The organism is Ureibacillus acetophenoni (genome assembly GCF_900220965.1).
Classification (GTDB): Bacteria; Bacillota; Bacilli; order Bacillales_A; family Planococcaceae; genus Ureibacillus; species Ureibacillus acetophenoni.
Genome location: NZ_OBQC01000011.1, coordinates 57,672 through 115,342 on the forward strand (window position 1 = coordinate 57,672; position 57,671 = coordinate 115,342).

General features: G+C 34.0%; 60 protein-coding genes (2 of these 60 cut by a window edge). 42 read left to right on the forward strand and 18 right to left on the reverse strand.

Going from position 1 to position 57,671, the window contains the following annotated elements; all coding sequences use genetic code 11:
- Positions 1 to 749, forward strand: the 3' portion of a protein-coding gene (locus CRO45_RS14080; RefSeq protein WP_097150266.1) for an MFS transporter. Its footprint begins 505 nt before the window's first position; only the last 749 of its 1,254 coding nucleotides appear in the window; its start codon lies beyond the left edge, outside the window; it ends in the stop codon at positions 747 to 749.
- 53 nt (positions 750 to 802) lie between these two features.
- On the opposite strand, the gene CRO45_RS14085 is transcribed toward CRO45_RS14080, so the two are convergent.
- Entirely contained in the window at positions 803 to 1,570 is a 768-nt protein-coding gene (locus CRO45_RS14085; RefSeq protein ID WP_097150267.1) for a TSUP family transporter, read from the reverse strand.
- Positions 1,571 to 1,772: 202 nt separating this feature from the next.
- Between CRO45_RS14085 and CRO45_RS14090 the strand changes: the two genes are divergently transcribed.
- The 8 genes from CRO45_RS14090 (at position 1,773) to CRO45_RS14125 (ending at position 9,986) form a co-directional block, all read left to right on the forward strand.
- Entirely contained in the window at positions 1,773 to 2,120 is a 348-nt protein-coding gene (locus tag CRO45_RS14090; RefSeq protein WP_097150268.1) for a PadR family transcriptional regulator, read from the forward strand.
- The gene (locus tag CRO45_RS14095; protein ID WP_097150269.1) at positions 2,107 to 3,108 is read left to right on the forward strand and encodes an HAAS signaling domain-containing protein; all 1,002 of its coding nucleotides are present in this window, start codon (positions 2,107 to 2,109) and stop codon (positions 3,106 to 3,108) included. Before CRO45_RS14090 ends, CRO45_RS14095 begins: the two co-directional genes overlap by 14 nt.
- A gap of 390 nt (positions 3,109 to 3,498) precedes the next feature.
- On the forward strand, positions 3,499 to 5,130 hold the full coding sequence (locus CRO45_RS14100; protein WP_097150270.1) for a peptide ABC transporter substrate-binding protein: 1,632 nt from the start codon (positions 3,499 to 3,501) through the stop codon (positions 5,128 to 5,130).
- 204 nt (positions 5,131 to 5,334) lie between these two features.
- Positions 5,335 to 6,264, forward strand: coding sequence for an ABC transporter permease (locus tag CRO45_RS14105; protein WP_097150271.1), 930 nt, complete (start codon positions 5,335 to 5,337; stop codon positions 6,262 to 6,264).
- Positions 6,264 to 7,199, forward strand: coding sequence for an ABC transporter permease (locus tag CRO45_RS14110; protein WP_097150272.1), 936 nt, complete (start codon positions 6,264 to 6,266; stop codon positions 7,197 to 7,199). Before CRO45_RS14105 ends, CRO45_RS14110 begins: the two co-directional genes overlap by 1 nt.
- 14 nt (positions 7,200 to 7,213) lie before the next feature.
- Positions 7,214 to 8,269, forward strand: a complete 1,056-nt coding sequence (locus CRO45_RS14115) for an ABC transporter ATP-binding protein (RefSeq protein WP_097150273.1) — start codon at positions 7,214 to 7,216, stop codon at positions 8,267 to 8,269.
- Complete coding sequence (locus CRO45_RS14120) at positions 8,259 to 9,164, forward strand: ABC transporter ATP-binding protein (RefSeq protein WP_097150274.1); 906 nt, start codon at positions 8,259 to 8,261, stop codon at positions 9,162 to 9,164. The genes CRO45_RS14115 and CRO45_RS14120 overlap by 11 nt, the downstream gene beginning before the upstream one ends.
- A gap of 210 nt (positions 9,165 to 9,374) precedes the next feature.
- Positions 9,375 to 9,986 carry a DedA family protein gene (locus tag CRO45_RS14125; protein WP_097150275.1) on the forward strand — a complete coding sequence of 204 codons (612 nt, stop codon included), beginning with the start codon at positions 9,375 to 9,377 and terminating at the stop codon, positions 9,984 to 9,986.
- A gap of 34 nt (positions 9,987 to 10,020) precedes the next feature.
- On the opposite strand, the gene CRO45_RS14130 is transcribed toward CRO45_RS14125, so the two are convergent.
- From CRO45_RS14130 to CRO45_RS14160, 7 genes are all read right to left on the reverse strand, one after another.
- Positions 10,021 to 11,229 carry an MFS transporter gene (locus CRO45_RS14130; protein WP_097150276.1) on the reverse strand — a complete coding sequence of 403 codons (1,209 nt, stop codon included), beginning with the start codon at positions 11,227 to 11,229 and terminating at the stop codon, positions 10,021 to 10,023.
- A 96-nt stretch (positions 11,230 to 11,325) separates the two neighbouring features.
- Positions 11,326 to 12,510 (reverse strand): NAD(P)/FAD-dependent oxidoreductase, encoded by a 1,185-nt coding sequence (locus CRO45_RS14135; RefSeq protein ID WP_097150277.1) that lies wholly within the window; start codon positions 12,508 to 12,510, stop codon positions 11,326 to 11,328.
- Between the two features lie 41 nt (positions 12,511 to 12,551).
- Complete coding sequence (locus CRO45_RS14140) at positions 12,552 to 12,971, reverse strand: DUF1641 domain-containing protein (RefSeq protein WP_097150278.1); 420 nt, start codon at positions 12,969 to 12,971, stop codon at positions 12,552 to 12,554.
- A gap of 351 nt (positions 12,972 to 13,322) precedes the next feature.
- On the reverse strand, positions 13,323 to 13,865 hold the full coding sequence (locus tag CRO45_RS14145; protein ID WP_097150279.1) for an isoprenylcysteine carboxyl methyltransferase family protein: 543 nt from the start codon (positions 13,863 to 13,865) through the stop codon (positions 13,323 to 13,325).
- A complete protein-coding gene (locus CRO45_RS14150; RefSeq protein WP_097150280.1) occupies positions 13,862 to 14,950 on the reverse strand; it encodes a type III polyketide synthase in 1,089 nt (362 codons plus the stop codon). Before CRO45_RS14150 ends, CRO45_RS14145 begins: the two co-directional genes overlap by 4 nt.
- A gap of 20 nt (positions 14,951 to 14,970) precedes the next feature.
- Complete coding sequence (locus CRO45_RS14155; protein WP_097150281.1) at positions 14,971 to 15,654, reverse strand: hypothetical protein; 684 nt, start codon at positions 15,652 to 15,654, stop codon at positions 14,971 to 14,973.
- A gap of 173 nt (positions 15,655 to 15,827) precedes the next feature.
- A complete protein-coding gene (locus CRO45_RS14160; RefSeq protein ID WP_097150282.1) occupies positions 15,828 to 16,583 on the reverse strand; it encodes a MerR family transcriptional regulator in 756 nt (251 codons plus the stop codon).
- Positions 16,584 to 16,772: 189 nt separating this feature from the next.
- Here CRO45_RS14160 and CRO45_RS14165 point away from each other — a divergent pair, with 189 nt between their 5' ends.
- From CRO45_RS14165 to CRO45_RS14185, 5 genes are all read left to right on the forward strand, one after another.
- Positions 16,773 to 17,405: a TrkA C-terminal domain-containing protein gene (locus CRO45_RS14165; protein WP_097150283.1), complete on the forward strand. Its 633-nt coding sequence runs from the start codon at positions 16,773 to 16,775 to the stop codon at positions 17,403 to 17,405.
- A 168-nt stretch (positions 17,406 to 17,573) separates the two neighbouring features.
- Positions 17,574 to 18,788 carry a quaternary amine ABC transporter ATP-binding protein gene (locus tag CRO45_RS14170; protein WP_097150284.1) on the forward strand — a complete coding sequence of 405 codons (1,215 nt, stop codon included), beginning with the start codon at positions 17,574 to 17,576 and terminating at the stop codon, positions 18,786 to 18,788.
- Complete coding sequence (locus CRO45_RS14175; RefSeq protein WP_097150285.1) at positions 18,772 to 19,623, forward strand: ABC transporter permease; 852 nt, start codon at positions 18,772 to 18,774, stop codon at positions 19,621 to 19,623. The genes CRO45_RS14170 and CRO45_RS14175 overlap by 17 nt, the downstream gene beginning before the upstream one ends.
- 82 nt (positions 19,624 to 19,705) lie before the next feature.
- A complete protein-coding gene (locus CRO45_RS14180; protein ID WP_097150286.1) occupies positions 19,706 to 20,623 on the forward strand; it encodes a glycine betaine ABC transporter substrate-binding protein in 918 nt (305 codons plus the stop codon).
- A gap of 78 nt (positions 20,624 to 20,701) precedes the next feature.
- On the forward strand, positions 20,702 to 21,595 hold the full coding sequence (locus tag CRO45_RS14185; protein WP_097150287.1) for a glycine betaine ABC transporter substrate-binding protein: 894 nt from the start codon (positions 20,702 to 20,704) through the stop codon (positions 21,593 to 21,595).
- Positions 21,596 to 21,654: 59 nt separating this feature from the next.
- Here the strand turns inward: CRO45_RS14185 and CRO45_RS14190 are convergent, their stop codons facing one another.
- A complete protein-coding gene (locus tag CRO45_RS14190) occupies positions 21,655 to 22,101 on the reverse strand; it encodes a hypothetical protein (RefSeq protein ID WP_097150288.1) in 447 nt (148 codons plus the stop codon).
- A 179-nt stretch (positions 22,102 to 22,280) separates the two neighbouring features.
- On the opposite strand from CRO45_RS14190, the gene CRO45_RS14195 reads away from it, so the two are divergent.
- Positions 22,281 to 23,105 carry a manganese catalase family protein gene (locus CRO45_RS14195; protein ID WP_097150289.1) on the forward strand — a complete coding sequence of 275 codons (825 nt, stop codon included), beginning with the start codon at positions 22,281 to 22,283 and terminating at the stop codon, positions 23,103 to 23,105.
- A gap of 112 nt (positions 23,106 to 23,217) precedes the next feature.
- Here the strand turns inward: CRO45_RS14195 and CRO45_RS14200 are convergent, their stop codons facing one another.
- The 3 genes from CRO45_RS14200 to CRO45_RS14210 form a co-directional block, all read right to left on the reverse strand.
- Entirely contained in the window at positions 23,218 to 23,919 is a 702-nt protein-coding gene (locus CRO45_RS14200; protein WP_097150290.1) for an ABC transporter permease, read from the reverse strand.
- Positions 23,916 to 24,764 carry an ABC transporter ATP-binding protein gene (locus CRO45_RS14205; protein ID WP_097150291.1) on the reverse strand — a complete coding sequence of 283 codons (849 nt, stop codon included), beginning with the start codon at positions 24,762 to 24,764 and terminating at the stop codon, positions 23,916 to 23,918. The genes CRO45_RS14200 and CRO45_RS14205 overlap by 4 nt, the downstream gene beginning before the upstream one ends.
- Positions 24,765 to 24,911: 147 nt before the next feature.
- On the reverse strand, positions 24,912 to 25,862 hold the full coding sequence (locus tag CRO45_RS14210) for a LytTR family transcriptional regulator DNA-binding domain-containing protein (protein ID WP_097150292.1): 951 nt from the start codon (positions 25,860 to 25,862) through the stop codon (positions 24,912 to 24,914).
- Between the two features lie 282 nt (positions 25,863 to 26,144).
- Between CRO45_RS14210 and CRO45_RS14215 the strand changes: the two genes are divergently transcribed.
- From CRO45_RS14215 to CRO45_RS20105, 8 genes are all read left to right on the forward strand, one after another.
- Positions 26,145 to 26,984, forward strand: a complete 840-nt coding sequence (locus tag CRO45_RS14215) for a putative RNA methyltransferase (protein ID WP_097150293.1) — start codon at positions 26,145 to 26,147, stop codon at positions 26,982 to 26,984.
- Between the two features lie 75 nt (positions 26,985 to 27,059).
- Entirely contained in the window at positions 27,060 to 27,662 is a 603-nt protein-coding gene (locus CRO45_RS14220; RefSeq protein WP_097150294.1) for a lysophospholipid acyltransferase family protein, read from the forward strand.
- A 55-nt stretch (positions 27,663 to 27,717) separates the two neighbouring features.
- Entirely contained in the window at positions 27,718 to 28,182 is a 465-nt protein-coding gene (locus CRO45_RS14225; RefSeq protein WP_097150295.1) for a low molecular weight protein-tyrosine-phosphatase, read from the forward strand.
- A 118-nt stretch (positions 28,183 to 28,300) separates the two neighbouring features.
- Complete coding sequence (locus tag CRO45_RS14230) at positions 28,301 to 29,020, forward strand: YebC/PmpR family DNA-binding transcriptional regulator (protein ID WP_097150296.1); 720 nt, start codon at positions 28,301 to 28,303, stop codon at positions 29,018 to 29,020.
- 146 nt (positions 29,021 to 29,166) lie between these two features.
- Positions 29,167 to 30,864, forward strand: coding sequence for a M3 family oligoendopeptidase (locus tag CRO45_RS14235; protein WP_097150297.1), 1,698 nt, complete (start codon positions 29,167 to 29,169; stop codon positions 30,862 to 30,864).
- Between the two features lie 139 nt (positions 30,865 to 31,003).
- Positions 31,004 to 32,083: an AI-2E family transporter gene (locus CRO45_RS14240; RefSeq protein WP_097150298.1), complete on the forward strand. Its 1,080-nt coding sequence runs from the start codon at positions 31,004 to 31,006 to the stop codon at positions 32,081 to 32,083.
- A 137-nt stretch (positions 32,084 to 32,220) separates the two neighbouring features.
- Entirely contained in the window at positions 32,221 to 32,676 is a 456-nt protein-coding gene (locus CRO45_RS14245) for a hypothetical protein (RefSeq protein ID WP_097150299.1), read from the forward strand.
- A gap of 21 nt (positions 32,677 to 32,697) precedes the next feature.
- Positions 32,698 to 32,868, forward strand: coding sequence for a hypothetical protein (locus CRO45_RS20105; protein WP_170949498.1), 171 nt, complete (start codon positions 32,698 to 32,700; stop codon positions 32,866 to 32,868).
- A 31-nt stretch (positions 32,869 to 32,899) separates the two neighbouring features.
- Here the strand turns inward: CRO45_RS20105 and CRO45_RS14250 are convergent, their stop codons facing one another.
- The 3 genes from CRO45_RS14250 to CRO45_RS14260 form a co-directional block, all read right to left on the reverse strand.
- Positions 32,900 to 33,916: an inorganic phosphate transporter gene (locus tag CRO45_RS14250; RefSeq protein WP_097150300.1), complete on the reverse strand. Its 1,017-nt coding sequence runs from the start codon at positions 33,914 to 33,916 to the stop codon at positions 32,900 to 32,902.
- Positions 33,917 to 33,927: 11 nt separating this feature from the next.
- The gene (locus CRO45_RS14255; RefSeq protein WP_097150301.1) at positions 33,928 to 34,548 is read right to left on the reverse strand and encodes a DUF47 domain-containing protein; all 621 of its coding nucleotides are present in this window, start codon (positions 34,546 to 34,548) and stop codon (positions 33,928 to 33,930) included.
- 211 nt (positions 34,549 to 34,759) lie between these two features.
- Positions 34,760 to 35,926: a class I SAM-dependent methyltransferase gene (locus tag CRO45_RS14260; RefSeq protein ID WP_097150302.1), complete on the reverse strand. Its 1,167-nt coding sequence runs from the start codon at positions 35,924 to 35,926 to the stop codon at positions 34,760 to 34,762.
- A gap of 283 nt (positions 35,927 to 36,209) precedes the next feature.
- On the opposite strand from CRO45_RS14260, the gene putP reads away from it, so the two are divergent.
- From putP to zupT, 9 genes are all read left to right on the forward strand, one after another.
- On the forward strand, positions 36,210 to 37,712 hold the full coding sequence (gene putP, locus CRO45_RS14265; RefSeq protein WP_097150303.1) for a sodium/proline symporter PutP: 1,503 nt from the start codon (positions 36,210 to 36,212) through the stop codon (positions 37,710 to 37,712).
- A 121-nt stretch (positions 37,713 to 37,833) separates the two neighbouring features.
- Positions 37,834 to 39,114 (forward strand): GTPase HflX, encoded by a 1,281-nt coding sequence (gene hflX / locus CRO45_RS14270; RefSeq protein WP_097150356.1) that lies wholly within the window; start codon positions 37,834 to 37,836, stop codon positions 39,112 to 39,114.
- A 152-nt stretch (positions 39,115 to 39,266) separates the two neighbouring features.
- Complete coding sequence (locus CRO45_RS14275) at positions 39,267 to 40,169, forward strand: DUF6612 family protein (RefSeq protein ID WP_097150304.1); 903 nt, start codon at positions 39,267 to 39,269, stop codon at positions 40,167 to 40,169.
- A gap of 297 nt (positions 40,170 to 40,466) precedes the next feature.
- Complete coding sequence (locus tag CRO45_RS14280) at positions 40,467 to 41,420, forward strand: ABC transporter permease (RefSeq protein ID WP_097150305.1); 954 nt, start codon at positions 40,467 to 40,469, stop codon at positions 41,418 to 41,420.
- A complete protein-coding gene (locus tag CRO45_RS14285) occupies positions 41,410 to 42,366 on the forward strand; it encodes an iron chelate uptake ABC transporter family permease subunit (protein ID WP_097150306.1) in 957 nt (318 codons plus the stop codon). Before CRO45_RS14280 ends, CRO45_RS14285 begins: the two co-directional genes overlap by 11 nt.
- A complete protein-coding gene (locus tag CRO45_RS14290; protein WP_097150307.1) occupies positions 42,363 to 43,127 on the forward strand; it encodes an iron ABC transporter ATP-binding protein in 765 nt (254 codons plus the stop codon). Before CRO45_RS14285 ends, CRO45_RS14290 begins: the two co-directional genes overlap by 4 nt.
- 277 nt (positions 43,128 to 43,404) lie before the next feature.
- Positions 43,405 to 44,427 carry a siderophore ABC transporter substrate-binding protein gene (locus CRO45_RS14295; RefSeq protein ID WP_097150308.1) on the forward strand — a complete coding sequence of 341 codons (1,023 nt, stop codon included), beginning with the start codon at positions 43,405 to 43,407 and terminating at the stop codon, positions 44,425 to 44,427.
- Between the two features lie 188 nt (positions 44,428 to 44,615).
- The gene (locus CRO45_RS14300) at positions 44,616 to 45,233 is read left to right on the forward strand and encodes a phosphatase PAP2 family protein (protein ID WP_097150309.1); all 618 of its coding nucleotides are present in this window, start codon (positions 44,616 to 44,618) and stop codon (positions 45,231 to 45,233) included.
- A gap of 173 nt (positions 45,234 to 45,406) precedes the next feature.
- On the forward strand, positions 45,407 to 46,225 hold the full coding sequence (zupT, locus tag CRO45_RS14305) for a zinc transporter ZupT (protein WP_097150310.1): 819 nt from the start codon (positions 45,407 to 45,409) through the stop codon (positions 46,223 to 46,225).
- A gap of 54 nt (positions 46,226 to 46,279) precedes the next feature.
- Here zupT and thrB read toward each other — a convergent pair whose 3' ends face one another.
- Entirely contained in the window at positions 46,280 to 47,194 is a 915-nt protein-coding gene (gene thrB / locus CRO45_RS14310) for a homoserine kinase (RefSeq protein WP_097150311.1), read from the reverse strand.
- Positions 47,191 to 48,243, reverse strand: coding sequence for a threonine synthase (gene thrC, locus CRO45_RS14315; RefSeq protein ID WP_097150312.1), 1,053 nt, complete (start codon positions 48,241 to 48,243; stop codon positions 47,191 to 47,193). Before thrC ends, thrB begins: the two co-directional genes overlap by 4 nt.
- A gap of 202 nt (positions 48,244 to 48,445) precedes the next feature.
- On the opposite strand from thrC, the gene CRO45_RS14320 reads away from it, so the two are divergent.
- From CRO45_RS14320 to CRO45_RS14330, 3 genes are all read left to right on the forward strand, one after another.
- Positions 48,446 to 49,693 (forward strand): MFS transporter, encoded by a 1,248-nt coding sequence (locus tag CRO45_RS14320; RefSeq protein WP_097150313.1) that lies wholly within the window; start codon positions 48,446 to 48,448, stop codon positions 49,691 to 49,693.
- Between the two features lie 240 nt (positions 49,694 to 49,933).
- Positions 49,934 to 50,788, forward strand: coding sequence for a MurR/RpiR family transcriptional regulator (locus CRO45_RS14325; protein ID WP_097150314.1), 855 nt, complete (start codon positions 49,934 to 49,936; stop codon positions 50,786 to 50,788).
- A gap of 171 nt (positions 50,789 to 50,959) precedes the next feature.
- Positions 50,960 to 51,886, forward strand: a complete 927-nt coding sequence (locus tag CRO45_RS14330) for a manganese-dependent inorganic pyrophosphatase (protein WP_097150315.1) — start codon at positions 50,960 to 50,962, stop codon at positions 51,884 to 51,886.
- Positions 51,887 to 51,928: 42 nt separating this feature from the next.
- Here the strand turns inward: CRO45_RS14330 and CRO45_RS14335 are convergent, their stop codons facing one another.
- Positions 51,929 to 53,308: an FAD-dependent oxidoreductase gene (locus CRO45_RS14335; RefSeq protein ID WP_097150316.1), complete on the reverse strand. Its 1,380-nt coding sequence runs from the start codon at positions 53,306 to 53,308 to the stop codon at positions 51,929 to 51,931.
- Positions 53,309 to 53,504: 196 nt separating this feature from the next.
- On the opposite strand from CRO45_RS14335, the gene CRO45_RS14340 reads away from it, so the two are divergent.
- From CRO45_RS14340 to CRO45_RS14370, 7 genes are all read left to right on the forward strand, one after another.
- Entirely contained in the window at positions 53,505 to 54,167 is a 663-nt protein-coding gene (locus tag CRO45_RS14340; RefSeq protein ID WP_097150317.1) for a DsbA family oxidoreductase, read from the forward strand.
- Positions 54,168 to 54,428: 261 nt separating this feature from the next.
- Positions 54,429 to 54,737, forward strand: a complete 309-nt coding sequence (locus CRO45_RS14345; RefSeq protein ID WP_097150318.1) for a winged helix-turn-helix transcriptional regulator — start codon at positions 54,429 to 54,431, stop codon at positions 54,735 to 54,737.
- A 78-nt stretch (positions 54,738 to 54,815) separates the two neighbouring features.
- Positions 54,816 to 55,727 carry a UDP-N-acetylmuramate dehydrogenase gene (gene murB / locus CRO45_RS14350; RefSeq protein WP_097150357.1) on the forward strand — a complete coding sequence of 304 codons (912 nt, stop codon included), beginning with the start codon at positions 54,816 to 54,818 and terminating at the stop codon, positions 55,725 to 55,727.
- 73 nt (positions 55,728 to 55,800) lie between these two features.
- Positions 55,801 to 56,562: an exodeoxyribonuclease III gene (locus CRO45_RS14355; protein WP_097150319.1), complete on the forward strand. Its 762-nt coding sequence runs from the start codon at positions 55,801 to 55,803 to the stop codon at positions 56,560 to 56,562.
- A gap of 72 nt (positions 56,563 to 56,634) precedes the next feature.
- Positions 56,635 to 56,916, forward strand: coding sequence for a late competence development ComFB family protein (locus tag CRO45_RS14360; protein ID WP_097150320.1), 282 nt, complete (start codon positions 56,635 to 56,637; stop codon positions 56,914 to 56,916).
- 184 nt (positions 56,917 to 57,100) lie between these two features.
- Positions 57,101 to 57,517 carry a transcriptional regulator MntR gene (gene mntR, locus CRO45_RS14365; protein ID WP_097150358.1) on the forward strand — a complete coding sequence of 139 codons (417 nt, stop codon included), beginning with the start codon at positions 57,101 to 57,103 and terminating at the stop codon, positions 57,515 to 57,517.
- Positions 57,518 to 57,540: 23 nt separating this feature from the next.
- A protein-coding gene (locus CRO45_RS14370) for a CvfB family protein (RefSeq protein WP_170949499.1) crosses the window boundary here: on the forward strand, positions 57,541 to 57,671 show its 5' end (the start). Its footprint extends 724 nt past the window's final position; 131 of the gene's 855 nt are visible here — the first part of the coding sequence; the start codon lies at positions 57,541 to 57,543; the stop codon falls past the right edge of the window.

Below are 57,671 nucleotides of genomic sequence, written 5' to 3' on the forward strand. Positions count from 1 at the left end.
CAACTACTTCAATGGAAATTATACTTTTTGTTGATGTTGTGACAGCAGCCATTGCTGTAGGAATTTTGTTATTATTCTTACGTATTCCAACCCATAATAAGGCTGCGCAAACTCAAAATACCGGTTACTTTACGGACTTTAAAGCAGGATTAGTTTATATTAAACACCATAGTTTTCTAAAGGTTTTAATGACTATGTTTGCTGTTTTCTTCGTGTTAATGGCACCTGCATCGTTTTTAACACCGTTACAGGTAACTCGTAGTTTTGGTGAGGATGAGTGGAGACTCGCAGCGATTGAAGTAGCCTTTTCAATTGGAATGATGGTTGGTGGGGGACTTATTGCTGCTTGGGGAGGATTTAAGAACAAGATTTATACAATGGCATTTGCCGGACTCATTATGGGTCTATGTACTGTTGCTCTTGGGATTGTTCCTTCTTTCTGGATCTACCTATTATTCTTCGGGATATTCGGAGTAGCGATGCCTATTTTTAATACGCCAACAATGACTTTAATCCAAGAAAAAGTGGATGGAGATTATTTAGGTAGAGTGTTCGGTGTGTTTGGAATGATTTCAACTTCGATGATGCCAATTGGAATGTTAATCTTTGGTCCTATAGCTGACTTTGTCGATATTGAATGGCTTTTAATTGGAACTGGTGTGGCTATGACATTACTTTTAGTCCTTCTAGTTAAAAGCAAAGCGTTACTTGAAGCAGGTAAACCGAAAGAACAAGTTTCGGCTGAATAATTAAATAAACAGGTTTCTGGAGTGAAGCTCTTCAGAAACCTGTCTTTTTTTATTTAGAAGAAATAATCATATGTATTTTTTGCTAGTAACAATATCGTTACGACAATGAATAATCCTCTAACATAGCCACTACCACGTTTTATAGCATATTTTGATCCGCAAATGGCTCCTAATACTTGAGCGATCCCCATGATAAATCCGTAGGTATAATTGATTTGGCCTAAAGCCATGAACATTAATAATGCCCCGATATTACTACCGAAATTTAGAAACTTCGCATTACCAGCTGCTTTTAAAAAGTCAAAACCAATCATAAGAAAAGCAAAAATTAAAAAAGAACCAGTCCCTGGTCCAAGAAAACCGTCATAAAAACCGATGGCAAAAATTAAAATTAAAAACCCGATAAACTTTAAAGTAGACAGTTTACTATACGTAGAGATGCTTCCCCAATCTTTTTTCAACAATGTATATACTAATACACCTGCAAGCATGAGTAACATTAATGGTTTTAATACAGATGGATCCATTAAATGAACAATCCATGCACCTATACCTGCGGCAATAAAAACGATAGGAAATAGTTTCATAATCGTTTTTAATTCAAGTTTCCCAGAACGGTAAAATGTGATCGTACTTGTTAAAGATCCCATTGTTCCAGCCAGTTTATTTGTCGCAACTGCAGCAGAGGGACTTAACCCGGTAAACATTAAAGCTGGAAGTGATATAATCCCCCCACCACCAACTACTGAATCAATAAAGGCTGCTAAAAATCCAAATAAAAATAATAACAAAATCGTAGTTATATCGATGTCCAATAGCATGAGTAGCCCTCTTTTCTTATTTCTACAACAAACAAATAGTATCTGAAACGTGTATTCAAGTAAATAAAAAATTACATAGTGCAAATTCTTGTTAATTTGTTCAGAAAATGAAAATAAAAAGAATATTATTATTGTTTTCAAAATACTGTATCATATATACTGTATGATACATAGTATGTAATGAACAGTATGGAGGTGTACTATGAGCAATCTACTGGATTCATTATCGACAGAATTAAGGAGAGGAACGCTGACATTGGCTGTTTTAAGTCAGTTGCAAACAAAGCAATATGGTTATTCCCTTGCCCAATTATTGGAGGATTCTGGCATAACAATTGAACAAAGTACGTTATATCCATTACTACGCAGATTGGAAAAACAAGAGCTAGTGGAGAGTATTTGGGATAAGACGGAGTCTAGGCCTCGGAAATACTACAAGTTAACTGATTTTGGTGCGGAGATTTATGAGAAGTTGAAAACGGAATGGCTTGTTAATTCAAAACAGCTTTATGAACTATTGAAAGGAGAGAATGAGGATGAATCTGATTGATGTCTATATACATGAGGTAACCCGTCGCTTGCCTGAAAAAAATCGTGATGATATTGCTCTTGAATTAAGGTCTACCATTGAAGATATGTTAGCTGATGATTTTACCGAACAAGATGTCAAGGAAGTGTTAAGTGAACTCGGTAATCCGGCAGTTTTAGCTAGTAACTATAGTGAAAAACCGATGCATCTAATAGGACCACGTTATTTCGACGTATATGTTTCTTTGTTAAAAATGATCATTCCAATTGCAGCAGTTGTAGCGCTCATTTCAGTAATGGCGAAATATATTTTTAATTATGATGAAAATCAGGCGATACTAAATATGGGCTTACTTATTCTTGGAGAGGGAATTTGGGTCATTATCGAGGTTTTCATACAAACATTCTTTTGGTTAACAATTGTTTTTGCATTTATTGAACGTGTAGATAACACAAAAGATCATAGTCCATTATCCATTAACGGGAAAAAGTGGACGCCTGATGATCTGAAAAATGTAGCTTATATTCCAAGAAAAAAAGCTATATCAAGTGTATATGTATTTCTTGGCTTACTTTGGACAGCGATTTGGGTTACAGTTTATTTTAATGCAGATCAATTGGTAGGTATTTATCATAAAGGGGAGAATGGTCTTCAATTTGTTATGCCTGCCTTAAACCAAACAGTGTTAAACTCCTATTGGCCACTTGTAATTATTAGTGTCGGTTTAGAAGTAGCCTTGGCACTTTATATGCTGTTAAAAAAACAATGGACGAAAAATGTTGCTCATCTAAATGTAGTAAAAGAAATCGTTGGAACAATAAGTGTCATCGTGATTATTACGAACGTTGCCATTTATAATCATGACTTTCTTATCTACATGAGTAACTTACTTAATTTTAGTGAAAGTACTATATTGGGCTTTATACAAAGGATAACAATTATTTTATATCCAATCTTTGCGATTTGGAATTGTATTGATGGATATTTAAAAGCGAAAATTAGGAAATAATATGACCGCAAAAGATACCAGAGAGAGTTTAAACTTTCCAAGGTATCTTTTTTAATTTATACATTAAAAAAGTTGTTACATAAAAGTATATTCAAATAAAAAATCCAAACAATAAATAATGATATATTAGAAAAACAACTTGATGGAATGTTCCGCAAATTCCAAAAATAAAGAAGAGTCGAAAAATAATAAAAATTCAACATAATTTAAAATGGGGGCGTTTACATGATAGAAATTTTTTAAAATTTCAAAAAGAATAGAAGTTTTTAATAATATGATATAATTATATTGTTAAAACTATAAAATTCTGATAATATATCAAATGCTACTTCACTTAATATTTTCAGAAAAATTGGAAATATAAAACAACATAGATTGGGGGATTTCAACATGAAAAAGAACAGTTTATTACTATTAAGCATGTTATTAGTATTATCTGCTGTTTTAGCTGCTTGTAACTTTGGCGGCGAAGAAACAACATCAAATGAAAATGGTGATGGTACAACTGCTAAAGAATTAAATTTAGTAATTGCATCTGAACCACCATCATTACACCCTGGATTAGCTACTGATAGTACATCAGGTGTAATTTTACAAAACGTTTTTGAAGGTTTAACAACATTAAAAGATGGTGAAGTAGTAAACGCGGTAGCAGAAGATGTACAAGTAAGTGATGATTTATTAACTTATACATTCACTTTAAAAGATACAACTTGGTCTAATGGTGACCCAGTTACTGCAGAAGATTTTGAATATGCATGGAAATGGGCATTAAACCCTGAAAATGCATCTGAATACGCTTCAATCCTTTATCCAATTAAAGGCGCTCAAGCTTATAACTCTGGTGAAGGTGCAGAAGAAGATTTAGGTATTAATGTAGTAGATGAAAAAACATTAGAAGTTACATTGGAAAATCCAACTCCATACTTCTTAGAATTAACTGCATTTAAAACTTATTTCCCAATTCACAAAGCAACAGCTGAAGCTAACCCAGAGTGGTACACTGATGCTGGTGAAGATTACGTAACAAATGGTCCATTCTTATTATCTGAATGGAAACATAGTGATTCAATCACTTTAGTGAAAAACGATAAGTATTGGGATGCTGAAAATGTTGCTTTAGATAAAGTAAGCATTGGCATGGTAGAAAATGAAACAACAGCAGTAACAATGTTTGATGCTGGTGAAATTGATTTCCTTGGTGCACCTTTCCAAACAGTAGCACTAGATGCAATTGACCGTTACAAAGGTGAAGGAATTCTAAATATTGAAGATTACGCAGCAATTTACTGGTACAAATTCAACACAACAGGTGAATTTACTAAAAACGCTAATATCCGTAAAGCATTAACACTTGCTATTAACCGTCAAGAGTTAATCGACAATATCTTAAAAGGTGAACAATCACCTGCTTTAGGTATGGTTCCAGGAGCTATTAAAGGATTTGAAGAAGACCGTGGATACTTCAAAGATAACGATATCGAAGAAGCAAAAGCGGCTTTAGAATTAGGTATGCAAGAACTTGGAATTACTGATCCAAGCGAAATTAAAATTGGATTATCAATGAACACAAGTGAAGCACACGCAGTTATTGCACAATTTGTTCAAGAAGGTTGGACTAAAAACTTAGGTATCGAAGTAACACTTGATAACTCTGAGTGGCAAGTTTACTTAGATAAATTAAACATGTTAGACTTTGATGTTGCACGTATGGGTTGGATTGCTGACTACAACGATGCATATTCATTCCTAGAGCAATATGACTCTGCAGAAAATGGTAATAACGATACTGGTTGGGAAAATGCTCAATATGCTGACCTATTAAGTCAATCAATTGTTGAGACAGATCCAGAAGCACGTATTGCATTACTTAAACAAGCAGAAGCAGTTGCAATGAGTGAGTTCCCAGTTGCACCAGTTTACAACTACTCAAATCTTCATGTTAAAAAAGATTATGTAAAAAATATGGCACCTGATGGACTAGGTAACGTCTATTTAAAATATGTAGATATTAACAAATAATAATTTAATTATTTAAAGTTACTATTTACATTGATGGTAATAGTACAAGGGCTGTTTTAATCGACTTTCGATGACAAGCAGCCTTTGTTTTATTTAACGGGAAAATAGCATATGTTTTACATATTTTCTAAAAAAAGACAACGGTTTACCGCTGATTAAACTGTGTCTTTTAATTTTCTATTAAAGAAAAAGGAGGGACAAGGTATGGTAAAGTACATTTTAAATAGATTAATCTATATTCTGATTGCGTTATTTATTATAGTTAGTGCGACATTTTTCTTAATGAGACTTGCGCCAGGGAGCCCATTTGCAAGTGAACGTGAACTCCCACCGAAGATTGAAGAGCAATTGAATGCTAAATATGGATTAGATAATCCTTGGTACATTCAATATAAGGATTATTTAATCGATACTGTTACGTTTGATTTTGGTGAATCAATGAAGTATAAGGGGCGCTCTACTAATGATATCATTGCAGAAAGTTTCCCGGTTTCATTAACTTTAGGGTTACAGGCGATGTTTTTAGCAGTAGGGTTGGGAATATTATTTGGTGTAATTGCTGCTCTTTATCATAATCGTTTCCCTGATTATGTAGCATCAACAATTGCAGTTTTAGGTATTTCTGTACCTTCATTTATTTTAGCGGGATTAATGCAGTACTTTTTATCTTACAAATTAGGTCTTTTCCCTGTAAGTGGGTGGAAAGGATTTGCTTATAGTATTTTACCGGCGTTTGCGATAGCGATTACACATATGGGATTCATAGCGAAATTAACTCGTTCTAGTATGTTAGAACAAAATAATAGTGATTATGTGAAAATGGCTCGTGCAAAAGGGCTTGGTAAGTGGACTACTGTGTTTAAACATTCACTAAGAAATGCTCTACTACCAGTTCTTACTTACTTAGGGCCACTAACAGCAGGGGTAGTTACAGGTAGTTTCATTATTGAACAAATTTTTGCTATCCCGGGATTAGGGAAACACTTTGTAACAAGTATAACTAACCGTGATTACACAGTTATTATGGGTACTACTGTTTTCTATGCAATCATTCTGTTGTTTGCGGTATTAATAGTAGATATTCTGTACAGTATTGTTGATCCACGAATTAAATTGAAAGGAGCGAAAAAATAATGACAAAACAGAACGAACATATTGAAAATCTGTCACCCGAGATGTTTAAAGTTGTCGGTGGACGTAATGCAGATACAGACAAGTTAGCAAAGAAATCCGTGTCGTTTTGGAAAGAAGTTATGATTCGCTTCTCTCAAAATAAATTATCTATTTTCGGAATTTTTATATTAGCAATTATTACTTTAATGGCCATTTTTGTTCCTATTTTCTCTCCTTACTCTTTTAGTGATCAATTAGGAAATTACAATGCGCCACCATCGGCTGCACACTGGTTTGGAACTGATGATCTTGGTCGTGATGTCTTTGTACGTGCTTGGTACGGTGCTCGTATTTCACTATTCATCGGTATTGCTGCTGCTTTAATCGATTTAGTTATAGGTGTTTTATGGGGTAGTATTTCAGGACTAGCAGGTGGACGTGTAGACAACATTATGATGCGTATTGCTGATATTTTATCTGCTGTACCTTATTTACTTGTTGTTATTATTTTACTTGTAGTTTTAGAGCCTGGTATTACAACTATGATTATCGCTCTTTCTTTAACAGGATGGGTAAACATGGCACGTATTGTACGTGGTCAAGTATTATCTATTAAAAGTCAAGAGTATGTACTTGCTGCGAGAACTTTAGGTGCAAACACATGGCATTTAATTAGAAAACATTTAGTACCAAATGCAATGGGAGCGATTTTAGTAACAATGACATTGACAATCCCATCTGCTATTTTCACTGAATCATTCTTAAGCTACTTAGGGCTAGGTGTTCCACAACCAGAAGCAAGTTGGGGTACGATGGCGTCAGATGGTAACAAAGCAATTATTACTGCACCATGGCGTTTATTCTTCCCTGCATTTTTAATCTCAATAACAATTTTTGCATTTAACGCCGTTGGTGATGGCTTACGAGATGCACTAGATCCAAAACTACGTAAATAGAGGAAGGTGAGAAAATGAGTAAAAAATTGTTAGAAGTAAACGATTTAAAGGTAAACTTCAAAACATATGCGGGTATCGTCCAAGCAGTTCGCGGTGTTAGTTTTGACCTACACGAAGGTGAGACACTAGCGATTGTTGGTGAATCGGGATCAGGTAAAAGTGTAACGAGTAACGCACTCATGAAGTTAATTCCTCAACCACCTGGTATTTACGCAGGAGGAGAAATATTATTTGACGGAAAAGACCTTCTTCCGCTTACTGAGAAGGAAATGTCAAAAGTTCGAGGAAATGACATTGCGATGATTTTCCAAGATCCAATGACTGCTTTGAACCCAACAATGCGTGTTGGCTATCAAATTACTGAAGTAATTTTAAAACATAAAAAAGTTTCCAAGCAGGAAGCAAAAGAGCGTGCTATCGAACTTCTACGTCAAGTAGGTATACCAATGCCTGAAAGACGTTTCAGACAATATCCACATGAATTTAGTGGTGGTATGCGTCAACGTGTTGTTATTGCAATTGCTTTAGCGGCAGATCCAAAGTTATTAATTGCGGACGAGCCTACAACAGCGCTTGATGTAACGATCCAAGCGCAAATACTAGAGTTAATGAAAGAAATTCAAAAAGAACGTAATACAGCTATTATTTTCATTACTCACGATTTAGGTGTAGTTGCTAACATTGCAGACCGTGTTGCTGTTATGTATGCTGGGCAAATCGTTGAATATGGAACTGTAAATGAAATTTTCTATAACCCAAGACATCCATATACTTGGGGGTTATTAGGTTCTATGCCGGACCTTAAAAATGATTCACAAGAAGAGTTACGTACAATACCAGGTTCGCCACCAAACTTATTAGATCCACCTGTTGGAGATGCATTTGCACCGCGTAATGAATATGCATTAGCGATTGACTACGAAAAAGAACCACCAATGTTTAAAGTTTCTGATACGCATTATGCAAAAACATGGTTACTGCACCCGAGTGCACCAAAAATTGAAATTCCTGATGCAATTCAGAAAAGAATCGAAGGCTATTTGAAGGAGGCTGAAACTCGTGGCAAATAAATTACTAGAAGTAAAAAATTTAAAGCAGTATTTCGGCTCTCCTTCTAATCCCATCAAAGCTGTTGATGGTATAAGTTTTGATGTATATGAAGGTGAAACGTTAGGACTAGTTGGGGAATCAGGTAGTGGTAAATCTACAACAGGACGCTCAATTATTCGACTATATGATATTACAGATGGAGAAATTATTTTTAAAGGGAAAAATATTAACGCTGTAAAATCACGTAAAGAGTTAAAAGAGTTTAACCGTGAAATGCAAATGATTTTCCAAGATCCGTATGCATCCTTAAATCCTCGTATGACAGCAGGGGAAATTATTAGTGAAGGCTTCGAAATACATGGTCTTTACAAAAACAAGAAGGAACGTCAAGAAAGAATAGGTACATTACTTGAAGCTGTTGGATTAAACAAAGAACATGCAAATCGTTACGCACATGAGTTCTCTGGAGGTCAGCGTCAACGTATTGGTATTGCTCGTGCATTAAGCTTAAATCCAAGCTTTATTATCGCGGATGAGCCAATCTCTGCCCTCGATGTATCTATTCAAGCACAAGTAGTAAACTTACTTAAAAAATTACAAAGAGAACGTAACTTAACGTATTTATTCATAGCCCACGATTTATCGATGGTTAAATATATAAGTGATCGTATTGCAGTTATGTATCATGGGAAAATTGTTGAACTGGGAGATGCGGATGAGATCTATAATAATCCAATCCATCCATATACTAAATCTTTATTATCAGCAGTTCCACATCCAGATCCACTTTCTGAAAGACAGAGAGTTAGAATTCCTTATGAACATGAGGTAGTAGATGGTACGGCAAGTGTACATGAAGTAGCACCTAAACATTATGTTTATGGTACGGATGCTCAAATTGCAAAATGGAAATGAATAATTTAATGAGTTAATATAGTCAACAGGATAATTCTTGTTGACTCTTTTTAATTTTTACATTCTCATAGCATATAAAGGAATAGACTTTAGCTTGTTCACATAATTTAAAAAATAAAATGTAGAATTAGTTGATTTTTAATGATGTTTTATGGCAAAGTCTATTGGACACAATTTATTTAGAAGTCATGTTTTTAAGGAGTATGATCGATGGAAAGTTGGATTACAAATATAATGGAGGATTTCGGTTATATTGGAGTCTTTCTATTAATTATGTTAGAAAATATATTCCCACCAATTCCATCGGAGGTTATTTTAACTTTTGGCGGATATATGACTACTCAATCGGACCTAACAATTGTTGGGGTAGTGATAGCCTCTACTTTAGGATCTGTTGCTGGGGCAATTGCATTATATGATATAGGTAGGATTGTAGGGATTAAGCGAATCGGTAGATTTGTAGATAAGTGGGGACGCTTTTTAAGGCTTACAAACGAAGATATTTACAAAGCAAATGATTGGTTCAAAAAATATGGTGTTTGGACCGTTTTCTTTTGTCGATTCGTTCCGTTAATAAGAAGTTTAATATCGTTACCTGCTGGGATGTCTAAAATGAATTTTTGGTTGTTTTTAGTACTAACAACTGTAGGTACTTTCATTTGGAACATTGTCTTAATAACATTAGGATCTAAAGTGGGAGAAAACTGGGATGCGATTGTAGCGTATATGGATACGTATTCTAACATCGCTTACGCATTAATTGCATTAATCGGTATCGTATTTTTCATTTGGTTATTTAGAAGAAAGGCGAATAGAAAGTAATTTTAAGGAGCTGAAATTTCAGCTCCTTATTTTTTTATGCGACTTTTTCTACCTTATCTCTTGGTAAAAAGAACGAAACGATAAGAAGTAATGGAAGAATTGAAACGATTTGCATTGTCATTGCAATCCCTATGATATCTAGTAACATACCGATGACCACTCCACCAACAGCACCCATACCAAAGGCAAAGCCTGTTGTTAAACCGGCCATGGTACCGATTTTTGTTGGAACTAGCTCTTGAGCATAGATAACAGTTACTGAAAAACTAATCATAATTAATGTTCCAATAATAACTAAAAATACTGGAACGAGCCATATAGGAACATATGGTAATAGTAAACAAAATGGCATCGGACCAACTACGGAAAGTAAAATAACATTTTTACGTCCAATTCGATCAGAAAGTGATCCACCAAAAAAAGTACCAATCACACCTACAGCCATAAATATAAAGATAAACACTTGTCCGAGTTGTAGCGTTAATCCATAATGATCCATCAAGTAAAATACGTAGAAGTTAGAAATATTTGTTGTGTAAAAGGAACGAGCGAAAATGACTATAAACAATAATGTAATCGCAATTTGAATTTGTTTTTTAGTCAAAGGTGGTAATGAAGAAACGAGCAATTTTTTCTTTTTCTTAGAGTTTTTTTCCGCCTCTAATTGACGTACATACCATTTTGAAATTTTAAATAGTAATACAATACCTATAGCAGTTAATAATAAAACAATTGCTGCTCCACGTTGTCCTAATGCATCTAAAACAAATGCACTTATTAATGGGGCGAGTGCTTGTCCAGAGTTCCCACCGACTTGATAGATTGATTGAGAGAGTCCTCTTTTATTTCCAGCGGCCATAAAGGAAACTTTTGAACCTTCGGGATGGAAAATAGCCGATCCAAAGCCTAAAAAGATTACAGCAATAATAATTACCCAATATTGTTTTACAAATACTAGCATAAGTAAGCCTATAAAAGCACTAATCATCCCGATTGGTAATGCGTAAGGCATAGGTTTTTTATCACTCACGAACCCAACAACTGGCTGTAATGAGGAAGACACCATGTTTAAGACAAATGTGATTATTCCTAGTTGTGTAAAAGTTAAGCCTAAGTCTCTTGAAAATATAGGGAACATAGCTGGGACGACAGATTGCATAGTATCGTTAATGAGATGTGCGATTCCAATAGCAATCATAATAGGGTAAATTGGGTTATTTGTAGTAGATTTATTTTCGCTCATAGATGTCCCACCTTTAGACTCGTTGGTTAAAAAAGCGCATTTTAAAAATAAAGTGCTGATTCCATAGAATCAGCACTTTCATTGTAAATTTTAGTATTAATAAGCTAAGCCATATAAAGCTTTAATGTGTGATAAATAACGAACATGACTTGCTTCTTTCATTAATGAAGCTGGTAGACCTTTAAGTGGAATTTTGTTTCCACCAACTGTAGCAACTCCATCTTTACGTCCAAGACTTGCAAGAGTACCAGAATCAATTGGTGAGAATTCTTTTAATTTTTGACCTCTGATAGAAGCAAAAATGTTATATCCAGCGAATTCACCCATTTGCCAAGCGTTTTGAGCAGTTGGCGCATATAATGGACGACCGCCGTCTGCTGGAAGTGCAACAGAAGCATCACCCACAACAAATACATCTTGATGAGATTTTGAACGTAAGTACTCATCGATAATTGCTTTACCACGATCACACTCAAGACCAGATTCTTGAACTACAGGAAGTGCAGCTACTCCACCTGTCCAAACAAATGTATTTGCAGTAATTGTAGATCCATCTTTTAATGAGATAACATTACCTTCAACTGATGTAACAGGAAGACCAGTTAAGAACTCAACCCCACGCTTAGCTAGAGATTCAGTAGCGCGTTGGATTAAATCGTCTGGTAATACCGGAAGGATTTTAGGACCAGCTTCTACTAGTTTAATTTGAATATCTTTTGGATCTACGCCATATTTAACAGTAATGTTTGGTAGGTTATCAACGATTTCCCCAACTAGTTCAACACCAGTTAAACCGCCTCCACCAATTACGATTGTGCCATCAGCAGCATCATTTGATTTTGCAAATGCAGCAATCTTGCTTTCGATATGATTACTAATTTTGTTTGCATCTTCAACAGATTTTAATACCATACTATTTTCTTCTAATCCAGGGATACCGAAGTATCCAGTTTGGCTTCCTAAAGCAACAACTAAAATATCGTAAGGAATTACAGTTCCATTTGCTAAAAATACTTCCTTGTTTTCAACTGAGAAAGATTTTACTTCTTGAACAACCACTTTTACATCTTTTCCTTTGAATAACTTTTCAAGAGGGAAAGAGATTGCTTTTTCCGCAATTGTGCCACCAGCTAAACGATGTAATTCAGTAATTAGTTGGTGTGTTGGGTATTTATTCACCACAGTTATTTTTGCTTCTTCTTTACCTAAGTAATTACGTAATGTTTGAGCAGTAAGTAAACCGCCGTAACCCGCACCTAAGATGACGATTTCTTTTGACATATATATCCTCCGTCCTTAACTTTAATTATCTAAACGATCTGTTATTGGTTTTTACGTTCTGCTGTTACTTGAAGAAATGCATTTACAAAACGTAATACGTTTTGAACTTCTGGATCTTTTAGTAATCTTAATACGCCGAATAAACCAACTGCTTCGTTAGTAGATTCTGCACGTTCTTTTGCTTCAATCGCGTTTTGAGCAACTGTTTTAACAGTTCCAATAACAGGTTCTGCAACTTCTTTTACAGCACTTACTGTATCATTTTTAAGTACATCATCTGTCGAAACCAATTTTGCGAAGTCATATGCTTGTGTTAATAACGTTACAACCTCAGCTAATTTTGGTAATTGTTCAACTAATGTAGTTAAAGATTGCTGAACTTCTGGTTTTAATAATTGGTCAAGTAGGTCTTGTGTACTCGATACTGTTGATTGAGCTTGGTTAATCAATTCTTCTGACATTTCCATTCTCCTTTTCTTAACATTCTGTCGCCAATTTAAAGACAGAAATTTGGAAGTTTGTAAATCATTTCACATAAAGTTGTGCTTTATGATCGAAATTACATACATAATGTAAATTTTTTAAATTAAAATAGGTTTACCAACTTTATCATAATATAAATAATATAATTATCAACCGCTCATTTTAAAGAATTGAAAAATTAATAACAACATGTATGTAAAACCAATTTTTATGAAATGTTTAACAATACAAAAAATAATGAATATTATTTGAACATACAATGAAAATTATACGCTTTTCTTCGTTAAATTTCTAACATTTTTCTATTATTTATATATTTTTATGTGTGTTTAAGAGATTGAGGCATTTCTCTTAAATTGTTGAGTATAATTTGTTTTTTCCATTAAAGCTTTTTCTTCAATAGGAATTCTTACGGATAACATTGCGAAGTTTAATATAGTAAATACTATTGCCGTGAAATATGCTTCAAACATTAATGGTAAAAGAACTATTTCAGTACATACAACAACATAGTTGGGATGTCGGAAAAATTTATATGGACCTTTCTTAACTACATTCGTGCCGGGTAATATAATGATCTTTGTATTCCAAAACTGTCCTAAAGAAGTTAAACACCAAATTCGAATACACTGGACAATTATAAAGAAGGAGAAAAGAATTGGAAAAAGGACAGAGGTAGTAAGCTGGAAATACATAACTTCAAACATTAAACTTAAAAAGAAAAAGGTATGAAATGCAATCATATAAGGATAATGTTCTTTACCAACTTCATATGCACCTTTTGATAGCATGAGTGCTTCATTTCGTTTCGCAATAATTAATTCAATAATTCTTTGCACGATAACAAGAGTAATAATAATTAAAAAAATCATCCCAAATCCCTCCATTGAAGTAAAACTGTTTCGCCACTAAATCCAGGCCCAAGTGCAACCATTAAGCCGTAATCATCTACACTACAATCATTTAACATATATTGTTCAAGTACATAAAGTACAGTTGGAGAAGACATATTACCGTGTAATCTTAAAACCTCTCTTGAAATTAAAGTGTCATCAGTAGTTAGATTTAAAGCGTCTTCATATGCTTTTAATACTTTTTTACCTCCAGGATGTGCAATAAAGTGGTTAATATCTTTTTGTGAAACTCCATTTTCTAGTAAAAAATCATGAATAAAGGGACCGAGCCACTTAGTTATTATAGAAGGGATATCTTTTGAGAATATAACGTGAAAACCATCATTTTTAATATCCCAGCCCATTACGTCTAGAGAATCAGGCATCCAGTTAGATGCAGTATTTAATATAGAAGGAATCGGTTTTTTCGTTTGAATATTCACTTCGTCTCCACATACTAAGGCGCAAGCAACTCCATCTGCAAATAATGAAGCTCCGACTAGGTTACTTTTGGAGTAATCATTTTTTTGGAATGTTAAACTACATAATTCTACACATACGACGAGGACCTTCTCCTTTGGGTGTGCACGACAGTAGTCAAAGGCTCTACTAATACCTGAAGCCCCTCCTGCACAGCCAAGCCCCCAAATGGGGATCCTTTTAACTCGATTAGAAAAGTTCATTAAATTTAATACATGTGCATCAATACTAGGTGTAGAAATTCCTGAACTACTTACAAAAAATATTGCGTTCACATCTTCAGGCGAAATGGGTTTTTTAAGAAAGTTAAGGTTTCCAAGACACTTTTTTATCACCTCGACGCTATATTTAGTAGCAAGTTCAATATACAAATCGTTGCGTTCTTCAAATGTATGCTCTTGTTTATACCATTCTACAGGTACACAAAATTGTCGTGATTGAATCTCACCATTTTCAAATACTTTAAGTAATCTGTCGAGCTGTTGAAATTTATCTTGAAAGAGCTCTCTAGTTAATAGTTCTAAGTTGGATTGTTCCATAGAATATGGTGGCTGGTATGTACTCACTGATACGATTTTAGGCACAATAAACAACCCCTTTCTTCTTATTTAGATGGTTTTTCCGATTTCGTTTGATTATTTAATGAGAATGTTTTTAATAATAGTTCTAAATATAGTAAAAAGTAATTGATGCAATCTTTAACAAGTTCCGAAGAGGCTTCGTAATCTTCCGTTTTGTAGTAGAATAGATAATCATTTTTCAAGATTTCAAGTAGCTTTTTTGAAAACAGATGCATATTAGTAGCATGAAATTGTTCAAGACAGGAGATTAAATTGGAAAAAAGAATAACATCTTCTGATTCGGGATGTTGGACAGTAGCAATTTCCTTAATTAAAATTTCAAGGGACTTAACGTATCCGAAAAAGGCAATATCTAAATGTCCTAACAGTTCGGAATTAATAGATTGCATATATAAACTTTGGAATTTTTTTGATGTGTTTTTCACAAGTGCATTTTCACTAAAACCGTATTTAGGATTAGAAATGATAAACCTTTCTAAGCCAATTGTATCCTCACGAAAATCATTAAAAATAAAATAATCTCGTTTACACGATGGGCATGTTAAAGATAATGCTGAAACTTTATAATTGTTATTTTCAAAAGAGTATTGACTCTGAACGGTAGGATGAATATCTAAGTTACAATGAGGACATCTATTGATAATTATGTATTCCTGATTGTCATATTCGTATTGAATTTTCATCAATTTGTTTTCATTGTTTTGCATTGACAAAGAGCTCCTTTATACAGAATTGATGGTACTTATAAACATTCAGGTAAGTTCTCTTTTATAGTTTCCAATATGTAAAAAATCATTCGAACAGTTAACATTTATATAAGAGATAAAAAAACTGGTGGGATATTCATTAACCCACCAGTTAAAAATATAATTATCTAGTTTTACTCAGTAAAAGTGTAAATTGCTTCTTTTAAGAACTCAGTAGCGCCGTCTCCACATTTTTCGTAGTAAGCTTTAAAGCGTTCATCGGCTACATACATATCTGCAAGGCCTCTATGCGCTTCCTTTGAATAAGAAGGCCAAGTAAACGTTAGCCACTGTTTATGTTTTAAAGCTACTTCTTGTGCAATTGTAGATGTGGGATCGCCAGTTTCTAGAGCCTTTGTTAGAAGTTCTAAAACTTCTTCTCCTAACTTTACCATTACATCATATTTTTCTTGGGACATATTTTTGAATATTTTGTTCGACTCTTCAACTGTTTTCTCACCGTATTTTTCTCGAATTTCCTCACCATATTTTTCTTCATTCTCAGAAATTAACTTATCTTTAAATGCCTCGAATTTTTGCTCATTTGACATAAGAATTTCTCCTTTCTCGTGGGCGATGGTATTCTCCACCGTACTAATTAATTTTTCCAGTCGGGATTTTTTTTCTTCAAGTTTACTTAAATGTGTTTGTAATGCTTTTGTTTTATCGAATTCAGGATTGTTCATAATAGAAATAATAGTGTCTAATTCAACATCAAGCTCTCTAAAAAACAATATTTGTTGAAGTCGATCAACTTCTATTTGTCCATAGATTCTGTATCCTGAACTATTAATTCTTGCTGGTTTGAGTAGGTTGATTTCATCATAATAGCGTAATGTTCGCGCGCTAACATTTGCTAATTTGGCAAGCTTGCTAATTGTATATTCCATGTTTAATCCCTCCTGTATTTCAATCATATAGGTTAACGTAACGTGAAGGTCAATAACTTATAACTGAAAAAATTATTTGAGTTTGGATTACGATGTGTTGGAATTATTTCACTAGTAACTTAAATGAAATTATCTTAAGATGGAGAATGTATGAAAATATGCGGGGTTTCCCGTGCGAGGTTATGAAAAATGGAGCAAAAAAAGGTACAAGTTAGACAGCCGAAATATGCAAAGATTGCAGCTGATATTGCATCAAAGATTGTAGAAAAAAAATATGTTGTTGGTGAAAAAATTTATGCTAGATCTTCTCTAGCAAGCCAATATGGTGTTTCATCCGAAACAGCTAGAAGGGCAATTGCGGTCTTACAAGACTTGGAAATTGTAGAGGCAACAAAAGGTAGTGGGGTTATGATAAAATCCTACGAAAAGGCAGCTCAATTTGTTCAACAATTTCTAGATGTACAATCAGTCCATCAAATTCAGTTAGAAGTGTTAGAAAGTTTGAAACGCCAAAGAGAGGAACTAAACTATTTACAGGAGATTACTGACCGATTAGTTAATCGAACTGAAAGATTTAGGTCCGTAAATCCCTTTGTCCCTTTTCAAATCGAAGTTTTAGAACAATCACCATATATTTTTCGTTCAATTGGAGAAATCAACTTTTGGCAAAATACATCAGCTACAATCGTGGGTATAAAAAGAGGGCAAGACTTATTTGTATCACCTGGACCGTATATTACAATTGAACCAAATGACATTATTTATTTCATAGGAAATGACGAAAGTTTAGAACGTGTTGAGAAATTTTTATATTCATATTAGTGGGTCTGCGGATACTTTATATAAAGGTATTCGTAGACCTTTTTCTATTGTTTTGTAAGGTAGTTTACAAGATTGGAAGATTGACACAAGTAACAACTCTTTGTTAACATTAGGTTGTCACTTAGATAATTGGGAAATACTTACTAATTGGATGGAGAGGAGAATGATATGGATAAGATAAAGATTGAAAATGTGTCTAAAATATTTGGTAGCGGTAGGCATATTAATCAAGCATTAAAGCTAGTCGAGCAGAATAAAAGCAAGACTGAAATATTGAAACAAACGGGTGCAACAATTGGTGTATACAATGCCAATTTTACCGTTAAAGAAGGCGAAGTCTTTGTTATTATGGGACTTTCAGGTAGTGGTAAATCTACATTAGTTCGTTTATTAAACCGCCTCATTGAACCCACGAGTGGAAACATCTATATAGATGGCGAAAATATCTCCAAAATGAACAAACAACAGCTCATTAAAGTCCGTAGGGAGAAAATGAGTATGGTGTTTCAAAACTTCGGCTTATTCCCACAAAGAACTGTACTAGCAAATACAGAATATGGTTTAGAAATTCGCGGAATTTCAAAAGAAGAAAGACGATTGAAAGCAGAAAAGGCTTTAGATAATGCGGGGTTATTACCATATAAAGACCAATATCCAAGCCAATTATCAGGTGGTATGCAACAACGTGTTGGCTTAGCAAGAGCATTAGCAAATGACCCTGACATCCTGCTAATGGATGAAGCTTTTTCTGCGCTCGATCCTTTAATCCGTAAAGATATGCAAGACGAGTTACTCGATTTGCAACAAAAAATGAAAAAGACAATTATCTTTATTACACATGACTTAAATGAGGCGTTACGTATTGGTGACCGGATTGCGTTAATGAAAGATGGCGAAATTATTCAAATTGGTACAGGGGAAGAAATATTAACGAACCCTGCTAACGATTATGTTAGATCATTCTTGGAAGATGTTGACCGTTCGAAAGTTCTAACAGTTGAAAATGCAATGATTCGTCCGATTTCAATAAATATTGATATTGATGGCCCTAAAGTGGCTCTACAAACAATGCGAGAAGAGGAAGTAAGTGTAGTTCTTGCTGTCAATAAAATGAGAGAGTTTAAAGGTTATATAACTGCAGATGATGCATTAGAAGCTTCAAAACGTGGTGAAAGTAATCTATCAAACTATTTAAGAACAGATATGCCAACTGTTCAGCCAGATACGTTCATTCAAGATGTGCTAAGTGTAATTTCTGATTCGAAAACACCACTAGCAGTCGTACGTGAACAAAAATTAGTTGGCGTTTTAATTAGAGGCGTTGTTATTGAAACCCTCTCTACAAGTAATGAGGGGGTGACAGAACATGAGTCAGTTTCTTGATTTTGTACCGACTATTCCTATAGCTAAATCTGTCGAATGGTTCATGGATCTGTTAACAAGTAACCTTGCACCTCTTTTTGATTCGATTCAAAAAGGCGGAAAATATGCAATGGAATCTGTTACAGATTTACTAATTTTAATACCCCCAATTCTTTTTATATTAATAATAGGGGTAATCGCATTTTTCGCTACAAAAAGGAAGTTTGGTTTAGCAGTATTTTCAATCGTTGGTCTATTTTTAATTTATAACCAAGGACTTTGGGAAGAACTAATGAACACAATCACTCTTGTTATATTTGCGAGTTTGATTGCAATTATTATTGGTGTTCCTTTAGGAATATTAATGTCAAAAAACTCAGTTGCAGAAGCAATTATTAAGCCAGTATTAGACTTTATGCAAACAATGCCTGGTTTTGTTTACTTAATACCAGCAGTTGCATTCTTCGGAATAGGTGTAGTTCCAGGTGTATTTGCCTCAGTTATTTTCGCTCTTCCACCAACAGTTCGCTTTACAAATTTAGGTATTAGACAAGTGCCGAAAGAATTAGTAGAAGCATCTGAATCATATGGAAGTACGGGTTGGCAAAAGCTCACTAAGGTTGAATTGCCTCTAGCAAAATCTACAATAATGGCGGGTATTAACCAAACTGTATTACTATCATTATCAATGGTTGTAATAGCATCTATGATTGGTGCGCCAGGATTAGGAAGAGATGTATTATCTGCATTACAAAGAGCTCAAGTTGGTAATGGCTTTGTAGCCGGTATCAGTTTAGTAATATTGGCTATTATATTTGACCGTTTAACTCAAAGTTTCAATAAAAAGAAACAATAGAATGTGAAATTTTAATGTAATTAAAAATTCAAATGAGTAGTCTTTACCGAGGCTGTTTGTTTAGACAAAGGGAGACGAAAAAATGAAGAGTTTAAAGAAGAAGTTAGGAATAACTGCAATATTATCCTTTACTCTACTATTAGCCGCGTGTGGCAGTAGTGAAGAAGGTTCAAATGGAAGTGGGCAAGAAACAGCATCAGATAGTTTAGGTGAAGCATTAGATTATACAATTACTGGTATTGAACCGGGAGCAGGTATAACTCAACTAACACTAAATACTTTAGAAGAATATGAAAACTTAGAAGGTTGGACACTTCTAGAAAGTTCAACTGCAGGGATGATTGGTGCTTTAGATCAAGCTATTAAAAATGAGGAGCCGATTATCGTAACAGGTTGGAATCCACACTGGAAGTTCTCTGCATACGATTTGAAATACTTGGAAGACCCTAAAGGAACATTAGGTGGGGCTGAAGATATTAATACAATTACAAGAAAAGGTTTGGAAGAAGACATGCCTGAAGCTTATACAATTCTCGATCGTTTCTACTGGGAACCAGAAGATATGGAGGCTGTAATGTATGCTGCTCAAGAAATACCTTTTGAAGAGGCTGCCCAAAATTGGATTGACGAAAATGCTGATAAAGTAAGCGAATGGACAGAAGGTGTAGAGAAGGTAGATGGAGTAGATATTGAACTAGTTATCACACCTTGGGATACAGAACGTGCTTCTGGCCAAGTGATGAAAATTGTATTAGAACAACAAGGTTACAATGTAACTCTAACTCCAGTTGACCCAGCAATTATGTTCCAAGCAATCGCCACAGCTGAAGGCGATGCAAGTGTTGCACCGTGGTTGCCAAATACACATGGTTCTTTCTATGAAAAATATAAAGAAGATATTGTCGATTTAGGTCCAAACTTAACAGGTACAAAAACAGGATTAGTTGTTCCTGCATACATGGACATTGATTCCATTGAGGACTTAATGCCGAAAAAATAATTATTATACTTTTGGTTTATACAAAATTAATACTTTTGTTTAAATATTAAAAGTTTGGGTGAAAGGGAGATAAATAGCATGAAATTCAAAAAACTAAAGATGCTAGGTTTAACGCTTGGTTTAGGAGCGATGTTAGCTGCATGTGGATCAGATGATAGTACAACAACCAATAATGAAGAATCAAAAGCTGATACTGGATCAAAAGCGGTTAATTTAGCGTATGTAGAATGGGATAGTGAAATTGCATCAACACATGTTGTAGGAAAAGTTTTAGAAGACTTAGGTTATGATGTTACACTAACTCCTTTAGATAATGCAATTATGTGGGAAGCAGTATCAACTGGAGAAGCAGATGCAATGGTAGCTGGATGGTTACCAGGAACTCATGCCGCACAATATGAAAGATATAAAGATGGTTTAGTAGAATTAGGAGAAAACCTATCAGGTGCTAAAATTGGATTAGTTGTTCCAACTTATATGGAAGCTAATTCTATCGCTGACTTATCAGGAGAAGCAGACATGAAAATTACAGGTATCGAAGCAGGTGCGGGAGTAATGGCTGCTACTGAAAATGCAATTGCGGAATATGCAAATTTAAATGGCTGGGAACTTGTACCTTCATCTTCTGGAGCAATGACAGTAGCTTTAGATCAGGCGATTAAAAGTGAAGAAGAAATTATTGTTACAGGCTGGTCACCACACTGGAAGTTTGCTGCATATGACTTGAAATATTTAGAGGATCCTCAAGGTGTTTATGGTGGGGAAGAAACTATTAACACATTTGCTCGTCAAGGCTTAGAAGAAGATTTACCGGAAGCATTTAAAGTGATTGACGCCTTCCACTGGACGAGTGCAGATATGGAAGAGGTAATGCTTGATATTAATTCGGGAACGTCACCTGAAGATGCTGCTGCTAAATGGGTTGAAGCTCACCCAGACAAAGTTGCTGAATGGACGAAAGATGTAGAGTAATAAAATAAGCTCCTTAATGAAAAACCGATTTGTCACTTAATTGTGACAAATCGGTTTTTTTATTTAGAAATATCATATCCAACAACTGACCATATTCCGGTTTCATCTTGTCGAATAAGTCTTTTTAAATAGACCATATTAATATTCGTATCTGAATCGTCAACTTGAACAATTGCTGATTCGTTGTTGCTAGAGATTAGCTTTAAATTTTCATACTCAATAGGAAAATCTCCAACTATACCTTCAGGAAATAAATGCAAACTGGTAAAAACTTGAGCTGTAAATAGTGGATCAAGTCTCCATGGGGAATGACCTTCATCCACACTTTTTTGAGTTTGTTTATCTAGTTCTAGGTCAACATTTACCTCAACTTGCGGTTTCAATTCATATTCACTAGCTTGAACTGGGAAAATAATATGTTCAAAACCTACAACGGTCTCTAGTTCGAAAGTTAGCTCATTCGATTCAAGGTAAGCAGGGATAGAATATTCATTGATAATGTCCATAGTGAGACCTCCAAAATTTCAGATGTATTAGGACCTCAATATTATTATTTACAAAAATTTATAAATTATTAACTTTTTTAAATTAAACTTCTATTTAATGTTTACTTAGTAGTACCAAATAAGTTCACTCTTGCATAAGTTACAGTTAGTTATAATTTGAGGAGAGTGAGCATAGACTTATGTTTTATCATGTGAAAGAATTGCAGTATCATGCTAAACCGGAAAGACCAGATCCGGTTTTTGCAAGGATGCTTCAAGAAGTTATAGGTGGACAATGGGGTGAAATATCTGTTGCTATGCAGTATTTATTCCAAGGGTGGAATGTGCGCGGTAACGAGAAATATAGGGATTTACTTTTAGATACTGGTACAGAAGAGCTAGGACATATTGAAATGCTTGCAACAATGGTTGCAAGACTGCTTGAAGGTGCACCGGTACCAACGCTAGAAGAAGCAGCAAAAGACCCTGTCATAAACGCAATTCTTGGTGGTATGAACCCACAACACATTATTGTTTCAGGTTTAGGTGCAATGCCATCTGATAGTAACGGTAGAAGATGGACAGCCGATTATATTATTGCTAGTGGAAACTTACTAGCTGATTTCCGCATGAACTTAACAGCAGAATCTCAAGGTCGATTACAAGTAGCTAGATTATATGAAATGACAGACGACCGTGGTGTTAAGGATATGCTTGCTTGGTTATTAGCTCGTGATACAATGCACCAAAATCAATGGTATGCAGCAATTAAAGAATTAGAAGAAAAAGAAAATATTGTTGTACCAAGCACTTTCCCTCGTCAACTTGAGCATCGTGAAGTATCGCATGTATTATTTAATAATTCTGCAGGTAATCAAAGTGCACATGGTAGATGGGCACATGGGCCAAGTATGGATGGTGAAGGAGTATTTAAATATGTAGAAAAACCAGTTCCATTTGCTCCAAAACCAAAATTAAATCCTGCTCCACCAAATATTCATAATACTCCACCTGAGGATTGTTAAAATAAAGACTAATTCGAAAAGCTTGGAAGTGTGCTTATCGAATTAGTCTTTTTCAATTTTCTATTAAAGAAATATTTGCTAATAATAACTTGCAATATGTTGGTAACTTTTATTAATCAACCATTCTCTTTTTATAAATCATTGCTGTTAATATCCATGCTGCGATACTCCAAGCAATAATGACAAGAATCGGAACTGTAACATCCATTAAGGTGTATAGACCTTCTAATTTATAAGCTAATTCAACAATTTGCGCACTAGGTAACCATTCTGCAATTTTTAAAATAGGGTATTGTTCAGCGATTGTTAATGCTAATGGCCCGAATGAAAATACTACCATAACAGGTAATATGAATACTGAGGCTTCAACAATGGATTTTGTGAATAATCCGCATAATGTACCTAACCCTAAATAGAAGATGATAGACACGATTAGTCCGATGCTTAATAACAATAGATTGGCAGGTTCATAACCGGAAAGGAATATTGTAAGTGCAATCGTCACAGCAGAAACAATAAAGACAAGTAACCCTTTACCAATTAAAATGTCACCTAATGTTGCTGGTGATAACATTAAACCTCTTAAAGTATTCTTTTCTTTTTCCTCAGCAATTAAACAGCATTGAACGAAAGTCGTTACAGCTGTGAATCCTAAATTAATAGGAAGAAAATAAGTTTCAACCCCAGTAATACCCATTTTGTTATAAAGGAAAGCTAAAACTAATGGTAGTAGTACCATAGTAGAAACTGCATAATTTCGAGTAAATTCCTTATAGTCTTTAACGAATATCGCTTGGATACGTCCTATATTCATATTAAATCACTCCCTGTCAATTGCATAAAAATATCACCTAAAGTTGGCTCGTTTGTATAGATTTTTTCGATTTGTTCATTTTTCATCCATTCATACAGCTTGTTTGCCTCATGCGTACGGTTTTCAATATAATGGCTAGAACCATCTTTTAACTCAACTGTGATAGTGTCATTACTAAAACGTTTCTTTAGTTCTTGTGGAGTTCCGATAGCTTTAATACGACCATTGTGAAGAAAGGCAATGCGATCACAAAGAGATTCCGCTTCGCTCATATCATGGGTTGTTAAGAAAATCGTTGTACCAGCTTCATTCAGCTTTCTAAGACCGTTGTAAATATGTGTTGTATTGACAGGATCTAAAGCAGAAGTTGGTTCATCTAAAAAGAGTAATTCTGGTTTATGCATGATTGAACGTGCCAATGTGACTCGTTGAATCATCCCTTTGGATAATTGACTAACTTTCTTTTTACGTTCGGAGTATAGGTTAACAAAATCTAATGCCTCTTTAACTGCAGAGGTAGGTAAACTATATAATTTACTATATAATAATAAATTCTCTTCTATAGATAGTCGTGTATATAAGCCGCTATTATCAGTAAGTATCCCAAAACGATTTCGATTTGAGCTTTTCTTCATTTCCTTGGCAGGCTTACCTAATACATATGCAGATCCACCCGTTTCCTCTAATTGTGCTGTAAGTATTTTTATTGTTGTTGTTTTACCAGAACCACTTGGTCCAAGGAATCCAAAAATTTCACCTTTTTCAATCGTAAACGAAACATCCTCTAGTGCATTTTCAGATTGAAATGATTTCTTTAAATGTTGCACTTCAATTACGCTAGTCATATGAATCCTCCAATATTTTCGTCGTTATCACTAGATTAATAGAAGACGTCCAAAGGTGCATTAAAACAACCGTCAATGGAGTTATTCTACGATAAAAGGTGTCAAAAGGTGGGTGGATGGAACAGCTTTTATTTCCTAGGAAATGACTTAAATGCCGATAATTCGTTTTAATTCGACCAAATTCTTCTTTGATAATGGCACTATTTGTTCTTCCTTCGTGTGAAGGGAGAGGCTGTAGCTATTACGAGTCCAAGTAATAATTTCCCGCACCTTTTGTAAATTTACAATGTATGAACGGTGACATCTAAAGAAGCCAAATGGTGCCAATTTTGATTCTAATTCGTTTAGCGTAAGAGAACATGGATAGGACTCTCCTCCAACATAGACAGAAACTTCTCCTTCAACGCTCTCGATATAATCAATTTCAGGCGGGTTAAATAAGATAATTTTGTCATTTCGTTTTGTTGGTATTTTTTCAAAACGTATATGATGTGATGTATTAATAGCTGATTGATTGTCCTTGTTGTCATCTTCTTGTAAATCCACTAGATGCAAACCATCAGTGTTTAATCGAAAAATGGTATCACATGAAATTAATAAATCTTCCATATTACTACTAAGTATGATTGGCTGTTTGCCTGCTTCCTTTAGCTGATGAACTCCATTAACAATTATTTTTTTAGTGTGTTCATCGATATTTTGAAAAGGCTCCTCAATAACAATGATCGTTTTAGAATTTACAATGCAATTTAAGAATCTTAAGCGTTGCTTTTCACTTCTCGAAAGTTTTCCTATTTTTGTTTTAAGATGGCTTTCAAGGTTGAGAAGTGTTATGAACGAATCAATCGAATCAGAAAGATTATGTATGCGCTTTAAAAAGAGAAGATATTCTTTTAACTTTAGCTTTTCGTAAAGACCCTCTTCTCGGTAGTGGATGTATGTAAATTGTTGTAATTGAAACTGTGCTAATAGGTGGTTAATTTTCGCATAATCTGTATGAATACCTATAATAGTATCCTTTTGTATTGTTAGTTCTACAGATGGAAAAATAATATTACCGGCTGCTGAATAAGATTCGATACGTAAAACATCATGCATAACAGAATTACCTCTCTTAATCATTCGAATTGAAGTATTTTAATAATTATACACGAACAACGTAATAGATTTGTAAAGTTTATACATTTTTAGTTATAGTAACTAAAAATAAAAAAGTGTTTTGTTAAAAGGAATACCGGCTTAAAAATGCTCACCTTGGACAGTATGAAATTTCCTATGTATTTCCATGTCCAAACAAAACATACATGAAACAATACGTATATTATTAAAATAAAGTATAGTAGTAATAAGATACTATTAACAATAATGAAGGAGTAAAGAATGGGTAAACTTTCAAAAAAAGAAGCTAGTATTGCGTCCATGAAAAAACAGGAAAAATACTTTCAATGTCCAATTTGTAAAAGTGGAATGATGATTATGGATAATGGTAGAATTCACTGCTCACAAAACCATTCCTTTGATATTGCAAAACAAGGGTATGTTAACTTTTTGACTAAACATGTTCAGTCCATGTATAGCAAAGAATTGTTTGAATCGAGAAGAGAGATAATTCAAAGTGGATTATATAACCGAGTACATGAAATGATAGCAGAGCGACTATCTTCAAATATAAACAATATTTTAGATGCAGGTTGTGGCGAAGGATCACATTTAGTTAAAATTTGTGAAAAGATAGAGCATGATATTGTATCAGTTGGGATTGATATTTCAAAAGAAGGAATAATTACTGCTGCAAAATATTATGATCAAAACATATGGTGTGTTGGAGATTTGGCTAATAGTCCATTCCAGGAACAAACTTTTGACTGTATATTAAATTTCCTTTCACCAGCTAATTACGAAGAATTTAAACGGTTGTTGACACCAAGAGGGAAAGTAATAAAATTGGTACCTCAAGCAGGGTACTTACAACAATTGAGAAAACAAGCATACGCAAGTACCGAAAAAGAACAATATTCAAATGAGAAAACTGTAAAACTATTTAATGAGCAATTTTCAAAAGTAGATATTAGCCGTATAACCTATACACAACCATTAGAAGAAACACTTGTACCAAAACTTCTTGAAATGACACCATTGGGTTGGCATGTTGAAAATTTGGATATGACGAAGGTTCAAGAAATAACTATAGATTTAGATGTGTTGATTGGAGAAATATAATAAACACCCATTGAATCGACTATAGTTAATAGATTACAATAACTATAAGACAAAAGTATAAGGTAGGAGACATTCGTGTTATATGATTTCGGAGCAAGATTAGTTAATGCTTTTTTAACTGTTAATGGTTCAAAAGCAAAAGTATATGGGAAAGAAAATTTACCAAATGAAGAAGAAGGCTATATTGTAGCATGTACTCATAATGGGTATGTAGATATCTTAAATCTAGGTGTTTCTATTTTTCCTCGTCACATTCATTTCATGGCTAAAAAACAGCTATTTGATGTAAAAGTATTAGGACCATTAATTGCAAATTTAAATGCGTTTCCTGTAGATCGTGATAACCCTGGTCCAAGCGTTATTAAAATACCAAGACAATTAATAAAAGAAGGAAAAATCGTCGGCATTTTTCCGAGTGGTACAAGATCCTCTGAAAATTCAGATCTTAAACAAGGTGCAATTACAATAGCGCAGCTTTCTAAAGCTAAAATCGTTCCAGCAGCATATATTGGTCCACGTAATTTAAAAGAAGTGTTACAACGTAAAAAAGGATACCTTATTTATGGAAAACCATTTACTGTAGATAGTGGAAAAGAAGCACGAGAAACTTCGATGGAGTTTTTAGAAGCTGAATTAAATCGACTCACGCAAGTGTTAAAAGATATGGAAATGAAGTAAGTGATTTAACACTCTCCCGCAAGTGGAGAGTGTTTTCTTTAAGGGAGGTAATTAAATGATTCATATATTATTCGTTTGCCTTGGTAATATATGCCGCTCTCCTATGGCAGAGGCAGTAATGAGAGATCTGATTGAAAAGAAAGGACTAAGCGATAAAATTAAAGTAGATTCTGCAGCGACTAGTTCTTGGCATATTGGTAAAAGTCCTCATAAAGGAACATTATCAAAGCTACGAGAGTTTAATATTTCTACAACAGGTATAAAAGCAAGGCAACTACACAAAGATGACTTTGAGAAGTTTGATTATATTATCGGAATGGACTCAAGCAATGTCCGTAATATCCGCGAAATTCTTGGTCAATCGGATCACCCGAAAATTTTTCGGTTCTTAGATTTAACTGAACATAAAAAGGATGTACCAGATCCTTACTATACAGGTGATTTTCAAGAAACTTATGAGTTAGTGTCGGATGGTTGCCAGGCACTATTAGAAATAATTTTACAAGATCAAGCAACTTAATAAATTATCATCTTTTAACATTTAAGAGTATTGGTGTATAATATTACAGTCTCATTTACTTAATTTAGGCGAACTTGCCTTTTTGTATATTCATAATCAATGAAAGAGAGTGATCCCAATGGGTCGTAAATGGAATAATATTAAAGATAAAAAAGCAGAAAAAGATAAAAATACCAGTCGTATCTATGCCAAGTTTGGTGTTGAAATTTACGTAGCTGCTAAAAAAGGTGAACCAGATCCAGAGTCAAACGCAGCACTAAAATTTGTTTTAGAACGTGCAAAAACATACAACGTACCAAAGCACATTATCGATAAAGCAATCGATAAAGCGAAAGGTGCAGGCGGCGAAGATTATGATGAGTTACGATATGAAGGCTTCGGTGTCGGTGGAACAATGGTAATTGTTGATGCGTTAACAAATAATGTAAATAGAACAGCTTCAGATGTTCGTGCAGCTTTCGGTAAAAACGGCGGAAACATGGGAGTAAGTGGTTCTGTTACTTATATGTTTGATTCAACAGCTGTATTTGGAGTGGAAGGCAAATCAGCAGATGAAGTATTAGAAATACTTTTAGAAGCAGATGTTGATGCTCGCGACGTGTTTGAAGAAGAAGAGGTTACAATTGTTTATGCAGAGCCAGATCAATTCCACGCTGCCCAAGAAGCGTTTAAAACTGCAGGTATTACTGAATTTACAGTTGCAGAATTAACAATGCTTCCTCAAACAGAAGTGAAGTTAACAGGGGAAGATAAAGTAAAGTTTGAAAAAATGATTGATGCACTTGAAGATTTAGATGATGTTCAACGTGTATATCATAATGCAGATTTAGAAGACTAAACGAAAAGCAAACCAGTAGTTTAATGCTACTGGTTTTATTATGTAGAAAATTAGAATCAATATAGGTTTACTAGATTGCTAGATGAATTAATAAAGTATATAATTAAAATTCAAACTATTCCAAAAATATGAAATGGGGCAAAATTATGGTTACTTTTAAGGAATATCAATATACTAGACCGGAATTGGAAGCTCTAACTAAAGAATTTCGTTTATTAATCGAACAATTTAAAAATGCAGATTCAGTAGAAGCGCAAATAAAAGCTATTGAAGAGATTAATAAAGTTCGTAACGACTATGGCACACAAGCAACTTTAGTTTATGTCCGTGCATCAATTGACACAAATGATGAATTTTATCAAAAAGAGAGAGATTATTTTGATGAAATTTCACCACAATTTGAAGAAGTAATTTTCGAGTATTATCAAGAGTTGGTTAAGTCTCCATTCCGTAAACAACTAGAAGAAAAATGGGGTACGCAACTGTTTGCACTAGCAGAAAATCAAATTAAATCCTTCTCACCAGAAATTATCGAATTGTTACAAAAGGAAAATAAACTTGTATCAGAGTATAACAAGTTAGTAGCATCTGCACAGATTGAATTTGATGGAAAGACTTTAACGTTAGCGCAGTTAGCACCATATGGAGAGTCAACTGATCGTGAAGTACGTAAAAAAGCATTATTTGCTAGATTTGATTTCTTTAAAGAGAACGGTGAAAAATTTGATGAAATTTATGATTCCCTTGTTAAACTACGTCATCAAATTGCAACGACGTTAGGATACAAAAACTATGTTGAACTAGGTTATATTAATATGAACCGAGTGGACTATAATGCTGAAATGGTGAAAAATTTCCGTGACCAAGTAAAAGAGTTCATTGTTCCTGTTGCAACAAAACTTTACGAAAGACAAGCAAAAAGAATTGGTGTCGAAGACTTTAAATATTACGATGAAGGGTTAAATTTCCTTACTGGAAATGCTAATCCAAAAGGTGACGCTGCCTGGATCATTGAAAACGGCAAGAAAATGTATGAAGAACTTTCACCTGAAACAGGTGAGTTCATTAACTATATGGTTGAGCATGACTTAATGGATTTAGAAGCGAAAAAAGGAAAAGAAAGTGGAGGCTATTGTACATTTATTGAAAATTACAACTCACCTTTCATCTTCTCAAATTTCAACGGTACTTCAGGTGATATAGACGTTCTTACACATGAAGCAGGACATGCTTTCCAAGTATATTCAAGCCGTAACATCGGTGTTCCGGAATATTTATGGCCAACTTATGAATCGTGTGAAATACACTCAATGAGTATGGAATTCTTTACTTGGCCATGGATGGATCTGTTCTTTAAAGAAGAAACAGAGAAATATAAATTTACACACTTAACAAGTGGTTTATTATTCTTACCTTATGGTGTGGCAGTTGATGAATTCCAGCACGTTGTTTATGAAAATCCAAACATGACACCGGCGGAACGTAAACAAGCGTGGAAAGAAATTGAGGAAAAATATTTACCACATCGTGATTATGATGGATACGATTATTTAGAACAGGGTGGATTCTGGCAACGTCAAGGCCATATTTATAGTAGTCCATTCTATTATATTGATTATACACTTGCGCAAGTTTGTGCATTCCAGTTCTGGAAACGTTCAAGAGAAAACTTTGCAGATGCTTGGAAAGATTACCTTCATCTTTGCGGTTTAGGTGGGTCAATGTCATTTACAAATCTTGTTAAAGAAGCTGGCTTAATATCGCCGTTTGAAGATGGTAGTGTTGAGTCAATTATTCAATCAATTGAAGAGTATATTAATTCAGTTGATGATAATAAGTTATAAGAAGAAAACCTCTCGATAATTCGAGAGGTTTTTGTTAAGTATATATGAATTTTTTGGTAATATATTAACGTACATAGTTTGAATCTACTATTTTTGGTAAAGAATACTATTAAGGTGATTGAAGGGAGTGAAAGTTTTAATGACAAAAAAAGTATGGTTTCAAGTAGGAATCGGAATTTTAATTTTATTATTAATTATTAAATATACCGTAGAAATTCATTGGATATTTAATCCATTATTCATTATATTACAAACAATTTTTGTACCGTTATTAATTGGTGGAGTATTATACTATGTTACGGAACCACTACAAAGATTGTTAGAAAAGCATGGAATGCCAAGATGGGGTAGTATAATTACAATTGTATTATTATTAGCTGGAATTTTCACTGGGTTGGCTCTATTGATAGCAAATCCAATATCGAACCAAATTAATAATTTAGTAAAAAATGCTCCTTATATAGGGGATAAAATAATGGAAGCAACAGATATTGTGATGGCAAATAAGGATAGTTTACCACCACAAGCTCAAGATATGATTAACTCTGTTGTCGATTCAATTCAGGGGATTGCAGTTGCAGGTAGTCAGATGATTGTTTCTATTATTAGTGGTGCTGTATCGGTTGTATTTACTTTAATTCTTATCCCCTTCTTCTTCATTTTTATGTTAAAAGATCATGAGAAGTTTGCTCCGCAAATATATAATATATTTACAGGGGATAGACGTAGATGGGTTAAAGAAACACTTTCAGATATCGATAATGTTTTGCGCAATTACGTTCAAGGGCAAGTGATGATCAGTGCCATTCTGGCTGCTTCGATTTATGTAGGTTACCTTCTAATTAAACTTGACTATTCATTATTATTGGCAATATTTGCATTCTTTATGAATATGATTCCTTTTATAGGACCGTGGATCTCTTTAGCCCCAGCTGTAGTTGTTGCTTTAGTTCAAGATCCAATATTGGTTATTTGGGTTTGTGTTATCACACTTGTAGCACAACAAGTAGAGAGTAACTTAATTACTCCAAATATTATGGGAGAGAAATTAAACGTTCACCCACTAACTGTTATCTCAATTGTTCTTGCAGCGGGGAACATTGCAGGGTTTATTGCTATCATTATTGCTATTCCAACATATGCAGTAATCAAAGCTATCGTTATTAACATTTATGAAGAACGGAAAAAAATAAAAGAAGCTGCTACAAAATCGGTTTAGCAGTTCATTTAGTAATGTTTTGTGTGACGAAAGTCTTCTACAGAACAATACACTAAGATGACCAACAGTATGCCAGTTTGGTATGCTGTTTTTCTCTTAAGATCTAATAATTAATTTATATTAAAAGGAGTTCAACCATGCTATCATTTGAACAGAAACAGAAAGTAATTGAGACGTTCCCTGAGCTAACAAAGAAGGAAATTTCTTTAAATCGATTAAATTATCATTTTGAGGAAAGTTTACATGAAAAAACAATTGTTGTAGAAAAGTTACATCCTAACGGAAATGGCTTTGTCTATATCGGAGACTTATTGAAATATGAAAATGAGTCTAATGATAAGGGTCTTGTGAATATACGAGATTATGATGAAGAAAAATTACGTGAAATTCTGAGTGACGCAATTGAATATTTGTCTGAGGACCCAGAACAGCCAATTATAGAACAATGGGCTTCCCGTGATGGATCTGAAATAGAACTTGTTTATGAAAAACGTAGTTGGAATGTATATTACCAACAAAACCTAGAAGAAAGTTTTGGTACTAGAGAATCTGCAGTTTCATATTTAAAAGAAGAAGGATTCAGAAAGAAATAGTAAATAAATGGGGAGAAAAAGATGAATGGAAAAAAGGCTGCAATAACTGTAGTAAGTATTTTGGTTATAGCGATTATTTTAATTTTAATTGCTTTTCAAGTATTTTTTGCAACATACGAGCCGAAAAAAACAATGAATGAACAGTCCTTTGAGCATGTAGACGAAATCATGACGACCGACCTAAAAATATAGGTTGGTCGTCTATTTTTATACACTTATAAATTTAGAAGAATATGTTTAAGATGAAAAAGATAATTGCTGCCATAACTGCAGAAATAGGCATCGTAATGAGCCATGTTAATACGATTTTACGGGCAACTCCCCATTTTACACCTTTTACACGTTGTGCAGTACCTACACCCATGATCGCTGAAGAAATAACGTGTGTTGTTGAAACTGGTAAATGTATCAAAGTTGCACCAAAGATAATGGATGCAGAAGATAAGTCAGCTGCAGCGCCATTTACTGGACGGATTTTCATAATTTTACCGCCGACAGTTTTAATAATTTTATATCCACCAATTGAAGTCCCTAGCCCCATTGCAATAGCACAGGAAATACGTACCCAATCTTGAACAGAATCGTCAGTTTGTAAGCCAGCAGCAATTAATGCCATTGTAATAATCCCCATTGCCTTTTGAGCATCGTTTGTTCCGTGTGTAAAGGCTTGTAATGCAGCTGTGAAAATTTGAAATGTGCGAAAACCTCTATTTGTACGATATAAATTTAGATTTTTAAAGACCACTTTAAAAATAGACATTATGATAAACCCGACTGCTAGTGCAAGGAATGGAGAGAGTATTAACCCGATAAGGATGCTTGAAAATCCACCATAGTTTAATATTCCAAATCCAGCAGCAGCAATAGCCGCACCGGCAATAGATCCGATTAATGTGTGTGAAGAACTTGATGGAATACCGAAATACCAAGTTAATAAATTCCAAGTAATTGCTGATAATAATGCTGCTAATATAACAATTGTTCCAGTAGTATCGTCAGCGCTAGTATTTAATGAAAAAGGATCAACGATATCTTTTGCAATTGCTTTTGCAACTCCTACAAACGTAATTGCACCTAAAAAGTTCATGACTGCCGCTAACAAAACAGCTACACGTGGAGGTAGTGCACGTGTTGATACAGAAGTAGCGATTGCGTTTGCTGTATCATGAAATCCATTAATAAAGTCGAATGCAAGTGCAAATATAACAACCAATATAGTAATAATTAATATAGTATCCATAAAATATCACCCTACGCGTTACGCATGATTATTGTTTCAAGAGTATTTGCAACATCTTGGCAGTAATCTGCAACATCTTCTAATTGGTTATAAATATCTCTGAACTTAATAAGGCGTATAGGGTCTTTTTCTTTTAAGAATAACTGTTTTACTGAACTTCTAGAAACTTCGTCGCATTCTCTTTCATAATCCTTAATAAGAATAATGTGCTTACGCATTTCTAATAAGTTTTTTCTATTTAATAACTCAATCGCAGATACGATTTCATCTGCACTTTTTGAAATGAATTTTAAAAATGTTCGCATAGATTCATCGATTTCAGTAAATGAAAACATTTCAAAATGAGCGATACAATGTTCCATTCCGTCTAATACGTCATCTAAGCGATTCGCTAAGGCTAAAATATCTTCCCTTTCAATAGGTGTCATAAAAGACTTATTTAACATCACAATCAACTCATGAATTAAATTATCCCCATAAGTTTCATATTGTTTTAATTTAATAGATAAATCTTTTATATCTGCGCTTGTTCCATACTTTGCATTATTTGCATAATGAACAGCTTCCCTCATATTTTCCGCAATTTTATGTAATGAAATAAAAAAGGGATCCGGTTTTCTAGAGCTAAACATTTTTTGCCTCCTAGTAATATACGTGAGATTTTTTTGAAAAACCTTAAATATAATAACAAAAAATTTATAAAATCTATACAAAAATATTGTTGATTTATACAAAATTTATATTACGTAACATTAACATACAGTAAATTTCCATAATTAAAGGCAAGTAAGTAATTGGAATTCTCCAATTGATACTTGCCTTAATAGTATATGTTTATTTACTTTAACTATTTAAATAATCTTTTAACTCATTTTGTAAAAATGGTTTTGCAGATAAGAAATGAACGAATTCATTGTAACGCTCACGCTGTTCAACAGTCGGCTTTTTTCCAGTATAATAAGCACGCAATAAAATATTCTTCGGTGTATGTTCAATATCGATAAACTCTAAAACTTGCGTCTCGTAACCAACTAAAGTAAGTATTTCTGCTCTAATGGAGTCTGTTGCAAGTGCAGCGAAACGTTCTCGTATTAAACCATGTTGTGTCATGATATTTAATGCAGGAGAATCTAACTGTCTGTTTAATTCATGTTGACAACATGGAACGCTAAGGATTACTTTTGACCCCCATTTGACTGCTCGAGCCAATGCCATATCAGTAGCCACATCACATGCGTGTAATGTAACAACCATATCTACCGAAGATTCTTCATTATAATCATTGATGTCTCCAACTAAAAACTCAAGATCAGTATATTCTAGGTCAGAAGCAATTTTACGACATTCTTCAATTACTTCCTTTTTTAAATCTAGTCCAGTGACTTTTATATTTAATCCCTTTTCAACCTTTAAATAATGGTAAAGTGCGAAAGTTAAATAAGATTTACCTGAACCGAAATCTAATATACGAATTTGCTTATCTTTTGGTAGATAATCCAATGAGTCATCTATAAATTCTACGAAACGATTGATTTGTTTGAATTTATCGTACTTTTGTTTTTTAACTTTACCTTCTTCCGTTTGAACACCTAAACGAATTAGGAAAGGATATGGTGTGGAATCATCAAGTAAGTATTGCTTTTTTCGGTTGTGCGATAAATTCACTTCTTTTTTTTCTACTGTTTTATCACTTTTCCACAATACTTTATTTTTCTTTGATAATTGTATTTGAATTGTTTCTTTTGTAAATTGCATATGAGCCTGACGGAACTGATCAAATATATCATCTATAAATTTGCCTATATTATCTAATTGAACATTTTCGTGCTTTAAAATTCTTTCGTATTGGTACTCAAATTGAATATGATATATCCCTTTAAGCTCAATGGGTTTTAGTTTAACTCTCTTAATTTCGCTTGATTTTTGGCGAGGTTGACTTATTGTAGCGTTTACAAGGTGCTTATCTGTAATACGTTTCATAAGTTCTACTTTCATTTCGTCAAAGTTCATATAAAATAACCTCCGTATTCAATCTTGAAAATAGTGTAGCATAAAGATTTGTATTTGAGGTTTTATGTGTTTGTCGTCTTGATGAAAGGTATATAAATACTCTAAATAATGTATTGCAATAATCCTTTTATTATATCAGAATACTGACTTTTCAGTCTCTTCAAAAAACGGGGTTCTAAATACAATAAATTATGATAAATTGTTAGTATTAAAAGTTTTCTAGAAAGAGAGAAAATATTCTTTTTAAGATTACTTTTTAAAAATGATACAAGGGGGTTGCAATATGAATGAGTTAACATGGCAGGCAATAGCTATTGTTATATATATGTTAGCAATGGTTTTAATCGGATGGTATGCCTATAAAAGAACATCTAACTTAAATGATTACATGTTAGGTGGTCGTGGGCTTGGCCCTGCTGTTACTGCTTTAAGTGCTGGAGCTGCTGATATGTCAGGCTGGTTGTTAATGGGGTTACCTGGGGCGATCTACTTATCCGGTTTGGTTGAAGCGTGGATTGCAATTGGTTTAACGATAGGGGCATGGTTAAACTATATATTAGTAGCGCCACGTTTACGTGTGTATACACAAGTTTCAAAGGATTCAATTACAATTCCAAGTTTTTTGGACAATCGATTACGCGATAAAACAAAACTAATCCGTATCGTATCAGGCATTATCATTTTAGTATTCTTTACATTCTATGTATCATCAGGAATGGTTTCTGGTGGTAAGTTCTTTGTAAGTGCATTTGGCCTTGATTATTTAACTGGAATGTTACTTGTAGCTGTGGTAACTGTTGGTTATACATTATTTGGTGGATTCCTAGCCGTTAGTTATACAGACTTTTTACAAGGGTTAATCATGTTCTTAGCATTAATATTAGTTCCGATTGTTGGTATTTTTATAACAGGTGGTTTTGGAGAAACAATTGCTTCTATTCAAGCAGTTAATCCAGAACATTTAAATTTATTTGCGTCGACAACTACAGTTGCTGGTATTGTTTCATCTTTGGCATGGGGTCTAGGTTATTTTGGACAACCACATATTATCGTACGCTTTATGGCGATTAAATCAGTAAGAGAAACAAAGCAAGCTCGTCGTATTGGTATAGGTTGGATGATTTTAAGTTTAGTCGGGGCGATGGGTACTGCTCTTGTAGGTTTAGCATATTTCCAACAAAATAATATGATAGATGAAAACTTTGATCATGAAACAATTTTCATAGCAATGGGTCAGATTTTATTCCACCCATTCATCGCTGGAATAATGCTAGCAGCGATATTAGCTGCAGTAATGAGTACTATTGCTTCACAGTTGATTGTTACATCTTCGGCTTTAGTAGAAGATATTTATAAAGCTTTATTTAATAAATCTGCTTCAGATAAGCATTATGTAAGGGCTGGCCGTATAGCTGTATTAGTTGTATCGGTTGTTGCTGCACTTTTAGCTTTAGATCCAGAAAACTCAATCTTAGAGTTAGTTTCATTTGCTTGGGCAGGATTCGGTGCGGCTTTTGGTCCGGTTATTCTTTTAGCACTTTACTGGAAGCGATTAACAAATATCGGTGCATTAGCAGGTATGATTGTTGGTGCTGTGGTAGCATTTGTTTGGGGTAGTGTACCTGCTATCAAAAATGCAGTCTTTGGTTTATATGAAATTGTCCCAGGATTCATTCTAGGCCTAATTGCTGCTATTGTTGTAAGTTTAATAACTTACAAACCAAATTCAGAAATTGAAAACGAATTTGACGAAACACTAGCAATCATAAAATCAGAAAAGGAATAACTTATTATAAATAGACCTGTGACATCCTCATTGTTGCGGGTCTTTATTTTTATCGTAAAGGATATAATATAATGAGAATAGAAATTACCTTTTTGTAGATGGAGGAAAGTCTGTGAGCGATATGAAAGAGATAGAAGTTTTAGTAGAGCGCGGTATTCTCGTTGGTGTAAATATTCAAAACGATTCAAATTTTGACTATTCAATGATAGAACTAGGTGAATTAGCTAAAGCACTTGAAGTTGAAATTGTTGGGACAATTACACAAAATTTAGAACGTGTAACACCTTCTCATTATGTAGGAACAGGGAAAATTGAAGAAATTAAACGTTTTTATGATGAATCTGGTGCTAACCTTGTAATTTTTAATGATGAACTGTCACCATCACAAATCCGTAACTTAGAAAGAGAATTAGATTGTAAAGTGATTGACCGTACAATGTTGATTTTAGATATATTTGAACGACGCGCAAAAACTCGTGAAGCAAAGATGCAAGTTGAATTAGCGCAACTTCAATATATGTTACCGAGATTAGTTGGTCTGCATGCCTCTTTATCAAGACAAGGTGGAGGTACTGGTGGTGGCTTTAGAAACCGTGGTGCCGGGGAAACGAAATTAGAACTAGACCGTCGAAAAATTGAAGATCAAATTGCGAAACTAAGAAAAGACTTAGAAGTGGTGAAAGATCAACGGGAAACACAAAGAAAACAACGAAGAAAAAATGAAGTTCCGGTTGTTTCTCTAGTTGGATACACGAACGCAGGAAAATCCACAATTATGAACCAGATATTAAGAAAGCTTGGTCATTTAGAAAATAAACAAGTATTTGAAAAAGACATGCTCTTTGCAACGTTAGAAACATCAGTTAGAAGTATCGAATTAGAAGATAAGAAATCGTTTCTACTAACAGATACAGTAGGATTTGTTAGTAAATTACCACATCACTTAGTAAAAGCTTTCCGATCTACATTAGAAGAAGCGAAGAATTCAGATTTGCTCCTTCATGTTGTGGATGTATCAAATGAGGAATATAAATTTATGATGGAAGTAACAAATAATACTTTAAAAGATATTGATGTTGTAGATGTTCCGACAGTCTATGTTTATAACAAAGCAGATTTAGCAAATCTAACATACCCACTCGTAAGTGGTGAGAATATTTGGATATCAGCAAAAGAGGATAAGGGATTAGACGAGCTTATAGAAATAATTAAACAAAGAATATTTGCTGATTATGTAAAATGTTCTATGTTAATTCCGTTTGATAGGGGCGAAATTGTGTCTTATCTAAATTCAAATGCAACCGTTCTTTCTACGGAATACGAGGAAAATGGAACGCTTTTATCGTTAGAATTAAAAGAATCAGATTATAAGAAATATGAAGAATTTGTAGTAGCAAAGTAGAAAACTATATACTAATGACCTATGTAAAAAATTGTATACTATTGACCTATGTCATAAACCTCATCTTTTACAATATAATGGGCGTGTAGGAAATCTAGTTTCCTAACTTATTACTTAATCTATAAACGGTTAGCCCTGAAAGGATTGAAAAGATGAGAAAATTAGCATCGCTAATGTTGGTGTGCTTATTTGCTTTGATTTTAACAGCATGTAACAGTACAGCTACGCCGGTTGAAAAAGAAGAGGACACATCTAAAGAAACTACAGGCGAGACGAACGATAATACAACTGAAGAAAAAGAAGATGAGGAACAAAAAGTTTCTGAGTTAACATTAGAAGAAGTTTATCAAAAAGCAATGGATAGACAAAATGAAATTAAAAGCCTTACATCTGAAGTGGCAATGGAACAAGTAATGACTATCGAAGGCGAAGAGTTGACTGTAAATAGCGATATGACAATGGATATGACTATGGATCCAATTGCAATGTATGCTAAAGGTAGTTCGACAATGGTAGACCCTGCTACAGGTCAAGAAATGCCTATGGGATATGAAATGTACATGGTGAAAGATGGATTCTTTATGTATGATGAAATGTCAGCAGCTTGGATGAAACTTCCTGCTGATAACTATGAAGAATTAATGGGACAAAGTGCAACTCAAGCAGATGCTTCAGAACAATTGGCAATGCTTCAATCATTCATTAAAGATTTTAAATTTGAGCAAAACGATAATCAGTACATCTTAACATTAGATGCTTCTGGCGATAAATTTAATGACTTTGTTTTAGAACAGGCTTTAGGTACTGGAGCAATTTCTTCAGAAGATCAAGCAGTTCTTGAAAGTATTAAGTTCAATGATATGAATTATGTAATTGTAATTAATAAAGAAACTTTTGATACTGAAGAAATCCAAATGGTGATGGAAATGGTTGAAACAACATCAGGTGAATCAGTGCTTATGAATACTTCAATGACATTCTCTAATTTCAATGAAATCGGAGCGATTGAAGTACCACAAGAAATTATTGATACAGCAACTGAAATTTCATTTTAATAAAACATTAAACAAACATAAAACGACTCCTTTAATTATAAAGGGGTCGTTTTTTATGATGGTAAATAACAAACGAGAATAGATTATTCTTTAATATCCAATCATAATTGTGAAAAGATGCTTCTTTTTTCGCAAAATCAGACGAATGTTATTTTTGTCATATATTAATATCAGATTTGATTATCATTCTCATGTACATATTGATTTTTAAATTTTTAGTGCTTATAATAAGTATAGACTCGAGTTGAGAATCATTTTCAATGAATGCTCGAAAAATAAAGAATTATGGGGATAAAAATGAGACTGTGGATGTTAATTATAGTAGCAATCATCCTTTCAATTGTTTCCCTGTTTATTGGAGCAATTGATATTAAACCAAGCGACTTGCTTGATTGGGAATCGCAAGAAATGCAGATTTTCCTAATCAGTCGACTACCAAGGCTATTAGCAATTATTCTAGCCGGTGCAGGGATGAGTATTGCCGGTTTAATCATGCAAAGCTTAAGTCGAAACAAGTTTGTTTCTCCAACAACAGCAGGAACATTGGACGCTGCAAAGTTAGGGATTCTCATTTCGATGTTATTCTTTACTAATGTTACATACACTCAACAAGTAATTTTTAGCTTTGTATTTGCATTAGTCGGAACTTTGCTGTTTATGCAGATTTTAGATCGAATTAAATTTAAAGATGTTATTTTTGTTCCATTAATCGGAATTATGTATGGAAATATATTGTCTTCAATAACAACGTTTTTTGCTTATGAAGGCGATTTAATCCAAAATATTAACTCATGGTTAATGGGAAGTTTTACATTAATTATTGCAGGACGTTACGAACTGTTGTACATAAGTATTCCTGCTATTATACTAGCGTACATTTATGCAAATAAATTTACTGTTGCAGGTATGGGTGAGGATTTTGCGAAAAATCTAGGTTTAAGCTATAAATTAGTTTTAAATACCGGACTTATACTTGTCGCGATCATAGCGACGACTGTTGTTTTAACAGTGGGAGTCATTCCATTTTTAGGACTAATTGTACCGAATATTGTTTCTTTATATTTAGGAGATAACTTACGTAAAACAATTCCACACACTGCGGTATTGGGTGTTGTTTTCCTATTAGTCTGTGACATTCTAGGACGTATAGTTGTGTATCCATATGAAATTCCAGTGAATGTAACAGTTGCGGTGATTGGCAGTGCAATCTTCTTAATCTTGTTGTTTAGGGGGAGAGCATATGCGAAATAATACGAAAAAATTAATTATTTTAGCAATAATTGCAGTAATTTGTATCCTTTTATACGCATTTTATGATATTAAAGGTGGATTTGATTACGCTTTTCCTAGACGTATGATGCGAGTAGGAGCCATGGTTGTAACAGGCTTTGCTATTGCTTATTCAACTGTTGTGTTCCAAACAATTACACGTAATCGAATTTTAACTCCGTCTATCATGGGTATTGATTCGATGTATGAAGTAGTGCAAACTCTAATATTCTTTTTTGCAGGGTCACTTTCGGTCTGGGTAGTAAACCAGTATCTGAACTTTACAGCCTCAATTATTGCAATGGTAGTATTTGCTCTATTATTGTATCGAATATTGTTTAGAGCTGATAAGTATCCAATCTATCTAATGCTATTAATAGGGATGGTGTTAGGTACTTTACTTGGAAGTTTAGTTACATTCTTACAAGTTTTAATCGATCCAATTGAATTTTTGAGCCTACAAAATAGATTGTTTGCAAGCTTTACAAACATTAAAGTAGAACTATTGTATATTTCTTTTGGTATTTTATTAATTGCATTCATATATGGTTACCGTATTATGAGTCAATTAGATGTAATGTCACTAGGTCGTGAGAATGCCATTAATTTAGGTATTAATTATGATCGAGTAGTTATGAATATATTAGTTTTATCGTCGGTGCTTATAGCAACGTCGACAGCATTAGTTGGACCGATTACATTCTTTGGATTAATCGTAGCCAATCTTTCATATCAGTTTTTAGTTACTTATAAGCACTCCATTCACATATTGGGAGCTGGCTTAATTAGTGTTATTGCATTAGTTGGTGGACAGTTTGTTGTTGAACATATTTTTGAAATGAAAACAACGTTGAGTGTTATTATTAACTTTATCGGTGGTATTTACTTTATTTATTTACTATTGAAGGAAAGTAGGGCAGCAGGATGATTGAAATCAAAGAACTAACAAAACGTTTTGGTAACAAGCCTGTTGTAAATAATGTTTCTGTAAATATACAACCAAGAGCCATTACATCCTTTATTGGACCAAATGGTGCTGGTAAATCAACACTATTATCGATGGTGAGTCGTTTATTAGATGCAGATACAGGTGAAGTATTGCTTGATGAGAGTAACGTGAAAAAGTGGAAGTCAGATCAGTTTGCAAAACGAGTTTCTATATTAAAACAGTCAAACTACTTAAACGTACGTTTAACTGTGCGTGAACTTATTTCCTTTGGCCGTTACCCTTATTCTAAAGGTAGATTGACAGACGAAGACGAGCAATTTGTTGATCAAGCGATTGATTATATGAACTTAGGCGATATGCAAGATAAGTTTTTAGATGAGTTATCTGGTGGGCAAAAACAACGTGCATTTATTGCAATGGTTATTGCTCAAGATACAGACTACATACTTCTTGATGAACCGTTAAATAACTTAGATATGAAGCATTCTGTTCAAATTATGAAAATCCTTCGCAAACTTGTGGATGAACTAGGAAAAACGGTTGTAATCGTCCTACATGATATTAACTTTGCATCGGTTTATTCAGATTACATTGTCGCTCTTAAGAACGGTAGCGTCGTGAAAAGTGGGCCTACAAATGACATTATCAATCCAGAAGCGCTAAGAGAAATCTACGATATGAATATACCGGTACAGGAACAAAACGGTTGTCGTATCTGTGTTTATTTTAATTCTCATTAACTTTATTATTTAAACTAAATGGTTTAGAGAAGTTTTGTATATTTTGCAATCTTTTCTAAATCGTTTTTTTATGGAAACAGGTTGTGAAATTACTATCATTTAGTTCAATAAAAGCTAAAGTTTAATACGAATGTATTTATTTAATTTGGTCAAAATAAAATTGAAAAAAAGTATTGACGTTTTATCTGTAACTGATATAATTTCAATTAGTTGATAATGATTCTCATTATCATGAATTGATTTTCACTTCATTAGGAAGAATAGGAGAGATTTAAAAATGAAAAATTGGAAATTACTTACGCTAGTTCTAGCTATGATGGTTTTCGTTCTAGCTGCTTGTAATTCTGGAAATGAATCAACTGAAGATTCAAATACAAACTCAAATAATGATCAAGCATCTTCTGAAACAACTGAAGGATATCCTTTAACTGTTTCCCCAACAATCGCTTCAACTGAAAGTGAAGAAGCTGGTACTGTAGCTTTTGATGATGTAACACTTGAAAAAATGCCTGAAAAAATTGTTGTGTTTGATTACGGTTTCTTAGACACACTTGATGCTATTGGAGTTGAAGGAATCGTTGGGATTCCAAAAGATTCTGCATTGCCAGAGCATCTTTCAAAATATGCTTCAGATGAGTATGCAAACATCGGTACTTTAAAAGCACCATTATTAGAAGATATTGCAGCACTTGAACCAGATGTAATCTTCATCTCTGGTCGTCAAGCAACATTCTATGATCAATTAAAAGAAATAACTCCAAACGTAATTTTTGTAGGAACAAACCAAGATGACTACTGGGGTACATTCTTAGCTTCAACTGAAATTGCTGGAAAAATCTTTGGTAAAGAAGATGAAGTAAAAGAACATGTTGCTAAAATTGATGCAGCTATTGAAGAAGTAAAAGTATTAGCAGGTGAATTTGATAATACGTTAGTAACAATGTATAACGAAGGAAAGTTATCAGGATTTGCGACAAACTCACGTTTTGGCTATATCTATGATATTTATGGATTTGTACCTGTAACAGAAGATATTGAGGCTTCATCACACGGTTCGAACTTTGGATTTGAAGCAATTCTTGAATTTAATCCAGAAGTATTATTCGTAATCGACCGTACTGCAGCAACAGGTGGTCAATCTAACATCGCGTCAGATATGGAAAATGATATTATTAAACAAACAACTGCGTATAAAAACAACCGTATCGTTTACTTAGATGGTCCACTATGGTACTTAAGTGGTGGCGGAGTACAATCTGAACTAGCAAAAGTTCAAGAAATTCTAGATGAATTAAAATAACGAAAAACTATTATTAGCTGTCCTAATTATTTAGGGCGGCTATTTTTCATTAGATAGGAAGTACTTCTTGAATAGTCTATAAAAGAATGAAAAAACATACTATAAATTGACTATTATTTTTCATATTCTAGCAAAAGCATCTTATGATAGTATGGAATAGAATGTAAAATAATGAGGTGGTGTTTTTATTGAAAAGGTGGGCATACATATTATCTATTTTTACTTTAATTCTTTTCTTTGTGCTAACTTTTACTTATGAACATCCTACAGTTGTAGGATTTGATGAATCAATAAACGAATTAATATATGGAAACAAATTCATTTCCTTTTTCCATCTATTTGGTGAAACGAAGTTTATTGTCACAATTTCAATTGTTTTAATATTATCACTATGGTTTAGACAACGAAATTATCGCGGAATGCTTTTAGTGGTTCTTGTCGTTGGAGCAGGTAATGGAATAAATAAACTGCTAAAAAGTATTTTCGAAAGACCAAGACCAGAATTGGTAGATCAACTTACATCCTTTAGTTTTCCATCTGGTCATGCAATGATTGGATTGCTCTACATATTTTTAATTGCATACATACTAACCGATCTTTTTGCAAGTAAAAGAGCGACAATTACTTTATGGAGTATTGCTACTATATTAGCTGTATTAGTAGGGTTATCACGCGTTACAGATAACCATCATTATTTTTCTGATGTGGTTGCCGGTTGGAGTATAGGATTCACTTGGTTTATGATTTGCATTTATTGGTACGAAACTAGGAAAAGAAAAATAAATACGTTAAAGAAAAGCGCCTAATTAAAAGGTGCTTTTTCTTTATGAGTCCAATCATATATGGATTAGTCATTGTTAAACTATAACGTGTATCCGTTTTCACCTTGGGAATAAGAGATAGCCTAAGCGAAAAATGTTGCACAAAGGAAACAAAAATGTATATAATACATTTATAAATTAAATTGAGGAGAATTAGTATGGATGGAAATGTAATCTTAGCTTTAGGTTTGACGTTATTTGCTGGATTGGCAACTGGAGTTGGAGCTTTAATAGCATTTTTCACGTCTAGAACAAATAAGAAATTTCTTTCAGTTGCACTAGGTTTTTCAGCAGGTGTTATGATTTATGTATCTTTAGTCGAGATTTTTGTTAAAGCAAAAGATTCATTAACAATCGCATTAGGAGACTCACTAGGCTATTGGATGACTATCGTTGGATTTTTTGGTGGGATGTTATTCATAGCATTGATTGACAAATTTATTCCTAAAAGTAAAAATCCTCATGAAGTTAAAACCGTAGAAGACCTTCACGCAGCAGAAAAAAGTGCTACAACTATAGACCATGACAAACTAATGAAAATGGGTGTTTTTACTGCATTAGCTATAGGGATACACAATTTTCCAGAGGGTATTGCAACATTTATGGCTACTATTCAAGACCCGAATGTTGGTATTGCTATTGCTATTGCTGTAGCAATTCATAACATTCCTGAAGGGATAGCAGTAGCCATACCAATCTATTTTGCAACAGGAATACGAAAAAAGGCGTTTAAACTTTCATTTTTATCAGGCTTAGCTGAACCAGTTGGTGCTTTAATAGCCTATTTAATATTAATGCCGTTTTTAAATGATGTAATGTTTGGTGTTATATTTGCAGCTGTAGCAGGAATTATGGTGTTTATATCATTAGATGAACTATTACCAGCAGCAAAAAAATATGACGAGACACATTTATCAATTTATGGTGTAGTAGCAGGTATGGCTGTCATGGCTATTAGTTTAGTTTTGTTAACATAAAGCGAAAAGGGTACCTCGTAAGGATTGCAATCCTTACGAGGTACCCTTTAATAATTATTTTGAAGTTACAGGAATCTCAGTAACATGAACACCTGTATGGTCTGCTTTAGTTAGAATAATTTTATGAGTTGGATATAACTCTTCCATTTTACGAACGAACTGAACTCCAATATTATTAGGAATCATTGAGATCATTGTCGGGCCAGCCCCACTTAATGCTGTTCCATAAGCACCATTTTCTTTTGCTGCTTTTACTATCTCAAAATATTGAGGAATTAGCTGAGCCCGAAACGGTTCATGAAATAAATCCTTTTCCATGTAACGTCCAATTCGAACATAATCCTTGGCGACAAGAGATGCTGCTAGCATATTGGCATTACTGCTTGCTAGTACCGAATAAGGTCGCTCAAAAACTTCAGGTAAAACTCCTCTAGCCTCAGAAGTCTTTAACTCAACTTCTGGGATAAATACAACAAAGGATGCGTCTAAGTCAGTAATATGAATTGTATCGACAATTCCAGCCTTGTCCATTGCAGAAATTGTTAGTCCCCCCAAAACGGATGCAGTGGCATTATCAGGATGCCCTTCAAATTGGGAGGAAATATTACATTTATCTTGAACGCTTAAGTTTAAATTACATGCTAAATTAGCTACTTCAATACCAGCAACGATAGCAGCTGCGCTACTACCCAAACCTCGTGCAAAAGGTAGCTCACTTTCCATTTCAATACGGCATGGAGGCATTTGCTTATTAAAACGAGCTGCGGTTTCATTAGCAATTTTAAAAATTAAGTGATCCTCTATTTTAAATGTTTTTGGAAGGTCAGAAGAAAGGTGGATTATTTCCCACTTATCCTGTAAAGTCACTGTTAAATTCAAATATAAAGATAAACTAAGTCCGATGGAGTCAAATCCAGGACCTAAGTTAGCAGTACTACCAGGAACAGTTATTTGCCAACTTTTACTCATAGAATTCCCTCAATATATTTACGAATTTCTTCTTCATCATTTTTTAAAGAGATTAAGTCAACAGTTGAAACTTTCATAGCTGTATCTGGATCTTTTAATCCGTTTCCAGTAAATACAGTTACAACACGGCTACCTTTCTCAATTTGGCCATTTTCAACAGATTTAATAACACCAGCTAATGATGCAGCAGAACCTGGCTCTACGAAAATTCCCTCTGTACTTGCTATTAACTTGTAAGCAGCTAAAATTTCATCATCAGTTACAGAATCAATAATTCCCCCTGATTCATCGCGTGCAGCTTCTGCAAATTTCCAACTTGCAGGGTTACCGATACGAATTGCAGTAGCTACAGTTTCTGGTTCTGCTATAGGTTCACCTTTTACGATAGCAGCAGCACCTTCTGCTTCAAAACCATACATTTTCGGAAGACCAGTATTTTTCGCTTCATTATATTCTTTAAAGCCCTTCCAGTAAGCTGTTATATTACCTGCGTTACCAACAGGAATACATAGATAATCTGGAGCCGAACCTAAACTATCGACGATTTCAAAAGCAGCTGTCTTTTGTCCTTCAATTCGATATGGGTTAACAGAGTTTACAAGCTTTACAGGAGTTGTTTCACTTACCTCTCGAACAATTCTTAACGCATCATCAAAGTTTCCGTCAATCTCAATGATTTTTGCACCATACATACATGCCTGTGCTAATTTACCTAACGCAACTTTTCCTTTTGGGATTACGACAATTGATCCAATACCAGCACGTGCGGCATAAGCACTTGCTGCAGCGGAAGTATTACCAGTAGATGCACAAATGACATATTTAGCACCTTCTTCAATTGCTTTTGCAACGGCAAAAACCATACCGCGATCTTTAAATGAGCCAGTTGGGTTTAACCCTTCATATTTACCATATAATTCGATACCTAATTTTTTTGAAAGATTCACAAGATGAATTAATGGAGTATTTCCTTCGTTTAAAGTTAAAGCTGGTGTTTGCTCAGTAACTGGTAAAAATTCTTTATATTCTTCAATTAGACCTTTCCACATATACAAGTATCTCCTTTTGTTCTCACATGATGAACATCTGTTTCTATATAAAAGACATTTTACGCAAATATTCTGTACATTTCAATAGAATTTGATAAATTGAACAATCTAATAATAATAATGAAATTTTTATTGAAACATTATAGGAAAAGAGTTATTCTAATTTTGGTAAATACATGTGTAAAGACAGGTGGAAAAACGTATGAGTAACATATTGACAAGTTCTTCTTCTTCAAATACAAAGCCCATTTCAAGAAACAAATTATTAGGTGTTGCTGGAGTTGGGTGGATGTTCGATGCAATGGACGTTGCATTATTATCTTTCGTCATTGCTGCATTAGCTGCTGATTGGGGGTTAAGTTCTAGCCAAATGGGCTGGATTGGAAGTATCAACTCCATAGGTATGATGGTAGGTGCAATTATATTTGGCGTATTTGCCGATAAAGTAGGGCGTAAAACAATATTTATATGGACTCTTGTACTTTTTTCTGTAGCAAGTGGATTGTCCGCACTAACGACTACCTTTGTTATGTTTTTAGTATTACGATTCTTTGTAGGTATGGGATTAGGTGGAGAACTCCCTGTCGCATCTACTTTAGTTTCTGAAAGTGTACCAGCAAAAGAGCGAGGTCGTGTAGTTGTCTTATTAGAGAGTTTCTGGGCTGGGGGATGGTTAATAGGAGCGATCATTTCTTATTTTGTTATCCCAGCTGAATTTTGGCCGATTGAAGGTTGGCGTGTTGCGTTAATATTAACAGCGCTTCCAGCATTCTATGCAATTTTTATTCGACTACATCTACCAGATTCTCCCCAATTTACTGCAAGACCGGAGGCAAAAAAACGTAGTGTATTAAAAAATATTGCAGGAATATGGGAGAAGAAATATGCAAGGGCTACATTAACACTTTGGATTGTTTGGTTTGTTGTCGTATTTTCTTATTATGGAATGTTTTTATGGCTTCCAAGTGTAATGGTTGGAAAAGGGTTCAGCTTAATTTCTAGTTTCGGTTATGTTGTAATCATGACATTAGCACAGCTCCCTGGTTATTTTACCGCAGCTTGGCTAATTGAAAGAGCTGGGAGAAAGTTTGTTATAGCTACGTATTTACTAGGTACAGCAGGTAGTGCATTCGTATTTGGAAATGCGGAATCAATAGAAGTATTATTAATTTCGGGTATTTTGTTATCATTCTTTAACTTAGGTGCTTGGGGTGCATTATATGCTTATACACCAGAACAGTATCCTTTAGTCATCCGTGGTACTGGAGCTGGAATGGCTGCAGCAGTTGGTCGAGTTGGTGGTATTTTCGGACCACTATTAGTTGGTAATTTACTGGCTACGGGAGTAGATATAGGATTTATATTTGGTATATTCTGTGTATCGATCGTCATTGGAGTGGTGGCAGTTATATTTTTAGGTAAGGAAACAAAGCAAGTTGAATTAGAGTAATGGAATTTGGGTGCAGAATGGTTATATGGATAACCTGATGCACCTTTTTTGAACCTAAAAATACCAACTTATCTAATTATTAGATAATATTCATCTAATTTTGACAAAAATATGACTTATGCCACATTTAAATATGAGATTTTTCAGAAAACTTGTTGTTTTTCAATTTTATTAATGTTAATCTTTCAATGAATATATTTTGTATACAATTAATTGCCTTGAAGGAGGTTGGAAGCTAATATGAATATACTTGAAAGAATACAAAAACGCTTTATTCGATTATCGAGAAGTCAACGTAAAGTTGCTCAATTTGTTATTGATAATCCTAATTTAGTTGCAACTCATATAGCTTCCGAAGTTGGAAAGCTAATTGGTGTTAGTGAGTCAACTGTTATTCGTTTCTGCTATGCAATGGATTTAAGTGGCTTTAATGAATTACAGGAAGAAATAAAGAATGCACTAACGCAAGATGAGGATTCTGAAAATATCACCGAAGTATTCCCGAAAAAGATAGATAACACGATTAACGAAATGATGAATCGAGATGTTACATCTATTTTAAATACTTTAGAAATGGTTGATCCTATTGCATTTAACAAAACAATTAAATGTCTACACGAATCAGAGTTCATATATATACTTGGTTTTAGACAATCAACACCCACAGCTACTTATATGACGAGCATTTTAAAGAACTATCGGAAACATGTGAAGCAAATTCAACACGATATGGAAGATATCGTTCAACAACTAAGCAACATTGATAGTAAATCATTATTAATTATTATTGGTGTAGATCACTTGTTTGAAGATGTTTTAACTGTTGCGAAGTTGGCAAGAAACAAAAATGCAAAAGTAGTTTCTATCACAAATTCATCACTTTCATCACTTGGTGATTACTCCAATGCAATGTTCGCTATATACCAACATAAACAAAACTCTTTGGAGACAAACACTTCACTTTGTTCGCTTATTCATGCCATGATTGAAGGTATGATTGCACAAAATAAAAGACAATATAATGATTTCCAAAAAACAAGCGAACTAATTGAGAGTAACTTTACCTTTTCAGATTCAAGTTTAAAAACTAGTTAAGTAAGTATAAAAAGCGAATTCGTTTCTATTAAACGAATTTGCTTTTTTATGTACCGTACCGTAAATTTACACATTGAGAGATGCATACATAGGTTCTGTTTTTCAAATCTATAAACAGTATGATAAAATTATTTCGAATAAGAAACATCTATTTAGGAGGCACTATATCTAATGAGCAAAGTATTAGTTTTCGGACATAAAAATCCTGATACAGATACAATTACATCAGCAATTACTTATGCGTATTTAAAACAACAGCTAGGTGCTGATGTTGAAGCTGTACGATTAGGAGAAATCAATAACGAAACAAAGTATGCTTTAGAAAAATTCGGTTTTGAAACACCACGATCAATTGATAATGTTGCAACTGAAACGGATCAGGTTATTTTAGTTGACCACAACGAACGTCAGCAATCTGCTAATGGAATTGAAGATGTGAAAGTTATTGAAGTTATCGATCACCACCGCATTGCTAACTTTGAAACTTCTGATCCATTATATTTCCGTGCTGAACCTGTTGGTTGTACGGCAACTATTTTAAATAAAATTTTCAAAGAAAATAATGTTGAGATTCCTGCAAACATTGCAGGGTTAATGTTGTCTGCAATTGTATCTGATACATTATTATTTAAATCTCCAACTTGCACAGAACAAGACGTTCAAGCGGGTAAACAGTTAGCAGAGATAGCTGGTGTGAATTTAGAAGAATATGGACTTGCTATGTTAAAAGCTGGTGCCGACCTATCTGATAAATCATTAGAAGATTTACTATCTTTAGACGCTAAAGAATTTACATTTGGTAATGTGAAATCAATTGTTGCACAAGTAAATGCAGTTGACGTAAACGATGTATTAAGTCGCAAAGATGAATTAGTTAATTTGTTAAATAAGTATAATGAAGAAAACGGATTAGATTTATATTTCTTCATTGTTACTGATATTTTAAATAACGATTCAGTGGCTGTAGTAGTTGGAAGCGCTGCTGAAGGAGCTGCAAAAGCATTTGACAAAGTATTAAATGAAAACGAGATAGACCTACCAGGCGTAGTGTCTCGTAAAAAACAAGTCGTTCCAGTACTAACAGATGGCTTAAGCTAAGAGAAAAACGCAGACCCCGAGTTTTCGAGTCTGCGTTATATTTTATAATGTTAGATCTAATGGATAGACAGCAGGTCCTTCTATAACATTTCCAAACTTGTCAAATCGAGATCCGTGACATGGACAGTCCCAAGTTTCGTCACCATCATTCCAACGTGTTTTACATCCTAAATGAGTACATTTCGGAGCATCCATACGTGTCATATAGCCATCAGCTAAATTTGCAACTGTAAAACCAATCATATTTAGCATTCTTAACATCGTTTTACCGAATTGATTTCGTGATGGATGATAAATATCTGCTGCAGGATGTTTTTCCTTTAAGATTGTACTTGAAATAATTTCACCTGCAACTAAAGAATTTGACAGACCCCATTTTCGATATCCAGTTGCAATATAGACATTTGATTCATTATCTGTAATAGGACCAACATATGGAAGTGAATCTGCAGTATCCGGATCTTGGGCACTCCAAAGGTATTCGGGTTTTGATAAGTCGAATTTTGACATTACTTCATTTTGTAATACCTCATAATAGGAATGTGTACCCTCAATAGTACCTGCTTTATGGGAACTACCACCATAAACAAAGTAAGGTTGATTATTAATTAGTGCGGTACGTATTGTTCTAGAAGGTGTGTCAACCGATAAATATTGACCTTTAAGCAATTCTGATGTTTTTGTTGCTGTTAAATAGGACCTTTCTACAGATAGTTTGGCTACTTGAAGTCCTTTAATTGCTTCTATTGGATAATGGGTAGCTAATACAAGATGGTTGAATGATACATGTAGTTCATCGTCTATATAAACCTTCTTCTCATCTATTACAACTTTAGTTACACGAGAATCTACATAAAGATTCGCTCCCTCCTTCATGGCCAACTTAGCATAATGGAGTGCAAAGTTAGTTGGATGAATTTGTGCAGTATTTGGGAGTTTAAGGCTAGAAAGTACTTCAAATGGTAATTCTGTTTCTAATGTTTCATAGCCTGGGATTTGAAGTTTTTTGTATGCTTCAATCTCATCATCTAATGATTTTTTCCCTTGCTCAGTTGTTGCGAACAAATATGAGGCAGCTTTTTGATAGACATCAATAGATAAATTTTGAAGCGCAGATTCAATAGCATTTACATTAGCTTCATAGTAAGTACGAACTTCATCTTCTGAAAATGACTTTAATAGTTTTGCATAAATTGCATCATGCTGAGGTGTTAGCTTTCCTGTAGAATGACCAGTAGTTGCAATACCTATAGATGAATTACCTTCAAGTAATACAACATTGACTCCTTTTTTGGCTAAAAGGTACGCAGTGTAAATACCTGTTAAACCTCCACCAACTATACAAACATCGCAATTTAATGAATTGGATAATTTATTTACGGATAATTTTTCAATTCCTGCTAACCATAGTGAATTTTGCATAAAAACCTCCAAGGTTGTAGTTTTATACAAGTATCGGTAAAAGTTGTAGACATTATTCAACTTTATACAGCATTGTTTTTGTACTGAAAAAATTAATATATCTATAAAATTACATAGGCGCATATGAAATAATGAGCAGTTTGATTGAACAATAGAATTTTGATTCGTACAATGAGGAAAAAAGGGGGAAGAAACAATGACAATTAAAGTTGAAGTATGGTCAGATTACGTATGTCCATTTTGTTATATTGGTAAAAGACAGCTTGAAAAGGCGATAAAAGATACAGGATATGAAGGTCAAATAGAAGTAGAATATAAAAGTTTTCTATTAGATCCTACAACACCTATAGATGCTGAGGAACCGGTTATTTCTTCCCTAGCGAAAAAGTATCGGGTGTCAGAAGAAGAAGCGAAAAATATGACTAACAACGTAGCACTACGAGCAAAAGAGGTTGGACTAAACTACGACTTTGACAAAATGAAAACAGCTAACACAGTTGCTGCTCATCGTTTAGCGAAGTGGGCAGAAACTAAAGGAAAAGGTCACGAAATGAGTGAGCGATTATTACAAGCGTATTTCCTTGAAGGCGAAGCAATTGGAAAAGGCGAAGTGTTATTAAAGCTGGTTGATGAGATTGGCCTTGACACGGAAGAAGCAAAACTTATTGTGAATGGCAATGAATATAATGAAGATGTCGAAAAGGATATTTATGCTGCACAGCAATTAGGCGTGCGCGGAGTACCTTTCTTCGTATTTGATAATAAATACGGAATTTCAGGTGCACAACCTCAAGGGTTATTTGAACAAACAATTGAGAAAGTTGCAAATGAAGCTGGTTTAAAACCAACCGATAAATAGTTGTTTATTCCTATAAATTTGTGCGAATGACCAATGCCTTAATAATTGCATATAATAATTTATCTTTAGAATCCCCCATGAGTAAAATCAAGGGGGATTTACATTTACGTAAAACTTGGTGAAAACAATTAGCTATTTTAGGTTATAATAATTAAAATAATTAAATAGTTACTTTTCGTAAGTAGATAATAAATGATACACTAATAATATTAGTTAAGTAAAAGGGCATTAAGATACAACATTGGAACAGAGGTGTTTCTTTTGAAGGAAATTTGCATATGTCCCCGTCTATCCAAGGCAATGGACCTATTAGGGAAACGGTGGACAACATTAATTTTATATCAGCTACTGGAGGGCCCGCAGAGATTTAATGAAATTGAGTCTGCATTACCAATTAGTGGTCGGTTATTGTCTGAACGTTTGAAAGAATTGGAAAAGGAAGGGATTGTCGAGAGGGCAGTGTATTCAGAAGTGCCTGTTCGAGTCGAATACTCATTGACTGAAAAGGGTCTTGCACTTGAAGGAGCAATTCGAGAAGTCGAAAAATGGTCAAAAATATGGATAAATTAGTGAGTATAGCCACTTGCCAAAAAGCTTTCAATTTCCCATACTAAGTATGATGTTGATTTAGAAAGGGTTTAATTTATGATGACTATACAAAAGTGGGCTAATGATCTAGCTCTTTTAATGAATCCAAAAAACATAAAGACAAATGAATTGTTAAAAGAATACACGATGACAAAGTTAGGTGGAGCTGCAGACGTTTTTGTTTTGCCTGAAACGGAAGAAGAAGCCCAAGCAGTGATAAAATACGCCTATGATCACCATATACCACTTTTAATGCTTGGAAACGGTTCAAACATGGTGGTGCGTGATGGTGGTTTTAGAGGGATTGTTATTACATTTTCGTTATTAGAAGAAATACGTGTTGAAGGAACACGTATATATGCACAAAGCGGTGCACTTATAAAAGACGTTTCTAAAGTTGCAGCTAAAGAAAGTTTAACAGGTTTTGAATTTGCTTGTGGTATTCCAGGATCTGTAGGTGGAGCAATGGCAATGAACGCAGGGGCATATGGTGGAGAGATTAAAGATATTATTGTATCTTCGACTGTTTTAACGAAAGAGGGAAAAAAGCTAGTCTTAACTAAAGATGAATTAGACTTAAGGTATAGACATAGCATTATTACTCAAGAAGGCTATTATGTACTTTCCTCTCTATTCGAACTACAAAAAGGTGATCCAAAGGTAATTGAGGAAACAATTGCAGATTTAACTTTTAAAAGGGAATCTAAACAACCATTAGAATACCCATCGGCTGGTAGCGTATTTAAACGTCCACCAGGCTACTTTGCTGGGAAATTAATTCAAGATAGTGGTTTGCAAGGTAAAGGTGTTGGAGGGGCAGAAGTCTCTACAAAACATGCAGGATTTATTATAAATAAAGGTAATGCAACAGCTACCGACTATATTCAAACAATTGAGATGGTAAAAAGTGTTGTGAAGGACAAATTTGGTGTTGACTTAGAACTAGAAGTGAAAATCGTAGGAGAAGATTAGTACTATAAAAATTTAAGCGCCGAACGTGTAAATAAAACGTGGCGCTTTTTCATTTGTACATAAGGAGAAAAAGATGAAGTTTATATCTTGGAATGTAAATGGTATTCGCGCGTGCTTAACAAAAGGCTTTTTAAACTATTTTGAAAATGTAGATGCAGATTTTTTCTGTATCCAAGAAACGAAATGTCAAGATGGACAAGTTCACTTAGATCTAGAAGGGTACTATCAGTATTGGAACTATGCTCAGAAAAAAGGATATTCAGGCACTGCAATATTTACGAAACACAAACCAATGAGTGTACGTTATGGTGTAGGTGAAGAAGTGGATGAAGTTGAAGGGCGAATTATAACATTAGAATACGATCAGTTTTACCTGGTAAATGTCTACACACCTAACTCTCAAAGAGACTTAGCAAGACTACCTTATAGACTAGAATGGGAAGAAAAAATCTTTGATTATCTAAACGAATTAGATAAAGATAAACCGGTAATTTACTGTGGGGATTTAAATGTGGCCCATACCGAAATTGATCTAAAGAATGCAAAATCAAACGTAGGTAATTCAGGGTTTACTTTCGAAGAGCGAGGGAAAATGTCAGAACTATTGTCCTCAGGCTTTACGGATACATTTCGCTACAAATACCCGGATAAAACAGATTCTTATACATGGTGGTCTTATATGAATAAAGTTAGGGAAAGAAATATAGGATGGAGAATTGACTATTTCATCGTTTCTGACCGTTTAAGAAATTCGATTAACAAGGTGGACATTCATTCAGACGTTTTAGGAAGTGATCATTGTCCAATACTTTTGGAAATTGAATTGAATAGCTAAATGGAAAAGATAAATACTAATAGTATTCAAACTATTTGATACACAAATTCACTATGGAGTACAAAAACCTAAATGGCAAAACCTATATTAGTTAATGTTACAGAAGAAATTGTTCGCGGACTTGTGAGATTTTTGTTATTTGGACCAGAATATCAAACATTTTGTCATTGTGAGAATTGTGAGATGAATATTGTTGCAAATGCATTAAATAAGCTTCCATCAAACTATGTTTCATCTGTTTCGAAAAGAGAAGAAGCATTCAATAAATTAAATAATTCCATTTACATTAGCATAGTAAATAAAGAAATCATTCGTTCAATCCATTTAGTTGGTAAAAAACCAGGGCATGACTAATTGAAAAATTTGTATTTAAAACTAGAAAAGCTGGCTCGAAAAAAATGGGTCGGCTTTTTTAAATGTTAAAGTTATTACTTAATACCAATTCAAATGAACGAGTTGGAAGCTATGGATAATTATTACCTTTTCAGAGGAGCTTGTAGTAAACTTAATGTATGATGTTGAAAGTGAGGGGTTGCTAATGCCTACACCTAGTATGGAAGACCATATTGAACAAATTTATTTACTAATTGAAACAAAAGGATATGCTAGAGTGTCTGACATAGCAGAAGCATTATCTGTTTTGCCTTCCTCAGTAACGAAGATGGTCCAAAAATTAGACAAAGATGGTTATTTAATATACGAAAAATATAGAGGATTAACTCTAACGTCAAAGGGTGAAAGGCTAGGCAAACGACTCGTAAAAAGACACGACCTGTTAGAACAATTTTTGCGATTAATTGGTGTTGATGAAGAACGGATTTATGATGATGTAGAAGGTATTGAACACCACCTAAGTTGGAATTCTATAGATAGAATCGCTGACTTAGTCCAGCTTTTAGAAGAAAATCCATCCATCATAACAAAATTAGAAGAAATTAAAGAAAGTAATACTTAAAAAGAGATTTGAAAGGAATAATTATGGAAGAACTTAAATCAGGCCAAGTTGTTGAATTAACTGTATTAGAAGAACAAGGCTCACGAATAGTATTAACAAATGGTGACTTAGAGATCCCATTAAACAGTTCAGAATTAAGTGAAACACCTTCAAG

Coding starts and splice junctions, on each gene's coding strand:
- CRO45_RS14085 (WP_097150267.1), bottom strand. CDS start 1,570: ATGCTATTGGACATCGATATAACTACGATTTTGTTATTATTTTTATTT.
- CRO45_RS14090 (WP_097150268.1), top strand. CDS start 1,773: ATGAGCAATCTACTGGATTCATTATCGACAGAATTAAGGAGAGGAACG.
- CRO45_RS14095 (WP_097150269.1), top strand. CDS start 2,107: ATGAATCTGATTGATGTCTATATACATGAGGTAACCCGTCGCTTGCCT.
- CRO45_RS14100 (WP_097150270.1), top strand. CDS start 3,499: ATGAAAAAGAACAGTTTATTACTATTAAGCATGTTATTAGTATTATCT.
- CRO45_RS14105 (WP_097150271.1), top strand. CDS start 5,335: ATGGTAAAGTACATTTTAAATAGATTAATCTATATTCTGATTGCGTTA.
- CRO45_RS14110 (WP_097150272.1), top strand. CDS start 6,264: ATGACAAAACAGAACGAACATATTGAAAATCTGTCACCCGAGATGTTT.
- CRO45_RS14115 (WP_097150273.1), top strand. CDS start 7,214: ATGAGTAAAAAATTGTTAGAAGTAAACGATTTAAAGGTAAACTTCAAA.
- CRO45_RS14125 (WP_097150275.1), top strand. CDS start 9,375: ATGGAAAGTTGGATTACAAATATAATGGAGGATTTCGGTTATATTGGA.
- CRO45_RS14130 (WP_097150276.1), bottom strand. CDS start 11,229: ATGAGCGAAAATAAATCTACTACAAATAACCCAATTTACCCTATTATG.
- CRO45_RS14135 (WP_097150277.1), bottom strand. CDS start 12,510: ATGTCAAAAGAAATCGTCATCTTAGGTGCGGGTTACGGCGGTTTACTT.
- CRO45_RS14140 (WP_097150278.1), bottom strand. CDS start 12,971: ATGTCAGAAGAATTGATTAACCAAGCTCAATCAACAGTATCGAGTACA.
- CRO45_RS14145 (WP_097150279.1), bottom strand. CDS start 13,865: ATGATTTTTTTAATTATTATTACTCTTGTTATCGTGCAAAGAATTATT.
- CRO45_RS14155 (WP_097150281.1), bottom strand. CDS start 15,654: ATGCAAAACAATGAAAACAAATTGATGAAAATTCAATACGAATATGAC.
- CRO45_RS14160 (WP_097150282.1), bottom strand. CDS start 16,583: ATGGAATATACAATTAGCAAGCTTGCCAAATTAGCAAATGTTAGCGCG.
- CRO45_RS14165 (WP_097150283.1), top strand. CDS start 16,773: ATGGAGCAAAAAAAGGTACAAGTTAGACAGCCGAAATATGCAAAGATT.
- CRO45_RS14170 (WP_097150284.1), top strand. CDS start 17,574: ATGGATAAGATAAAGATTGAAAATGTGTCTAAAATATTTGGTAGCGGT.
- CRO45_RS14175 (WP_097150285.1), top strand. CDS start 18,772: ATGAGTCAGTTTCTTGATTTTGTACCGACTATTCCTATAGCTAAATCT.
- CRO45_RS14180 (WP_097150286.1), top strand. CDS start 19,706: ATGAAGAGTTTAAAGAAGAAGTTAGGAATAACTGCAATATTATCCTTT.
- CRO45_RS14185 (WP_097150287.1), top strand. CDS start 20,702: ATGAAATTCAAAAAACTAAAGATGCTAGGTTTAACGCTTGGTTTAGGA.
- CRO45_RS14190 (WP_097150288.1), bottom strand. CDS start 22,101: ATGGACATTATCAATGAATATTCTATCCCTGCTTACCTTGAATCGAAT.
- CRO45_RS14195 (WP_097150289.1), top strand. CDS start 22,281: ATGTTTTATCATGTGAAAGAATTGCAGTATCATGCTAAACCGGAAAGA.
- CRO45_RS14200 (WP_097150290.1), bottom strand. CDS start 23,919: ATGAATATAGGACGTATCCAAGCGATATTCGTTAAAGACTATAAGGAA.
- CRO45_RS14205 (WP_097150291.1), bottom strand. CDS start 24,764: ATGACTAGCGTAATTGAAGTGCAACATTTAAAGAAATCATTTCAATCT.
- CRO45_RS14210 (WP_097150292.1), bottom strand. CDS start 25,862: ATGCATGATGTTTTACGTATCGAATCTTATTCAGCAGCCGGTAATATT.
- CRO45_RS14215 (WP_097150293.1), top strand. CDS start 26,145: ATGGGTAAACTTTCAAAAAAAGAAGCTAGTATTGCGTCCATGAAAAAA.
- CRO45_RS14225 (WP_097150295.1), top strand. CDS start 27,718: ATGATTCATATATTATTCGTTTGCCTTGGTAATATATGCCGCTCTCCT.
- CRO45_RS14230 (WP_097150296.1), top strand. CDS start 28,301: ATGGGTCGTAAATGGAATAATATTAAAGATAAAAAAGCAGAAAAAGAT.
- CRO45_RS14235 (WP_097150297.1), top strand. CDS start 29,167: ATGGTTACTTTTAAGGAATATCAATATACTAGACCGGAATTGGAAGCT.
- CRO45_RS14240 (WP_097150298.1), top strand. CDS start 31,004: ATGACAAAAAAAGTATGGTTTCAAGTAGGAATCGGAATTTTAATTTTA.
- CRO45_RS14245 (WP_097150299.1), top strand. CDS start 32,221: ATGCTATCATTTGAACAGAAACAGAAAGTAATTGAGACGTTCCCTGAG.
- CRO45_RS20105 (WP_170949498.1), top strand. CDS start 32,698: ATGAATGGAAAAAAGGCTGCAATAACTGTAGTAAGTATTTTGGTTATA.
- CRO45_RS14250 (WP_097150300.1), bottom strand. CDS start 33,916: ATGGATACTATATTAATTATTACTATATTGGTTGTTATATTTGCACTT.
- CRO45_RS14255 (WP_097150301.1), bottom strand. CDS start 34,548: ATGTTTAGCTCTAGAAAACCGGATCCCTTTTTTATTTCATTACATAAA.
- CRO45_RS14260 (WP_097150302.1), bottom strand. CDS start 35,926: ATGAACTTTGACGAAATGAAAGTAGAACTTATGAAACGTATTACAGAT.
- putP (WP_097150303.1), top strand. CDS start 36,210: ATGAATGAGTTAACATGGCAGGCAATAGCTATTGTTATATATATGTTA.
- hflX (WP_097150356.1), top strand. CDS start 37,834: ATGAAAGAGATAGAAGTTTTAGTAGAGCGCGGTATTCTCGTTGGTGTA.
- CRO45_RS14275 (WP_097150304.1), top strand. CDS start 39,267: ATGAGAAAATTAGCATCGCTAATGTTGGTGTGCTTATTTGCTTTGATT.
- CRO45_RS14280 (WP_097150305.1), top strand. CDS start 40,467: ATGAGACTGTGGATGTTAATTATAGTAGCAATCATCCTTTCAATTGTT.
- CRO45_RS14285 (WP_097150306.1), top strand. CDS start 41,410: ATGCGAAATAATACGAAAAAATTAATTATTTTAGCAATAATTGCAGTA.
- CRO45_RS14290 (WP_097150307.1), top strand. CDS start 42,363: ATGATTGAAATCAAAGAACTAACAAAACGTTTTGGTAACAAGCCTGTT.
- CRO45_RS14295 (WP_097150308.1), top strand. CDS start 43,405: ATGAAAAATTGGAAATTACTTACGCTAGTTCTAGCTATGATGGTTTTC.
- zupT (WP_097150310.1), top strand. CDS start 45,407: ATGGATGGAAATGTAATCTTAGCTTTAGGTTTGACGTTATTTGCTGGA.
- thrB (WP_097150311.1), bottom strand. CDS start 47,194: ATGAGTAAAAGTTGGCAAATAACTGTTCCTGGTAGTACTGCTAACTTA.
- thrC (WP_097150312.1), bottom strand. CDS start 48,243: ATGTGGAAAGGTCTAATTGAAGAATATAAAGAATTTTTACCAGTTACT.
- CRO45_RS14320 (WP_097150313.1), top strand. CDS start 48,446: ATGAGTAACATATTGACAAGTTCTTCTTCTTCAAATACAAAGCCCATT.
- CRO45_RS14325 (WP_097150314.1), top strand. CDS start 49,934: ATGAATATACTTGAAAGAATACAAAAACGCTTTATTCGATTATCGAGA.
- CRO45_RS14330 (WP_097150315.1), top strand. CDS start 50,960: ATGAGCAAAGTATTAGTTTTCGGACATAAAAATCCTGATACAGATACA.
- CRO45_RS14335 (WP_097150316.1), bottom strand. CDS start 53,308: ATGCAAAATTCACTATGGTTAGCAGGAATTGAAAAATTATCCGTAAAT.
- CRO45_RS14340 (WP_097150317.1), top strand. CDS start 53,505: ATGACAATTAAAGTTGAAGTATGGTCAGATTACGTATGTCCATTTTGT.
- murB (WP_097150357.1), top strand. CDS start 54,816: ATGACTATACAAAAGTGGGCTAATGATCTAGCTCTTTTAATGAATCCA.
- CRO45_RS14355 (WP_097150319.1), top strand. CDS start 55,801: ATGAAGTTTATATCTTGGAATGTAAATGGTATTCGCGCGTGCTTAACA.
- CRO45_RS14360 (WP_097150320.1), top strand. CDS start 56,635: ATGGCAAAACCTATATTAGTTAATGTTACAGAAGAAATTGTTCGCGGA.
- mntR (WP_097150358.1), top strand. CDS start 57,101: ATGCCTACACCTAGTATGGAAGACCATATTGAACAAATTTATTTACTA.